The sequence below is a fragment of the Roseibium denhamense genome (assembly GCF_009711415.1).
Taxonomy (GTDB): Bacteria; Pseudomonadota; Alphaproteobacteria; order Rhizobiales; family Stappiaceae; genus Roseibium; species Roseibium denhamense.
On sequence record NZ_SMLZ01000111.1, the window covers coordinates 1 to 57,671 of the forward strand.

General features: G+C 55.8%; 49 protein-coding genes and 1 pseudogene. 19 read left to right on the top strand and 31 right to left on the bottom strand.

Going from position 1 to position 57,671, the window contains the following annotated elements; genetic code table 11:
* Positions 1-666, bottom strand: a pseudogene (locus E1180_RS14330) (hypothetical protein); the annotation flags it as partial.
* A 179-nt stretch (positions 667-845) separates the two neighbouring features.
* Here E1180_RS14330 and E1180_RS14335 point away from each other — a divergent pair.
* Genes E1180_RS14335 through E1180_RS14345 form a run of 3 tightly spaced genes read left to right on the top strand, consistent with a single transcriptional unit; the run spans position 846 to position 6,196 of the window.
* A complete protein-coding gene (locus E1180_RS14335; RefSeq protein ID WP_155191909.1) occupies positions 846-2,609 on the top strand; it encodes a peptidase domain-containing ABC transporter in 1,764 nt (587 codons plus the stop codon).
* A gap of 10 nt (positions 2,610-2,619) precedes the next feature.
* Complete coding sequence (locus tag E1180_RS14340; RefSeq protein ID WP_155191910.1) at positions 2,620-4,806, top strand: peptidase domain-containing ABC transporter; 2,187 nt, start codon at positions 2,620-2,622, stop codon at positions 4,804-4,806.
* Between the two features lie 49 nt (positions 4,807-4,855).
* A complete protein-coding gene (locus E1180_RS14345) occupies positions 4,856-6,196 on the top strand; it encodes an HlyD family type I secretion periplasmic adaptor subunit (RefSeq protein ID WP_155191911.1) in 1,341 nt (446 codons plus the stop codon).
* A 78-nt stretch (positions 6,197-6,274) separates the two neighbouring features.
* Here E1180_RS14345 and E1180_RS14350 read toward each other — a convergent pair whose 3' ends face one another.
* The 4 genes from E1180_RS14350 to E1180_RS14365 form a co-directional block, all read right to left on the bottom strand.
* Positions 6,275-7,306 (bottom strand): quaternary amine ABC transporter ATP-binding protein, encoded by a 1,032-nt coding sequence (locus E1180_RS14350; RefSeq protein ID WP_155191912.1) that lies wholly within the window; start codon positions 7,304-7,306, stop codon positions 6,275-6,277.
* Entirely contained in the window at positions 7,299-8,183 is an 885-nt protein-coding gene (locus E1180_RS14355; RefSeq protein WP_155191913.1) for an ABC transporter permease, read from the bottom strand. Before E1180_RS14355 ends, E1180_RS14350 begins: the two co-directional genes overlap by 8 nt.
* An 80-nt stretch (positions 8,184-8,263) precedes the next feature.
* On the bottom strand, positions 8,264-9,256 hold the full coding sequence (locus E1180_RS14360; protein ID WP_155191914.1) for an ABC transporter substrate-binding protein: 993 nt from the start codon (positions 9,254-9,256) through the stop codon (positions 8,264-8,266).
* Positions 9,257-9,719: 463 nt separating this feature from the next.
* A complete protein-coding gene (locus E1180_RS14365) occupies positions 9,720-10,577 on the bottom strand; it encodes a LysR family transcriptional regulator (RefSeq protein WP_155191915.1) in 858 nt (285 codons plus the stop codon).
* A gap of 94 nt (positions 10,578-10,671) precedes the next feature.
* On the opposite strand from E1180_RS14365, the gene E1180_RS14370 reads away from it, so the two are divergent.
* The 3 genes from E1180_RS14370 (at position 10,672) to E1180_RS14380 (ending at position 12,929) form a co-directional block, all read left to right on the top strand.
* Complete coding sequence (locus tag E1180_RS14370) at positions 10,672-11,085, top strand: VOC family protein (protein WP_155191916.1); 414 nt, start codon at positions 10,672-10,674, stop codon at positions 11,083-11,085.
* Positions 11,082-12,029 carry a 2-hydroxyacid dehydrogenase gene (locus tag E1180_RS14375; protein ID WP_155191917.1) on the top strand — a complete coding sequence of 316 codons (948 nt, stop codon included), beginning with the start codon at positions 11,082-11,084 and terminating at the stop codon, positions 12,027-12,029. The genes E1180_RS14370 and E1180_RS14375 overlap by 4 nt, the downstream gene beginning before the upstream one ends.
* 81 nt (positions 12,030-12,110) lie before the next feature.
* On the top strand, positions 12,111-12,929 hold the full coding sequence (locus E1180_RS14380) for a sugar phosphate isomerase/epimerase family protein (RefSeq protein WP_155191918.1): 819 nt from the start codon (positions 12,111-12,113) through the stop codon (positions 12,927-12,929).
* Between the two features lie 68 nt (positions 12,930-12,997).
* Here E1180_RS14380 and E1180_RS14385 read toward each other — a convergent pair whose 3' ends face one another.
* The 5 genes from E1180_RS14385 to E1180_RS14405 form a co-directional block, all read right to left on the bottom strand.
* Entirely contained in the window at positions 12,998-14,128 is a 1,131-nt protein-coding gene (locus tag E1180_RS14385) for a flavin monoamine oxidase family protein (protein WP_155191919.1), read from the bottom strand.
* 64 nt (positions 14,129-14,192) lie between these two features.
* Complete coding sequence (locus E1180_RS14390) at positions 14,193-14,870, bottom strand: cupin domain-containing protein (protein ID WP_155191920.1); 678 nt, start codon at positions 14,868-14,870, stop codon at positions 14,193-14,195.
* A gap of 295 nt (positions 14,871-15,165) precedes the next feature.
* Positions 15,166-15,840, bottom strand: coding sequence for a L,D-transpeptidase (locus tag E1180_RS14395; RefSeq protein ID WP_155191921.1), 675 nt, complete (start codon positions 15,838-15,840; stop codon positions 15,166-15,168).
* A gap of 19 nt (positions 15,841-15,859) precedes the next feature.
* On the bottom strand, positions 15,860-16,435 hold the full coding sequence (locus E1180_RS14400; RefSeq protein ID WP_155191922.1) for a L,D-transpeptidase: 576 nt from the start codon (positions 16,433-16,435) through the stop codon (positions 15,860-15,862).
* Positions 16,436-16,499: 64 nt separating this feature from the next.
* Positions 16,500-16,820, bottom strand: coding sequence for a hypothetical protein (locus tag E1180_RS14405; RefSeq protein ID WP_155191923.1), 321 nt, complete (start codon positions 16,818-16,820; stop codon positions 16,500-16,502).
* 281 nt (positions 16,821-17,101) lie between these two features.
* Between E1180_RS14405 and E1180_RS14410 the strand changes: the two genes are divergently transcribed.
* A complete protein-coding gene (locus E1180_RS14410; RefSeq protein ID WP_208997154.1) occupies positions 17,102-17,818 on the top strand; it encodes a cytochrome c biogenesis CcdA family protein in 717 nt (238 codons plus the stop codon).
* 23 nt (positions 17,819-17,841) lie between these two features.
* A complete protein-coding gene (locus E1180_RS14415) occupies positions 17,842-18,270 on the top strand; it encodes a thioredoxin family protein (protein ID WP_155191924.1) in 429 nt (142 codons plus the stop codon).
* A 164-nt stretch (positions 18,271-18,434) separates the two neighbouring features.
* Here E1180_RS14415 and gndA read toward each other — a convergent pair whose 3' ends face one another.
* Positions 18,435-19,859: an NADP-dependent phosphogluconate dehydrogenase gene (gene gndA, locus E1180_RS14420; protein WP_155191925.1), complete on the bottom strand. Its 1,425-nt coding sequence runs from the start codon at positions 19,857-19,859 to the stop codon at positions 18,435-18,437.
* 270 nt (positions 19,860-20,129) lie between these two features.
* On the opposite strand from gndA, the gene E1180_RS14425 reads away from it, so the two are divergent.
* The 3 genes from E1180_RS14425 to E1180_RS14435 all read left to right on the top strand — a co-directional run bounded on the left by E1180_RS14425 (position 20,130) and on the right by E1180_RS14435 (position 24,062).
* Positions 20,130-21,128, top strand: coding sequence for a hypothetical protein (locus E1180_RS14425; protein ID WP_155191926.1), 999 nt, complete (start codon positions 20,130-20,132; stop codon positions 21,126-21,128).
* 145 nt (positions 21,129-21,273) lie between these two features.
* A complete protein-coding gene (locus tag E1180_RS14430; protein ID WP_155191927.1) occupies positions 21,274-22,254 on the top strand; it encodes an ABC transporter substrate-binding protein in 981 nt (326 codons plus the stop codon).
* Between the two features lie 107 nt (positions 22,255-22,361).
* Entirely contained in the window at positions 22,362-24,062 is a 1,701-nt protein-coding gene (locus E1180_RS14435) for an ABC transporter permease (RefSeq protein ID WP_155191928.1), read from the top strand.
* 2 nt (positions 24,063-24,064) lie between these two features.
* Here E1180_RS14435 and E1180_RS14440 read toward each other — a convergent pair whose 3' ends face one another.
* Together E1180_RS14440 and E1180_RS14445 are read right to left on the bottom strand one after the other, a co-directional pair.
* Complete coding sequence (locus E1180_RS14440) at positions 24,065-25,111, bottom strand: ABC transporter ATP-binding protein (protein ID WP_155191929.1); 1,047 nt, start codon at positions 25,109-25,111, stop codon at positions 24,065-24,067.
* Between the two features lie 203 nt (positions 25,112-25,314).
* Positions 25,315-26,229: a phosphotransferase gene (locus E1180_RS14445; protein WP_155191930.1), complete on the bottom strand. Its 915-nt coding sequence runs from the start codon at positions 26,227-26,229 to the stop codon at positions 25,315-25,317.
* Positions 26,230-26,484: 255 nt separating this feature from the next.
* Between E1180_RS14445 and E1180_RS14450 the strand changes: the two genes are divergently transcribed.
* The 3 genes from E1180_RS14450 to E1180_RS14460 are packed head-to-tail and all read left to right on the top strand — an operon-like array spanning position 26,485 to position 31,988.
* The gene (locus tag E1180_RS14450) at positions 26,485-28,062 is read left to right on the top strand and encodes a trimethylamine methyltransferase family protein (RefSeq protein ID WP_425280921.1); all 1,578 of its coding nucleotides are present in this window, start codon (positions 26,485-26,487) and stop codon (positions 28,060-28,062) included.
* Between the two features lie 60 nt (positions 28,063-28,122).
* A complete protein-coding gene (locus E1180_RS14455; RefSeq protein ID WP_155191931.1) occupies positions 28,123-30,558 on the top strand; it encodes a GcvT family protein in 2,436 nt (811 codons plus the stop codon).
* A 53-nt stretch (positions 30,559-30,611) separates the two neighbouring features.
* Positions 30,612-31,988, top strand: a complete 1,377-nt coding sequence (locus E1180_RS14460; RefSeq protein ID WP_155191932.1) for a M24 family metallopeptidase — start codon at positions 30,612-30,614, stop codon at positions 31,986-31,988.
* A 29-nt stretch (positions 31,989-32,017) separates the two neighbouring features.
* Here E1180_RS14460 and E1180_RS14465 read toward each other — a convergent pair whose 3' ends face one another.
* The 3 genes from E1180_RS14465 to E1180_RS14475 form a co-directional block, all read right to left on the bottom strand.
* A complete protein-coding gene (locus E1180_RS14465; protein ID WP_155191933.1) occupies positions 32,018-32,530 on the bottom strand; it encodes a CBS domain-containing protein in 513 nt (170 codons plus the stop codon).
* A 120-nt stretch (positions 32,531-32,650) separates the two neighbouring features.
* A complete protein-coding gene (locus E1180_RS14470) occupies positions 32,651-32,947 on the bottom strand; it encodes a hypothetical protein (RefSeq protein WP_155191934.1) in 297 nt (98 codons plus the stop codon).
* A 105-nt stretch (positions 32,948-33,052) separates the two neighbouring features.
* The gene (locus E1180_RS14475; protein ID WP_155191935.1) at positions 33,053-33,961 is read right to left on the bottom strand and encodes a LysR family transcriptional regulator; all 909 of its coding nucleotides are present in this window, start codon (positions 33,959-33,961) and stop codon (positions 33,053-33,055) included.
* A gap of 171 nt (positions 33,962-34,132) precedes the next feature.
* On the opposite strand from E1180_RS14475, the gene E1180_RS22650 reads away from it, so the two are divergent.
* Positions 34,133-34,267, top strand: a complete 135-nt coding sequence (locus tag E1180_RS22650) for a hypothetical protein (protein WP_280115253.1) — start codon at positions 34,133-34,135, stop codon at positions 34,265-34,267.
* A 15-nt stretch (positions 34,268-34,282) separates the two neighbouring features.
* Here the strand turns inward: E1180_RS22650 and E1180_RS14480 are convergent, their stop codons facing one another.
* Both E1180_RS14480 and E1180_RS14485 read right to left on the bottom strand, forming a co-directional pair.
* Positions 34,283-35,074, bottom strand: a complete 792-nt coding sequence (locus tag E1180_RS14480; RefSeq protein WP_155191936.1) for a phosphate/phosphite/phosphonate ABC transporter substrate-binding protein — start codon at positions 35,072-35,074, stop codon at positions 34,283-34,285.
* A 32-nt stretch (positions 35,075-35,106) separates the two neighbouring features.
* Positions 35,107-36,027: a fatty acid desaturase gene (locus tag E1180_RS14485; RefSeq protein WP_208997155.1), complete on the bottom strand. Its 921-nt coding sequence runs from the start codon at positions 36,025-36,027 to the stop codon at positions 35,107-35,109.
* Between the two features lie 356 nt (positions 36,028-36,383).
* Between E1180_RS14485 and E1180_RS14490 the strand changes: the two genes are divergently transcribed.
* Together E1180_RS14490 and E1180_RS14495 are read left to right on the top strand one after the other, a co-directional pair.
* On the top strand, positions 36,384-37,718 hold the full coding sequence (locus E1180_RS14490) for an NAD(P)/FAD-dependent oxidoreductase (RefSeq protein WP_155191938.1): 1,335 nt from the start codon (positions 36,384-36,386) through the stop codon (positions 37,716-37,718).
* A 118-nt stretch (positions 37,719-37,836) separates the two neighbouring features.
* Positions 37,837-38,958 (top strand): ATP-dependent DNA helicase, encoded by a 1,122-nt coding sequence (locus E1180_RS14495; protein WP_155191939.1) that lies wholly within the window; start codon positions 37,837-37,839, stop codon positions 38,956-38,958.
* Here E1180_RS14495 and E1180_RS14500 read toward each other — a convergent pair.
* On the bottom strand, positions 38,942-39,610 hold the full coding sequence (locus tag E1180_RS14500; protein WP_280115254.1) for a TetR/AcrR family transcriptional regulator: 669 nt from the start codon (positions 39,608-39,610) through the stop codon (positions 38,942-38,944). The two genes, E1180_RS14495 and E1180_RS14500, sit on opposite strands and share 17 nt — an antisense overlap.
* 381 nt (positions 39,611-39,991) lie before the next feature.
* On the opposite strand from E1180_RS14500, the gene E1180_RS14505 reads away from it, so the two are divergent.
* The gene (locus E1180_RS14505; RefSeq protein ID WP_155191941.1) at positions 39,992-42,406 is read left to right on the top strand and encodes a Tex family protein; all 2,415 of its coding nucleotides are present in this window, start codon (positions 39,992-39,994) and stop codon (positions 42,404-42,406) included.
* Between the two features lie 75 nt (positions 42,407-42,481).
* On the opposite strand, the gene E1180_RS14510 is transcribed toward E1180_RS14505, so the two are convergent.
* The 11 genes from E1180_RS14510 to E1180_RS14560 all read right to left on the bottom strand — a co-directional run bounded on the left by E1180_RS14510 (position 42,482) and on the right by E1180_RS14560 (position 55,677).
* A complete protein-coding gene (locus tag E1180_RS14510; RefSeq protein ID WP_155191942.1) occupies positions 42,482-43,153 on the bottom strand; it encodes an aquaporin in 672 nt (223 codons plus the stop codon).
* A gap of 4 nt (positions 43,154-43,157) precedes the next feature.
* Positions 43,158-43,655, bottom strand: a complete 498-nt coding sequence (locus tag E1180_RS14515; RefSeq protein WP_155191943.1) for an arsenate reductase ArsC — start codon at positions 43,653-43,655, stop codon at positions 43,158-43,160.
* 23 nt (positions 43,656-43,678) lie between these two features.
* On the bottom strand, positions 43,679-44,032 hold the full coding sequence (locus E1180_RS14520) for an ArsR/SmtB family transcription factor (protein ID WP_155191944.1): 354 nt from the start codon (positions 44,030-44,032) through the stop codon (positions 43,679-43,681).
* Between the two features lie 441 nt (positions 44,033-44,473).
* Complete coding sequence (locus E1180_RS14525; protein WP_155191945.1) at positions 44,474-45,304, bottom strand: dipeptide ABC transporter ATP-binding protein; 831 nt, start codon at positions 45,302-45,304, stop codon at positions 44,474-44,476.
* Position 45,305: 1 nt separating this feature from the next.
* Entirely contained in the window at positions 45,306-46,142 is an 837-nt protein-coding gene (locus E1180_RS14530) for an ABC transporter ATP-binding protein (protein ID WP_155191946.1), read from the bottom strand.
* 5 nt (positions 46,143-46,147) lie between these two features.
* Entirely contained in the window at positions 46,148-47,077 is a 930-nt protein-coding gene (locus tag E1180_RS14535) for an ABC transporter permease subunit (protein ID WP_155191947.1), read from the bottom strand.
* Positions 47,078-47,091: 14 nt separating this feature from the next.
* Positions 47,092-48,099, bottom strand: coding sequence for an ABC transporter permease subunit (locus E1180_RS14540; RefSeq protein ID WP_155191948.1), 1,008 nt, complete (start codon positions 48,097-48,099; stop codon positions 47,092-47,094).
* Positions 48,100-48,214: 115 nt separating this feature from the next.
* Complete coding sequence (locus E1180_RS14545; protein ID WP_155191949.1) at positions 48,215-49,819, bottom strand: ABC transporter substrate-binding protein; 1,605 nt, start codon at positions 49,817-49,819, stop codon at positions 48,215-48,217.
* A 294-nt stretch (positions 49,820-50,113) separates the two neighbouring features.
* The gene (glpK, locus tag E1180_RS14550) at positions 50,114-51,610 is read right to left on the bottom strand and encodes a glycerol kinase GlpK (protein ID WP_155191950.1); all 1,497 of its coding nucleotides are present in this window, start codon (positions 51,608-51,610) and stop codon (positions 50,114-50,116) included.
* A gap of 76 nt (positions 51,611-51,686) precedes the next feature.
* Entirely contained in the window at positions 51,687-53,207 is a 1,521-nt protein-coding gene (gene glpD / locus E1180_RS14555) for a glycerol-3-phosphate dehydrogenase (RefSeq protein ID WP_155191951.1), read from the bottom strand.
* Between the two features lie 169 nt (positions 53,208-53,376).
* On the bottom strand, positions 53,377-55,677 hold the full coding sequence (locus E1180_RS14560; RefSeq protein ID WP_155191952.1) for a mechanosensitive ion channel domain-containing protein: 2,301 nt from the start codon (positions 55,675-55,677) through the stop codon (positions 53,377-53,379).
* A gap of 285 nt (positions 55,678-55,962) precedes the next feature.
* Between E1180_RS14560 and E1180_RS14565 the strand changes: the two genes are divergently transcribed.
* Positions 55,963-57,069 (top strand): DUF2336 domain-containing protein, encoded by a 1,107-nt coding sequence (locus E1180_RS14565; RefSeq protein ID WP_155191953.1) that lies wholly within the window; start codon positions 55,963-55,965, stop codon positions 57,067-57,069.
* A 50-nt stretch (positions 57,070-57,119) separates the two neighbouring features.
* Here E1180_RS14565 and E1180_RS14570 read toward each other — a convergent pair whose 3' ends face one another.
* On the bottom strand, positions 57,120-57,560 hold the full coding sequence (locus E1180_RS14570) for a paraquat-inducible protein A (protein ID WP_155191954.1): 441 nt from the start codon (positions 57,558-57,560) through the stop codon (positions 57,120-57,122).
* Positions 57,561-57,671: the final 111 nt, after the last annotated feature.

Here is a 57,671-nt window from a genome sequence, read left to right on the forward strand (position 1 = left end):
GCCGGAATACTCCCCGCCGGTCGCAAACTCCGAAACGGTGTTTACAACTGTGTCAGAATCCGTGACCGGGCCGAGGTCTTCATTGGTGGCTTCCGGCGTGGTTGGATCATCGTCGCCGTCATCGCCGCCACCGCCGCCGGCACCATCGCCAACCGATGATCCGTTCGCCTGGACACCATCACCACCGAGGTCAAATTGCGGCAAGCCAGCATCAAGGCCCCGGGCAGTTGGAACATCGCCATCTCCCAGCCCGGCATCATCATTCGGGCCTCCATCGGCAGTCTCAACGACTTCGGTGCCTTCTCCAGGCAAATTGACATCATCGGTTCCCTGCAATCCATTCGGGTCCCGGCCATTGGCTCCGCTATTGGGACCAGAGCCATCTCCGTCCGGTCCCATCAAACCGCCATCATCCAAAGGCGACCCGGCTCCCTCATGCTCCAGGGGAACGGCCTGATAGAGGTTGGCCAGTGTTGCCTCGCCGGAGTCTTCCGGTTCAATGGATAGGGAGTAGTCGTTTCCGTCGGCCGGACGGTAAGGATCGGCTGCCTGCGCCTCTGCCCTTACGGAACTGGGCGGTGTGGCATTTGCACCCTTACCTGCAGATTCCGCAGAGTTAGCAGATTGGCTTTGCGCGGCTTCCTTGATATTTTCTGTGTCGGCCATGACGTACACGTGCTCCATTACAACATGGAGCCATATCGCGCACTGTTTTCTTAACAAAAACCGACTTCATTCGATGAAATACGAGTACACCTTGATGTAAATTTAGGTTTTATCGGTTTCTTGGTAAACGCTTTTGAAACACTTCCGCGCCTTAAATACCGTTCAAGGAGGCGCTGGGTATGGCTACACTTTTCGGCGACACTTTCAGGAGTGCATCGTTACCGCAGCTGGAGTTCAAATCATCCGAGACTGGCGACACGGTCAAGGCACCTGGCCTTCCGCGGTCCGTGATTGCGGCATCGATCATGATCAATGTCTTGGGCCTGGCCATGCCGCTGACAATCCTCCAGGTGTATGACCGAATTCTCCCAAACAGTTCGATCGACACATTAGTGGTCCTGATCGTCGGCCTTTGCTTTGTGCTGTTGATCGATGCCGTATTGAAAACCTTGCGGTCTTATGTTGTTGGGTGGTCTGCCTCCGCGTTCACACACAAAGCGCATGTCGAAGCAACCCGCCGCCTTTTGAATTCACGCGCGAGCACAGCGACAGACGAAACGGTTTCCAAGCAGCTTGACGCGCTGAAGTCTCTCCAATCCCTGGGAGACCAGTACGGTGGTCAAGCCCGCCTCTTGGCCATCGACCTGCCGGCCAGTTTGATTTTCCTGGCGGTTCTCTTCCTGATCGGCGGACCGATCGGGTTCATTCCGATCATTCTACTGGCCATCTTTGCTCTTAGGACAGCAAGCCTCAACGCAAAGATCGATACGCTCATCGAAAAACGAGCGGTCCAAGACCAACGCAAGTATGATTTTGTCTTCGAAGTCCTCTCAGGACTGAATACTGTTAAGGCGATGGCGCTGGAACCTGTAATCTTGCGGCGGTTCGAGCGCTTGCAGACACAGATTTCCCGCCTCGGCTTCGATTCTATCGATCTGCACAACAAAGCGCGCAACTCGAGCGGTTTTTTCACGGTGCTGACCACGGTGTGTGTTGTTGCCTTGGGCGCACTGCTGGTGATGGGCGGCTTCATCAGCATCGGCGCTGTTGCCGCGTGTACCCTTCTTGCCGGGCAAGTGGTCCAACCGTTGCTGCGCGGCATTAACCACTGGACCGACATGCAAAGGGTCAAGCACGACTATCGTGAAGCCAGCGCCCTGTTTGACCTGCCGAGGGAAGACATCACATCCAGGTCGAGTGTTTCGGTTGCTGGCAACATCAAGATGCAAGGTGCTGGCTACCGGGCAGTCGGTGACATTGCGGTCCCGCTTCAAAACATCAACCTCACTGTGAATGCAGGCGAAACTATCGCTTTCGAAGGGAGCGACGGCAGCGGCAGATCAACGCTGGTTCGTATGATGTCCGGCGGGCTCGAGCCGACCACCGGCTCGGTGTTGATTGACGGCCACGATTTATTCGGCCCCGACCACAGAGCCCTACGCCGTGAAATCGCATATGTGGGCAACGATGCGGAAATGTTCTCCGGAACAATCTTGCAGAATCTCACGCTTTTCGGATCACGCGCGACACCTCACAAGGCACGGATGGCAGCCGATCTCATCGGACTTGAGAAGGACATCCACCTCCTGCCGCTCGGGTATGACACTCAGATGGGCAACTCGATCGAGGAAAATCTGACCGACTCGATGCTGCAGCGCATAGCAATCGCCCGTGCTCTGGCAGGCGAACCGAAAGTCCTCGTGCTCGACGATGCGAACGGCGCCCTTGATCACAAGAGCGAAGCGGAATTGGCGGAAGCGCTAAAGCGGCTGAAAGGCCAGCTTACAATCATCATTGTCAGCCACCGCCCCTCTTTCCGCGCAATCGCCGACAAGCAGTTTTTGATGGACGGCGGCAAGGTCACACCAGTCGCAGAGAAAACCAGCGCACCACGGTACAAACTTCGCCGCCGGGAGCCCACCGGGCCTCAAGGTGCGAGCTGAGGAGTGAGACATGTCACTGGCGGCATTTGACAAGGCGGAATCAATTTTCGACGAGGTCGACCCGGCACAAAGCCGCAAGAACCTCGAGACCAAAGTGCATCAGCATGGCGGCACGCCGCTTGAACGGACAACCGCAGCCGAAGCATGCCTTCTTCCGCTTCTCGAGGCACTTGGTTGGGACGGAATGGAACGCCATCTGTTCGAGGCCTTGCCGCACATGGAGGGCATCGACGGTATTTATGAACTCCGGGCAGTTCTGTCGCGTCTGAACTTCCGGGTAACGCCAACAACCCGGACCCCTAAACAGCTCACTGCGGAACAATTCCCTTGTCTTGTTGTACAAGGAAACGATGTCCTCGTCGGCCTTGGGCGGACAGGAGACGGACGTTTTCACGCCTACAGCGGAACCAACCGGCGCAATGTCGGGCTTGCTTTCAATGAACTGAAAGATGCCGAAGTGTTTTTGGTCGATACCGACGACCAGACAACGCAATCGGATTTCAAACACTGGTCATCAAGGCTCTTTAACCGTTTTCGCGGAACACTGACATCGATCATGGCCGTTGGTTTCCTGACCAACCTGCTGGCACTCGCCTTGCCGCTCTTCGTCATGACGGTTTATGACAAGGCAATCGGCTCGAAGTCCGTCCCCGTGCTCATCACCTTGCTTGTCGGGATGGCAGTGGTTCTATGTGCGGACTGGATTGTCAAAGGCACGAAATCGAACCTTCAGGCGTATTTAGGTGCACGGCTGGATGCCGTCGTTGCCAACTCGACATTCCGGCATTTCCTGCATTTGCCGCTTCCGCTGATCGCCTCCGCACCGATTGGGGCCCAGATTACCCGTCTGAAACAATTTGACGGGGTGCGCGATGTCTTTCACGGGAATTTGGCGAACGCGTTGATCGACCTGCCGTTCTCCGCGCTATTCGTGCTCGTTCTGGCATTGATCGGCGGGCCGCTGGCCTTGCTGCCAACTGGCCTGCTGGTGCTTTATGTGATTGCTGCCTTCCTGGTGGTACCGCGCATGAAACGGGCCATTAATCTGGCCGGTGATGCACGATCCCGCCTGCAGAACATCACTGTCGAAATCCTTGCAAAACGGAAATCGATCCGCGACCTGTCCGCCGACGACATATGGGTTGAGAAATACCGGACGCTTTCCGCCGATTTTGCGATGAAAAACCTGAAGACACGCCAGCTGTCACAGGTCATGCAAGTCATCTCGCAAATGCTGATGACCATGTGCGGCATCGGCGTGCTCGGCTTTGGCGCAATCATGGTGATGAACCAGAATCTGAGCCAGGGCGCGCTCATTGCAGTGATGGCTCTTTCGTGGCGCACCTTGAATCCGATGCATCAGGCGTTCCTGAGTGTTTCGCAATTGGGTCAGGCCCAGCAGACCATTGAGCGCATCGACAGTCTGCTGAAGATCGAGATGGAACGTCAGCCAGGAAAGCTGCCAAGTCTTCATCGCCAATTCCAAGGCACGGTCCGATTTTCCAATGTTGTGTTGAGATATCCCGGCCGCCAGGAACCGGCGCTCAGAAACTTTTCGCTGCAGGTGGAACAAGGATCTGTAACCGCGGTAACCGGGCCTTCCGGCTGCGGCAAGACCTCGCTGATCCGCGCAACGCTTGGTCTATACAAGCCGCAGATGGGAGCGGTGCTGGTAGATGATCTCGACATCCGCCAGCTGGATCCGGGCGAATGGCGCAATGCTATTGGATATGCACCTGAACACTACGATTTCTTCTATGGAACGGTCGCTCAGAACTTCCGGATGGCGAACCCGCAAGCGGATAACAACATGGTCCGCAGTGCCTTCGAAGAGTTCGGATTGAGCGCGTATGGCGAGTTTCTTCCGCATGGTGTCGAGACCCGGCTTACCGGACAGCTGCTCGCTCTGTTGCCGGACAATGTCAAACAACGGTTACTGCTCGCCCGCGCCTTCGTTCGTCCCGCGCCGATCTATCTTCTTGATGACCCGGCGGGCAACCTCGACTTCGAGGGCGACAAGCTGCTGATGAAGAAAATTGAGCAGGTGCGTGGCAAGTCCACGGTCATCCTGACGACCTATCGTCCAAGCCATATGCGCCTGTCCGATCATCTCGTTTACATGCAGAACGGTATGGTCGCGATGTCAGGTGCCCCGGGCGAAATCCTGGACGATGTCCTAAAGCAGCAATCAAAGTGAGAGGCGGACCTGATAAACGGCCCGACCGACAACCGCCGAGGATACTGTAATGGCAACGAAAGACGATCCTGATACTCTCCGCAAAGCGGTTTACGGCCGTGTCGGCTTGCCTTTGGAACTGGAAGACGGGGTCCCGCCAGCCTTCTACAAACGGCTGCTCATCGGGCTCACCATTGCAACGCTGCTGCTGCTGGTTTGGGCCGGTATTGGGCAGATCCGTGAAGTAGCCAGCACGACGGGCGAAATTGCACCGGCCGGACAAATCCTGGCAGTCGAGCATTTGGAAGGCGGTATCGTCAACGAAATGCTGGTCGAAGAGGGAGATCTGGTCAATGTTGGCGATGCAATCGCCCGCCTGGAGAAGCAGGATACAACGGCCGAGCTTGCTCGGATCCAGAGCCGCCTGGCCTATCTGGAACTGGAAGAGCAGCGTTTGCGGGCGCAAGAGTACAGCGACCCGAACACCGTTGGTCTGCGTCTTGACCCGACGGTCGATGGATTGAGCGCGCAGCAGGCCGCAGCACTCTCAGCCAACCGGAAGGCGGTCGCCGATGAGCAGGAAGCCTACACGGCCCGCGTTGCACAAAAGCGCGCTGAAGTCGTCAGCCTTGAAGCCCAGATTGAACTGCAGAAGAGCCAGGTCGAACTCGAAAAGGAAAAGTTCGAGATCCAGGAAGGGCTCTTGAAAGACGGCTACACATCCCGCCGCCGGTATCTGGAAGCAAAGGGCGAATATCAACGGTCCCAAGTTACCCTGGAACAGTTGATCGGCAATTTGGCTCAGGCACGTGAAATGCTCACTGAGGCGCAGGCGAGCCTCAACCAGGCAGGAGCTGAGGTAAACCGCGTCGTCGCCGACGAGCGCGCGAGAATTGCGCAGGAGCGGGAAGAGCTCCGTCAGGAAATCGCCAAGCTGGAGGACCGTCAGGACCGCTTGTTCGTAACCGCGCCGGTGGAAGGGTTCATAAAGACACTTGGCCATGCAGGCCGCGGTGCCGTGGTTAATCCGGGTGATATGATCGCCGAGATCGTGCCGCTCTCGGAAAACCTTGTCGCCGAAGTCAAGGTGAACCCGAAGGACATCGGTCACATCGCGGTTGGCGATACAGCCGACATTACGGTGACGAGCTTTGATCCAAACATCTACGGAACCATTGCCGCAGAGGTGGAGACGATTTCTGCCTCCAGTTTCCAGGATGAGTATGGCGAGTACTTCTTCAAAGCGACCCTGGCATTCCCAGGCCAATCTATCGGAGCTGGCTCCAATGAAAGGTCTATCCGGCCGGGTATGCAGGTGAATGCGCAGGTAGTTACCGGCTCAAAATCGGTACTGGCCTATCTGCTGAACCCGGTCACACGAGCCGCCCGGACAGTCTTCACGGAGCGCTGAGCGCCCGCCAACTGCAAGACTGAAGACAGAAAAGCCCCGGAGCACAGGCTCCGGGGCTTTTTTTCTTGATGTTCTTGATCAGTGCGTGGCCGGCGTAACCATGGCGCTGATCGTGTCTTGAACATTCAAGACACCGACCGGCTTGCCATCGCCATTCACAATACTGGCCTCCCCTTGCCCTGTTTCAGCAAAGGTCTTGGCAGCTTCTTCCAGCATGATACCGCTTGGGATGGTCAAACCGCCCTCGAGCGTCTTGGTCTTGTCCATGACGGTGTCCACGAGAATAACGCGGCCCCGGTTCACTTCCTTCACAAAGTCCGCAATGTATTCATCCGACGGACGCAAGACGATTTCCTGGCCTGTGCCCTGCTGGATCACCGCCCCATCGCGCAGGATTGCGATCTTGTCACCAAGCCGAAGCGCTTCATCCAGATCATGCGTGATAAAGACAATGGTCTTGTGGAGCTCTTCCTGCAGATCCAGAAGGACTGTCTGCATATCCATACGGATCAGCGGATCCAGCGCCGAAAACGCTTCATCCATAAGAAGAATATCAGCGTCGTTCGTCAGGGCACGGGCAAGGCCGACACGTTGCTGCATACCGCCCGAGAGCTGGTTTGGATAGTGATCCTCAAAGCCCTCCAGGCCGACACGTGCAATCCAGCGGGCTGCACGTTCTTCGGACTCTTTGGCCGGAACCCCCTGGATCTCCAAACCGTAGATGGTGTTCTTCATGACAGTCCGGTGCGGCAGCAACGCGAACTTCTGAAACACCATCGCCGTTTTGTGGCGGCGGAACTCGCGAAGCTGATCTTTAGACATCTTGCAGACGTCTTCTTCTCCGTAGAGCACCTCCCCATCGGTCGGGTCAATGAGCCGGTTGATGTGACGGATAAGTGTCGATTTTCCGGATCCGGACAACCCCATCACAACCTGGATTTTTCCTCCAGGCATGGAAATGTTGATGTTGTTCAGACCCAAGACATGGTTGTGTTTTTCATTGAGCTCGGTTTTGGACATGCCGTCCTTGACCAGCTGCACCATCTCTTTTCCTTTGGATCCGAAGATCTTGTAGAGATTTTTAACGTCGATGCCGGTCGCCTCAGCCATGGACCACCTCCGAATGTTTCTGCAGGCGTTTGCCATAGGCTTGGGTTGCGCGGTCGAAAATGATCGCAACGGCAACGATTGCCAGTCCGTTCTGCAGACCAATGAACAGATATTGGTTGTTAATCGCGTTCAGAACTTCCTGCCCCAGACCGCGCACACCAATCATGGAGGCGACAACAACCATGGACAAAGCCATCATGATGGTTTGGTTGATACCGGCCATAATAGTCGGCAACGCAAGAGGGAGCTGGACATTCACCAGTTTCTGGCGCGCATTTGACCCAAAAGCATCCGCTGCTTCAAGCACATCCGGATCGACAAGCCGGATACCGAGATTGGTCAAACGGATCATCGGCGGAATGGCGTAGATGACAACAGCAATGAGGCCAGGAACCTTACCGATCCCGAAGATCATGACCACCGGAATGAGATACACAAAGCTCGGCATGGTCTGCATCAAGTCAAGGATCGGGTTAAAGAACGCCTGGACCCGGTCTGACCTCGCCATGAAAATTCCGATTGGAATGCCAACAAAGATTGCAAGCATCGTGCAGACAGTCACCATCGCAATTGTGCGCATGGTGTTTTCCCACATGCCGAAAACGCCGATCAACACCAGGGCAATAACAGTCCCGATTGCGATCTTTATACTCCGGCTCAAGAGGTAGACGATTGCCGCAAACACAATAAGAATAATTGGCCAGGGGGAGTTGATCAAAAGGTGTTCCAAAAACACCAAAAAATCCTGCACGGGATCGAACATCCGCTCAAGGTATTCGCCATAAGCTCTTGTGAAGTCTCTGAAGGCGCCATCAACAGCCTTCCTTATGGCAAGGAGTTCGCTCCGTCCGAGCGAAGGAAATTCTATCCAGTCCATCTTTTCATCCTGATGGTTTTTTGTGCCCCTGTGCGAAAACCCCGCGCCGCCGGCGCGGGGTCATTTCTTAAATCCGCTCCTTAAAGAGCGGCTTTCACTTTCTCAGCCACTTCCGGAGACACCCATTTGGACCAGACGTCCTCGTGGTTTTCCAGGAAGTAGTAGGCACCATCTTCGTTGGTCGCCTGGTTGTCCTGCATCCAGGCCAGAACCTTACCGGCCGTGCGGTTGTCCCAAGTGCGGCCTTTCACGTAATCCATGGCAACACCAGCTTTCTCAGCAAAGGCCGGAGTGACGACCGTGAACACTTCGGACTTAACCCATGCATTCGGCTTCGGATCCGCGCAAGATTCGATCACGGTACAGCTGTCCCACTCTTCTTTATCGTGCGGTACGCCGAAATCGAGAAGTGTCATGTCGTATTTGCCGAGAATTGCAGTCGGTGCCCAGTAGTAGCCAAGCCAGCCATCACCGCGCTCGTAGGCACGGGCGAGCGAGCCATCAAGGCCAGCTGCCGACCCTGAATCAACCAGCTCAAATCCCTTTTCTTCAGCGTCATAGGCGCGGAACTGGTTGCCGGTGGTAATGCGGCAGTTCCAGCCGGTCGGGCAAGTGAACCAGGCACCCTTGCTCTCGTCTTCAGCGCCCGGGAACAATTCCGGACGGGCCAGAGCATCTTCGACCGTGAAGATGTCATGTTCTTCGGCAATGTAAGTCGGAACCCAGAAGCCTTCGACGCCACCTTCATTCAGGATCTCGCCACCAATGATGAGCGTGCCTTCTGCAACCGCTTTGTCGAGCGGCTCACGCACCGCGTTAATCCAAAGTTCCGGCGCTATATCCGGCTGACCTTTTTCGTTCATGGATGTGAAGGTCGGCATCGTGTCGCCGGTCACAAGCTCAACGGTACAACCATAGCCGTTCTCAAGGATCAGCTTGTCGATGTTGGCGATTGCGCCAGCTGACGCCCAGTTCATTTCCGCCATGGTGACCGTGCCGCAGTCTTCCGCCATGGCCGGCGCGGCCATACCGATAAGAGCGGTCGCAGCGACCGTACCAAACAACTTTTTCATGAGGGTACTCCTGTGCAGTCTGTTTGTGGTTTCCTGAATTGGGTGCGGCGCGCGAATGCTTTGAAATCAAAAGCAATCACCTCATGACACAACCAACTAGGAAGTATAGTGATCCGAGAGCGAAAGACGTCCGCTAAGGCAGATAGTTCTTCTTGTAGTTCTATTGCCGTTAGTTGATTCATCAACTTTTCGTCTTACCCTCTAAACCTCATGCGCCTCGCGACAATCCCGCAAAGATCGCATCCGGCATTTCATACCGGCTCGAAGTCCTACGCCCAATACAATTGCACTAAGAGCTCATTAACACAACAGGTTAAAGCAGCACTCGATGGCATTCTTGCGTCAAATTTCAGAAGCATTGCCTGCAGCGACATTATAATGCCTGAAATCGACACCAATCCTAATTAAATTGCCCCATATGATTCGAATTAATGCTCCTTTTGCGTGATTTAAGCCAATAAACTCAATCTTTAGTCGCAATTACTGCGTCGGCCAAAATGTCGATCTGTGATGACAAATCGGATACGGCAGGGGCTAATATCGTCAATGGACGGGCACCATCTGATCGTGAGGTGAGAGGCTTCACAAGCAGGCTAGGCTCAAGACGTTTCAATCCCGCCCACCTTGGCAACACGGCCTGCCCGACACCTTCTTCAACCATCAACGCAATGCTCTCGACCGCATCGAGTTCGCAAATCACCTGGGCACGACTAACAGCATCTTCAATTTCCGGCCAAACAAGCCGGCCGCCCCACGACTTCCGGTCATATAGGATCCAGGGCAGCGAACCGGTGTCTGTTTCCGCAGAGCGCGGGAAGATCTGGACAAACGGCTGTTTCGCTATCGGCAGCGACCGGACACTTTTAGGCAGCATGAATGGCGGGGAAACCGTGATCGCCGCATCTATCCGGGCTTCGATCAAATCGTCATATAAGGATTGGGACGTGCCCGGACGTATGTGAAGTGACACTTTCGGGGCAGTCTCACGGAACTTCCGGACGATAGCCGGCACGTAATCCGTCAGCGCGGTTGAGATCGCACCGAGCCGGAACACCCCGACCAGCTCATCTGGAAAGGCGGGGGCGGTTAGTTGTTCGACGTCCTCAAGGATGGCTTTTGCTCTGGGCAGCAACCGCAAGCAGGCCGTTGTTGGAGAGGCTGCATGCGCAGACCTGTTCAGCAGCTGGAGACCAAGCTCATTTTCGAGCGCCCGGATTCTCTGGCTAATCGCGGCGGCCGTGCACCCCTCCATGCGGCTGGCCCTTGCAATCGATCCGCATTCCACCACGGTAATGAGACTGCGAAGAAAACGAGTATCCAAAACAAATCCTAATGCTTAGAAACAATATTACATACTATATGTTTTGTATTGAGCTTGCTATAGCCAAGGTGATCCCAACGTTCCGGAGAGCGACATGCAACCGTGTTTTCATCTTGCCTATCATGTGACGAACCTTGACGAGGCCAGAGCATTTTATGGCGACTTGCTTGGCTGCAAAGAAGGACGCAGCACCGAGACCTGGGTTGACTTCAATTTTTTTGGTCATCAAGTCTCGTTACATCTCGGTCAGCCGTTCGAGACAGCGAACACAGGCAAGGTCGGCGAGCATATGGTTCCAATGCCCCATCTTGGTGTGGTTCTGGATATGGATATGTGGAAGGCTCTGGCGGAAAAACTGATCGCGGCGAAACTGCAGTTTGTTATCGAACCAACAGTTCGCTTTGCCGGCGAACCAGGTGAACAAAGCACCATGTTTTTCAGGGACCCTTCAGGAAATCCGATTGAAATTAAAGGTTTTGCCCGGGAAGAGGGAGTATTTGCCGCATGAAGCCAATTGTCCCATTTTTATCAAGCGCGGCGTCTGAAGAACGGGGCATGTGGAGCCAGACACTGCCCGCGGCACTAAATGATATCGCTGATGTCCTTGCCTTCGAAGACATGACACCCGCCCAACGCGCGGCCGCACGGGTCGCCATTGTCGCAAATCCCGACCCGGCGGAAGTACGGGCTCTGCCAAACTTGAAGTGGGTGCAAAGTCTTTGGGCCGGCGTGGAACGCCTCACCGCCGAACTTCCCGAAGATGGACCGGAGATTGTCCGTCTCGTGGATCCCCAAATGGCACAGACAATGTCCGAAGCCGTACTTGCATGGACGCTCTACCTCCACCGCGATATGCCACGGTACCGCGCCCAGCAAGAGAAAAAAATCTGGCAGCCTCAGACGCTGAAACTCCCATCCGAGCGCACCATTGGCATTATCGGTTTGGGAGAGCTTGGCCGGGCCTCCGCAACGCGCTTGCGGCAAAACGGTTTCCAGGTCGCGGGCTGGAGCCGCAGCAAAAAGCATCTGTCCGGCATCACGTGCTACAACGGTGCCGACGGGCTGCAATCCCTCGTCGCCTCCAGCGATATCGTTGTGCTGCTAGCGCCATTGACGTCTGAGACGGAAGGCCTCCTCAATTCCGAATTGCTCGCATGCTTCAAGAACAATGCCTGCCTGATCAACTTCGCCCGAGGCCCAATCATCGACACCCCGGCAATGCTGGCAAGCCTTGAAAACGGACCGCTTGCGCATGCGGTGCTCGATGTGTTTGCAACCGAACCGCTCCCACAAGACAGTCCTTTGTGGACCCACCCGCAGGTCGCCGTCTTGCCGCATATTTCCGCGCCGACAATACCCGAAACAGCAGTCCAGATCGTCCGGGACAACATTGCGGCGTATTTCGAAACCGGCATCCATCCCAAATCGGTCGACCGCAGCCGGGGATATTAGGGCGTTCGCGCTGCGCGTCGTTAAAATGTCAAGGAAATGGCAGTATTAGGCGGGCTTGAAAGTTCTGAACCCAGGTGAACAATGTCCGATCTTCCGATACTTGGCGCTGCCCTTACCGTTCCATCCCTCGAAACCCATCGCGAGCTCATGCTGGACAAGCAGCGGGACCTCGAGCTGCAGGATTTCTGTTCCTCCGAAATTCTTAACGGAGATTGGCGTCCAATCGTTGAGAAGGCGTTGGCGTTGCTTGACGGGCACACAGGACGTCTTGGTATTCATGGGCCTTTCATGGGGTTCACGATTTCCCCTGTGGATACCGATATCCGGGAAATCGTCAAAAAGCGCATGTCCCAAGGATTGGATATCTGTGAAGCGCTCGGAGCCAGCCAGATGGTTGTGCACAGTCCGTATTCCACCTGGGACCACCACAATCTCGGCCTTTATGACCATGGCCACGAGCGAAAGATTGAACTGTGCCATTTGGCTATGGCGGACGCCGTCAAACGCGCTGAGAACATCGGCTGCGAGCTGGTGATCGAAAACATCGAAGATATTGATCCATATGCACGGATCGAGCTGGCTGAGAGTTTCGGGTCGGAAGCCGTCAAAATCTCAATCGATACTGGGCACGCCTATTACGCCCACGGCTCAACCGGTGCACCTCCGGTAGACTGCTATGTAATTGCAGCCGGCAACCGGTTACGGCATGTCCACCTTCAGGATGCCGATGGGTATGCCGACCGTCATTGGACGCTCGGCGAAGGAACCATCAACTGGTATTCGGTCTTCGGTGCACTTGCGAAGCTTGACAGCAAGCCAAGACTGATCACCGAATTGCGGGATCCGGCAGGCCTGCCCGCCTCGATTGCGAATATGGAGGCGCTTGGCCTGGCGCAATAGAAACTGAGCCCGGCATTTCGACTGGGTTCACGGCTTCTAAAACACGCAACCCATGCGCATCAGACGATCTATCGCTGGTCAATGATCGCTGCTGCCGTGTGTTTGGCAGCCTCAAGCGCGCCCTCCAGAAATCCGCCATTTTCCTCAGCGACTTCGGTACTTGCAAACCAAAGCTTGTTGGAAAATGGCGTCCCATCAAAGCCTATCCGCTGATACCTGGGATGCCCTCCCAGAGCGGGCGTATCCCATGCCGTCGCAGTCAAATCATCTGACGCCCAGTTTTGAAACAGGATTTCGGTTGGATGAGAGGCGGTCTGGCCGAACAACTCTGCCAGCTGGTTGACTGCAGCCTCTTTCAAGCGGCCCTCATCAACATTGGGCTGTGCAAGGCCCGGCGCAACGAACCCGAAGAGCGCTGCCTCACCCTTCGAATCTGGCTCACAAGACGCGTCATGGATCTCGAATAACGGGCCCTTGTGGCTGATGGCATCACCAGACAGACCCGCGTCCCGCCAGAACGCCCGCTCATAAACCGCAACCATTTTCGAATGCCCGGCCATCCACGTTGGCACATTTGTCAGACGACTTTTGAAATCCGCCGGCAGATCCGGGCCAAAGACAAGCCCGGCCGCAGCCACCCTTGGCGGCAGGGCAAGGACCGCATTTGGGGCCAGAACCTCAATGACACTTTGGGCGTTTCGACCGGTCAGGCGGATCCCATCATCCTGCGAATGCACCGTCTCCAGCCGGTGACCTAATTGCACGGTGCCTGCAGGCAGCGCCACAGCCAGGGCTTCGGTCAGACGCGAAAGCCCACCGGGCACTCTTAGACCTTCTGCCATCGTTGCCATATCAAGATCCCGCCTAACCTTGCCGTGGCCGTCCTGAAAGACAAGACGTCCTTCCGAATGCTGACGCATCAGCGGCAAAGAAAGTTCGTCCATAAGGGCAAGCAGACGGGTGTTGTGCGGCCACAACCAAGCGGGACCAAGATCATACCGCCCGCCTGACATGGAAGCTCCCCTGCCCGACAGGATCCGCCCGCCAACCCGGTCCCGGGCTTCAAACACAGTGACAGCAAAACCGGCAAAAACAAGCAACCGGGCTGTCATCAAACCGCTGAGGCCGGCCCCAATAACCGCAACATCGGGCCGATACGGCTGGCCTGACTTCATGGCTGCGTTTTCTGAATTGTGCATGTTGGCTCTCAAGTTGGATTAGCGGGCCGTAAAACGCCCGCTGCTTTCCGGTCTGGAAGATGTGTTACCGGCCCGGGGCGCGAACATCCGTCAAGTGGTCGCGTTTGATCCACAAGCGAACCGGATCGTCCCCGGATGTAAGGGTGACCGCCTCACCTGCCGGAATCCGGATCCAGGACCATTGTGGCAGCAACACATCATCGAATGTAATCGTGCCGGATGTGACCAGTATTTCTGCTCCCTGTTGCGCGGAAACAACACTATGAGTACGGGGCTCCCAGGTTTCCATGACGACTTTTTCCCGCCGGTCTTCGAACAGAGGGGAAATCGACACACCCGGGCGCGATGCGTCCGGGACACGACCAAGCTTGTTGGTATCGATCCGGACGTGGCTTCTGTCCAAGGGATCGAACTGCCACAATTTTACGAAAATCACGCAGCCTTTTTCCGAGCCTGGCGTATGGCTCGATCCCGGCGGATTACGGATGTAAGACCCGGCGGGAAAGGCTCCGTGTTCGTCTTCAAACACACCATCAAGGACAAAGAATTCCTCCCCGCCATCATGCACATGCGCCGAAAACTTGCTCCCGGATGCATACCGGACAATTGTGGTTGCCCGCGCAACCTCATCCCCCAACCGGTCCAGCATCATCCGATCGACACCCGGCATCGGAGACGGCTTCCAGGAATTGTCGTCGGGTCTGATAACGACTGGCTTTGAAAAATCTGCATTCAGTTCCATTGCTGTGCTCCAGTTCCATTGTCCGGCGTCAGTGCCCGCGGGCTGAGGTCGATAATTTATCTAGTGATAGATAGATAATTCGTCTGAACGCTTGCGCAAGTGCCGGAACACAAATTGTGGATCTTATGAGGTTCGAGGGTTCGGAGTGGATGGACTGGACAGCATATTGGCTGTCCAGCTTTTGTTTGTCTCATCCAGCAACATGGAAAGAAGCCAGCGCGCCATCCTTGGCCTGCAAGCAATCGCAAAAACGCAGCCCGCAGTTCATGGACCCGCACGGCCAGCGCTTGTCTGGTCAGGTCACAAGAATGGCCGCACCGGAACGGACGCGGTCATAAAGATCAATCACGTCTTGATTGATCAACCGCACACAACCAGAAGAGACAGCCTGACCGATGGAGTGCGGTTCGTTGGTTCCGTGCAATCGGTAGAGCGTGTCGACATTACCCTGAAAGATATAAAGCGCCCTTGCCCCAAGAGGATTTCCAAGACCTGGAGGCATCCCGCCATTGCGCACGCTGTATTGCTCAAGATGAGGTTCCCGGGCGATCATGTCATCCGGCGGCGTCCAGGTTGGCCAAGGACGTTTCCAGGCGATGCGGGCCCGGCCGGACCATTCAAAGCCTTGGCGGCCAAGACCGACGCCATAGCGCATGGCTGTTCCGCTTGGCTCAACCAGATAGAGATAAAACCGGGCAGTATCAACGACAACGCTGCCAGCTTCTTCATCAGTCGGATAAGCCACACGCTGACGCCTGTACTGCGGCGGCAGGACTTTCGGATCGATACCGGGCAAAGGGAACTCTTCTTGCGGCCTCGGACCGTAGTTCAAAGCAAAGGACGGATCGATTTGCGGTTCGGGACGCTGCGCCACGGGTGGTGGCGCGGGTGTGGTACAGCCTGCCAAAGCCAGACCGAGACAACCCATCCCACCGGCAAGAGCCTGCCGGCGCGAAAATTCTTGTGCCATTAGATGTCCGGACTGCCTGCTAAATCACCACGACCTGGGTTCCGAGCGGAACCCGGTTGTAAAGATCGATCACGTGATCATTGATCATGCGGATACATCCGTTGGACACAGACCGACCGATTGAATTGGGCTGAGTTGTCCCATGGATACGATAGTAGGTATCGCGGCCGTTCTTGTAGAGGTAAAGAGCTCTCGCCCCCAGAGGATTGTTAGGCCCGCCCGGCACACCGTCTGCGTATTTCGCATACTTTCCAGGGTCACGCCGGATCATGTTTTTCGTTGGTGTCCAGCGTGGCCATTCCGCCTTGCGGTTGACTGTCGCGACGCCTTTAAATGCGAGACCGGCCCGCCCGACACCAACCCCATAGCGACGTGCCCGGCCCCACCGGCCCATCAAATACAGGAAGTGGTTCTTGGGATCGACTATGATCGTCCCAGGTGCATAGGACATGGAATAGAAAACCGATTGCGGTTCGAATTCCGCGGCAACCTTGAAGTTCTTGTACTTGGCTGTGTGATGCGCCAGCGCAGTGACCGGGCTAGAAGCGGCTAGCGCTGCTGCGCCGCCTAGCACGACATCTCTTCTCTTGATCATCGGATAACTCCTGAGTTTCGGCAATTGGGCAACGGACCATCCGGTCCGGCAAAAAAACGAAATCTCAGGTTTTGGGAGGCCCAGGTTCCAGCGGGACATGAAACGACCGCTGCCCGGGCAGAGACGCCTCATCTGGTGCATCCGATGCCTTGAACGGCATCACCATCAGTCCGGTGACGACGCCTTTGCAATCGGATTTGCAGTAGGGCGACTGGGTGTCCACCACCTGCTGGTCAGAGCAGCAGGTCAAATCGGCGCTTTCAGCGGTAATAATCTGCAGGACCGGTGCAACCGGCACACCTTCCGAAGGAACGTCGATCTTGCGCGCAAAGCCTTGGCTTGCACTGGCAAAAATCAAACCGACAAGAAGCAGAATCCTGAACATGGCGGCAGTCTAGTCAAAGGTCTTAACCGAACCTATACCGGCAGAATCACAGTCGCGTGAGGGCCTTTTTACCCGCAAACACAGAGCAAACCGCAAATGAGGCCCGGAGCGTAGCTGTGCATTGCAAATCGAACCCGGACTATTCACACCCCACTGATTTGTGAAGTGAGAGTTAGCAGACTTCCCGGATCGAATGACTATCTTCCGGCTGACTAGATGTGGCTGCTGGTCAACTGGTTGGCCGCATCGCCCCTGACAGGATCGTAACGTGGAAGATTGACATGCTGGAACTTCCCCTCGCCTATCTTGCCGGCTTGTTGACACTGCTGAACCCGTGTGTGCTTCCGGTGCTGCCGATTGTGCTCGCGTCGGCTCTGAATGCGGACAGGCGCGCACCGATTGCCTTGGCCGCGGGAATGGGCTTGTCATTCGTGGCAATCGGAATGCTGGTCGCTACCGCCGGATACGCAATCGGTCTGACCGCGGACGTCATGTCCCGCGCCGGTGCGGTCCTGATGATGTTCTTCGGTATCGTCCTGCTTGTACCAGCTTTTGCGAAACGCTTCGAACTTGCAACCGCAGGCTTTTCAGGGTCTGCAGATCAGCAACTCAACCAAACCGACACGAGTGGCCTGCGCGGCCAGTTTTTCGGCGGAGCCCTTCTCGGCGCGGTCTGGTCTCCTTGCATCGGACCAACCCTTGGCGGCGCCATCGCACTGGCATCCCAGGGGGAAAGCCTTTTGTGGGCCGCCACGATCATGGTGTTTTTCGCCTTGGGGGTCGCCACCTTGATCATGGGGCTGGGAATGGGCGCAGCACACACACTTCGCCAAAAGACGACCAGGCTGCGGGGCCTTGCAGAGCGGTCGAAACCCATCATGGGCGCCGTATTTCTGACCGTCGGGATCGCGCTCTTTTTTAATGTTCATCACGTGATTGATCGATGGGCCATCGGTGTTCTGCCGATCTGGTTCCAGGATCTGTCTGTCCGGTTCTAACACTTACTTGGAAAGGGCTTATTATGAACCGCCGTCAATTCATCATCTCTACAAGTGCTTTGGCTGGAACTGCTGCATTGCTACCGTCAACTGCATTCGCCGGGGCCAGCATGCAGGCCTATACCCCGGGCCTGATACAAAAACATCTTTCTGCGGGCCGGACAGTCTTTGTCGACTATGCCGCCTCCTGGTGCTCCACATGTGCACGCCAGGAACGGATCATCAGCGCATTGCGGAGCGCCAATCCCGCCTACGACGAAGCCCTTGAATTTGTGCGCGTCGACTGGGACGACTACGCCAACCATGAAGTGACGAAGTCCCGCCGCATTCCACGCCGTTCAACCCTTTTGGTCCTCAAAGGCGATCAGGAACTCGGCCGGATTGTTGCCGGTACACAAGAGGCGGAGATCAAGGCCTTGATGGACACGGGACTGCAAGCGGCAACCAGCTGACCACATCATTGATGCATCCAGAACTCTGAAACACTCCGGAGTTTTGGTGTTTGGCGTGTGACTTCAGAGCATCGGGCGTTTTTGTTTGAAACGCACGATGCTCGACCACTTCACAATCGTTCAGCTTCGCGTGGCAAATCGATCCAGATTTACCGTCCGCTGATTTAGCCCATGGCCCATGGGCCATGAAAACCGGAGCCGTCCTTATCGGTGCGCTCGAATCCGTGCGCCCCAAAAAAGTCCCGCTGGCCCTGCAGCATGTTTGCCGTGGACCGCTCGGTCCGCATGATATCGAAGTAAGACAGCGCAGCCGATAAAGCCGGGACCGGGAGTCCGTGCAGGGCCGCGTGGGCAACCACCTGGCGGAGATGCGTCTCGGTTTCTTTCAGTTTTTCTGAGAAGAGCGGTGCGAGCATCAGATTACGTGTGGCGTCCCCCTCAAGAGCCTCCGCCATGTCATTGAGCATGGATGAGCGGATGATACAACCATTGCGCCAGATCTTAGCAATGACCGGGAGCGGCATGTCCCAGTCATATTGCCTTGCCGCCTCCAGGATCAATCCGAAGCCTTGCGCGTAGCAAACGATCTTGCCGGCGATCAAAGCTGCTTCCAGCGCTTCAACGGCCAAGACATTCCGATCCAGTTTGCTTGGCGCCGGGCCAAAAGCCGCCTCACCTTTCTGACGTTCCTCATACCGGGCAGACATGTTCCGGACGGCAACGGCAGCCTCGATGGCACTCGCCGGAGTTCCCAGCATCAATGCCTCGATTGCCGTCCACCGTCCGGTGCCCTTCTGACCTGCCTTGTCAAGAATGATGTCCAGCATGGGTTTGCCCGTCTCCGGGTCCGCCGTCTTCGCAACCTTGCCGGAAATCTCGATCAGATAGGATTGCAGAATGCCGTCATTCCATTTTTCGAAGACGTCACCTATTTCGCCCGCGCTCATGCCGAACCCGTCGCGCATGACGCCATAGACCTCGGCAATCATCTGCATATCCGCATATTCGATGCCGTTGTGGACGGTCTTCACAAGGTGCCCAGCGCCGGCTTCGCCAAGAAAGGCCGCGCATGGTTCATCGTCGTGCTTGGCGGAAATCGACTCCAGAATATGCCCCACCTGGTCCCAGGCATCCTTGGCCCCTCCGCCCATGATGGACGGACCAAAGCGAGCCCCTTCCTCGCCGCCAGACACACCGATACCCATAAATCTTGGGCCACACTCAGCAGCTTCCTGCGCGCGGCGGTTCGTGTCATGGTAGTTCGCATTACCGGCATCGATGATGAGATCGCCGGCGTCAAGCAGCGGCCGGAGGGCCTCGATTTGCGCATCAACCGCATCACCAGCCGGCACCATGAGGATGATGGCGCGCGGGCTTTTGATCGAAGCAACAAAATCTTCCAGCTTGGTCGAGGGAACCAGTTTACTGGAAAGATCTCCGGCCTTGGCGATAAACTGCTCTGTCTTTGCGGCCGTGCGATTGAAGACGGCGATCTGAAATCCGTTTTCCGCAATATTCAGGGCAAGGTTTCCGCCCATGGTGCCAAGGCCGATCAGGCCGATTTCCGCAAGGGCTTCGGTTGAAGTCATAAATGCCACCTTCCAGGATTTTATCATGCACGTCCGCGTGCGGTGATAGCGGACATGATTTCCTGCCGCAATCAGTACCTTTCGCTGGAGTTTCGAAATCCGGCGCTTGTGAAGCAGGCAGCAACGGCTTTTCGTGAGCACTGCCTAAAGGCTTCAAAGCAAACTGTTTTCTGAAAACCAACTTCCGCAACGTGAATAAAAATAAAATAAAGAATTGAAATCGCTTAATTTTACATTCAGTGTCTTCAAGATTGCTATAAGGAGAATACTATGGATGAAATTTCTAATAAAATTGAAAGTATCGAACATGAACTGATTGAAGAGATACTTAACCCAAAAGCTGAGGTAAAGGTATCAGAAGCCGTATTGGAAAAAATCGCAGCAGAAGCAAAAACACCTTACTCGAACACATTTGAAGAACTGTTTCTGGAGCCGGACGGCACGCTCCGGGAAATGACAATCACCCCGATGTCGTTCCTACCGCTCAACGGGGTGGACTTTAAACTTGTCCAGACCGCGCATGAGGGAAAAGTGGCTTACGCGCCCGCCTGGAATTATTGGGTCCGCCTGGACACTCCGGGAAGCCGGGAAGGCGATGTGCGACGCGGAACAAATTTCTTTGCCGAATTGCCACAAACGCAGACTTCGGACACCAGTGACCTGATGCGTTTGGTTCTGCCAAACGGATCTTTAAACATGGTGGATAAGGAGCGCGAAGCTTACATCACAACCTTGGTCCTTTGGTCATGGTTTAAGGACAACTCCCGAAGTAACCTCCAGGACTATTCAAACTACATCCGGCAGAATCCGATTTCTGGATGGCCTTCGCCCCGTTTCTATCTGGATATGTGGAATAATCTCGGGGAGATCCTCCTGGGTGCCTGTAACTCGAAAGCGCAAGCTTTTGGCGTGTTTTTAGCCTGTTGCGGCATGGATCCCTGGCGCCAGATGATCGCAACTGCGCGGTACGTTGACGGTGTGAATTCCGTTCCAACGCATGTTTATAATGCACTCTACATCGCTGGGCGGTGGCGCTATCTCGACGTTACATTCGTCCATAGCGGTCTGTTTCCGGCCTATCTTCCCAGGGACGAACGGCCAGGATGGCTGCAGATGAACATTGGTCATTTCCCGACGGTTGACTACGCTCACCCGCTTTCCGGGGAGCAACCGGAAAACATCGCGATTTTCGGAATGCCGAGTTTTTACGCACCAGGTGTCCCAATTCTCGGCGCAGAACCTTTTGATCCAATGGAACATAGGCCGTAAGCCGCTCTGCGTTTGGAGGGTTTTATTGACCCGGCTAATCGCAGTATTCAGCGAGCGCCAATTCTGAATAAAAGTGTCATGTATTCCTGCTAGTCGGTCGCGGAGCCGTATCGCCTCTGCGGCCGACAAAAAGGGATCCGCTATTATGAAAAAGTTTCTGATCGCTGCTGGTTTTTTGACCGCGACGGTAACCTCGGCACTCGCCGATGATGTTGCTGGAAAGCTTGTCGTTTACACATCACAACCAAATGCGGATGCTCAGGCAACCGTAGATGCATTCACCGCAAAACATCCCGGCGTCGAAGTCGAATGGGTTCGCGACGGCACCACGAAGATGATGGCAAAGCTGCGGGCAGAGTTCGAAGCGGATGCCCCAAAACCCGACGTCCTGTTGATCGCTGACATGGTCACCATGGAAGGCTTGAAACAGGAAGGCCGCCTGATGGCGCATGAGGCCGCTGACGTGTCTGCATATGACCCGGCCATCATGGATAAGGACAAGACGTACTTCTCCACGAAATTGATCACATCCGGGATCGTCTACAACACCAATGCGCCTATGAAGCCGTCGTCCTACAAGGACCTCTTGAAGCCGGAAGCAAAAGACAAGCTGGCAATGCCGTCACCGCTGACATCGGGTGCGGCAACCATTCACATGGCGGCCCTGACATCCAACCCAGACCTCGGCTGGGCTTATTATGAAGGCCTTGCGGACCAAGGCGCAAACCCGAAAGGCGGAAATGGCGGCACATACAAAGCCATCGCTGGCGGCGAAAAGCTTTATGGCTTTGTTGTCGACTTCCTGCCGATCCGTGAAAAGCTGAAAGGCGCTCCGGTCGAGTTCGTCTTCCCGGAAGAAGGCGTTTCTGCAGTTACGGAACCTGTCGCGATCCTGTCGACCGCACAGAACCCTGACGCTGCTAAAGCCTTCGTCGATTTCCTGATCTCCGAAGAAGGTCAGCAACTTGCCGCCTCTCAAGGTTATCTGCCTGCACATCCTTCAGTGGCGGCACCTGAAGGTTTTCCGGCCCGCGACCAGATCAAACTGATGGACTTCGATCCGGCACAAGCCCTCGAGCAGGACCAGGCCAACAAGATCAAGTTCACCGAAATTTTTGGTGGCTAATTTTTGAAACCTGAGCTGGGAAGCGGCGCAAACGGTGCCGTTTTCCTTCCGCAGTTTGTTCGGCGCCTGTCTTACCATCTTCCTCCTTCGAACTTGGCACACATCATTTGCGCAAGATCCTGACTGCCGAGAGAACCACACTGGTGCTGCTGGTGGCCTGCGCAACACTCATTTGCGGCCTGCCGCTGATGTTGTTGTTCAAGACCGGGTTGACCAGCGAGGCCGGACTTGATCTCGCCCCCCTCACCGATGCCATCCAAAGCCGATCCGTTCAGCGCGCGTTATGGCATTCGGTCGAGAGCAGTCTGCTTTCAGCATTCTTCGCAACCCTGTTAGGCACAGGACTCGCTCTGCTGATCGGTCTCACCGATATCCGGGCTAAGGGCCTGCTGGTTTTCCTGATCCTCCTGCCGATGATGATCCCGCCGCATGTGACGGCAATTGCCTGGATACAGGCACTTGGTCCTGCGAGCCCGGTTTTGCGGATGCTGGGCATTGCCCCCGAACTGGGTTCAACACACCCTCTTTACTCCCGCGAGGGCCTCGTCCTGTTGCTGACGCTGCAGCACAGCCCCTTGGTCTTTCTGCTGGTCCGGGCCGCATTGCGGTCGTTTCCGCGCGAACTCTCAGACGCAGCCCGGGTGTCAGGGGCCAGCGCGATCTACATGCTGCGCCGGATAACCTTGCCCCTCCTTGGCCCCTCACTTCTCGCAGGCTTTGCACTTGCCTTTGTGGCAGCGCTTGGGAATTTCGGTATTAATGCCCTCATTGGCATCCCGGCGCGGTACACGACACTTCCGGTTCTGGTTTGGCGCCGTCTTGCGAGTTTCGGACCGGACGTTCTTCCGAACGTCGCCGTTATCTCTGTCATTCTCGCGCTTGTTGCACTGGCTGCGATCCTGTTGCAAAGCCTCCTTCAAAGGCGAATGCGCGCGAGCCTGATCGGCCTGCCGCAGGACCCTCTTGCCTTTTCCCTTGGAAGCACGCGCAAGTTTGTTGAGCTTGCACTCTGGGCATTTGTCGCCATGGTCCTGCTTCTTCCCGCCGCTTCCCTAATGGCAACCGCATTGGTCCGAACCTACGGGATCGACCTAAGCCTCTCGACGATAACAATTGAGAATTTTGAAGAAGTCCTTTGGCGGCAATCCGTAACGGTCAGAGCGTTCTTCAATTCCACAGTCATTGCGGGCCTTGCTGCTGGCGTTATTGCGCTGATCAGCCTGTTTACCGCTTACTTTCTTGCCCACAAGCTTGCAGGTAAGCGGCGCCTGGCTGGCCTTGCCCTCACGCAAGCCGAAATCGCGTTTGCAGTTCCGGGCCTGGTCATGTCGATTGCATTCATCCTGGCGTTCATCAGACCGTTGCCAGTTGTCAACGTTTCGCTCTACGGAACGCTTTGGATCATCTTTCTGGCCTATGTTTCCGTGTTTCTCGCTGTCGGCCTGAAACCGGTCGCCGCCGCCTTTCTCCAAATGGATGGGTCCCTGGAGGATGCCGCCAAGGTCTCTGGTGCAAAGTACCTCTACAGGATGCGGCGGATATTCGCGCCGCTAACCGCACCAGCCGCCGCATCCGGCGCAATCCTCGTCTTCCTGACAGCCTATAACGAGGTGACGGTCTCTGCGTTGTTATGGTCAACCGGGAACGAAACCATAGGCACGGCAATCTTCAATTATGAAGATGGAGGCTACACGACACTGGCTGCCGCCATGTCCGTAGTTGTCGTTGCAGCAACGATCCTTGTCATGATCGCGATGAATGGCCTGGCAAAACGGGTTCCGGCCGGGACAATCCCTTGGAAAGACTGAGTTTAACCGGGTAAGACCCAGCCACGGATAATCTCGACTTGAAGCCTCTCTCCCGGCGTTGCCCGTCTTGAGAGGTTCATCATGATCGGCTCTTCAAGACCCTCAACGCTTACAAACACTTCCCAGTGCCCACCTCGGTAGGTGGTTCGGACAATCTGCACCGGCAGTCCATATGCCCCCGTGGAAAGCACAATATGGTCCGGCCGCAGCAGGACTTGTGCCGGTCCAGGACGTGTACCCACGGGGCAATCGACCTCAACCGAAGCACCTGCCAACTCAAAGCGCGCTGTTGCACCGTCCACTTGCTGAATGACAACCGGAATGATCGCACTCCGGCCAATGAATCCAGCCACACGCTGGGACAATGGCCTGCGGTACAAAGTATCCGGATCATCGACCTGCAGAATTCGACCATCCCACATCACGGCCACCTTATCCGCAAGCGCCATCGCTTCGCGTTGGTCGTGGGTGATGAACACGGTCGTCGCCCCGCTGGTACGGTGAAACTCCGCAAGTTCTTCTTCCATGGAGTTTCTAAGGTGCGGATCGAGGTTGGCCAGCGGCTCATCCATCAAAACGGTTGATGCTCCCTGGGCAAGGCACCTTGCCAACGCGACCCGCTGCCGTTGCCCTCCCGACAAGTCGGATGGCTTCCGGGTCTGGTAGGGGGTGAGTGCGACCGTCTCAAGACAATCTTGCACCCGTTTTGAGACTTGTTGTTTCGGGGTACCGGCCGTTTCAAGCGGAAAGGCCACATTGCCCGCAACACTCATATGCGGCCACAGAGCATAGGACTGAAAGACAACGCCGACTTGACGTTCTTCGGGAGGAACATGAACACGATTGCCCGCAACGATGCGGCCACCCAATCTGATCTCACCAGCGTCAATCGGCTCAAGGCCTGCAATCGATTTCAAGAGAGTGGATTTGCCGCAACCTGACGGCCCCAGGACGACAAAAAACGTTCCCTCATCGATTTGCAGGTCGACATTGTCAAGGGCACGGTGCCCCCCAAAGGACTTTGTAATGGAAGACAATTGGATGGTCATGGCCGTCGTCTAAGCATTGCGCATGACAAACGCATTACGGCAGGAAGCCTGAGGAGTAGTTCAGTGCGTTCATAGGATCAGCGGGCGATAAACCGGACCCGGTTCCCCACCCAAAGCTGGTCGATGATTGACTGATCGAGCCTCCTTGGACGCTAACAAAAGAACGCCCAATGCTCTAACCACGAGACCAACATCGGGTCCCGTCATGAACGCGTTTTGAGCAAGAAATCGACCTCGGCTTCCAGCGCCTTGCCATATGCGCGGGCAGCTGGAGCGTTTTTATGAACAAGGGTTTCCTGCCGATAGAGGCAGTAAGCCGCAAATTGCCAATGATATGCAGGACGTTCCTCAAGATACCGGGCTGCCGTATCCTGATCCGGATAGTGGGCTAGAAACATTTCTTCGGCATAGGCAACAAGCGCATGCAGCCCATAAAGCGTGGCAAGACCTGGTGACAAAAATCCGGCAATGTCCTCAACCGGGTCTCCAAGCCCTGCAAACTGCCAGTCGATGAGCCGCGCGCCGAAACCGGTCGCCTGAATGGTCCCGAGGCAAAAACTCCGGTGCACCAGCTTGCGCGGAACAACCGCTCCGGTGCCGCCGCCATCTTTCGGGCGAAGGCGCTTCAGGTTCGCCGCCTTGCGGCTCTGTGGGATCATCGCGAGCATTGCATCACCGCGCGCAAGCACCTCTTCAAAACCGGCTGGAACTGTCTGATGCCACGGGACTGGCTCTGGAAGCGATGCGATGCGGCCGATCAATTCGGCGGCTTCCCGCACATCTATCTCCCGCGACCGGGGCGCCGGATAGCCATAGACGAGCATCGGGGAGCCGGTCGGCGTTTCGAAAAACGCTTCCAGGTCAGGTGCTAAGCCGTGTTTGGCCAATACGGAAAGTGCATCTGCCTCCTGGCGCGGCAGGGTCGGATAAAGGGGGTTATCCTCATTTTCAGGAAAGAACTCCTTTATCACAAAGCTTCTGCCGGGAATGTCCAATTGCCAGAAGCGGCTGGTATAAGCCATTGGCAACTCCCGCAAGCGCGCCGACGTCCAGTCGCCAATGGACAGATGAGCCTTCAGCAGCGCCAGCACATCGGAATCTGTCAGCGTTCTCAGCAAGCTCTGCTTCTCCAATCAGCTATTCCCCTTGTTTTTGATCGCTCCGTCCTTGGGTGCAGTCAAGTACACTCTCTTCGGAGCTCTGGCCAAGAACCGGGAAAGCAATGTCGGAGAAGCGGCATTCGCTGTCGTTCTGAGACTGCGCGTGATTACGGGACGCGCAGCTAGGATCAAAGTGTTCCTTCCCTGCGTTCAATCAGCACCAAGTTCCGGCGAGGCTGCGATGACCGCCCATGAACCCGAACGGCGTGCCGCATGATGACCGACACCGAAGCCCCTTCAGGACATGAAGTTGCACCTGTGCGCCGCAGCCGACGGCGCCGCGAAGCGGGGAGTTCTGGACCGGATCTTTTTCCCCAAAAGCCTTTCAAGCAGCCACGACATGTTTACCGGCCGGTTGAAACAGTTTCCGCAGATGAACTGGAGGCGATCCATGATGCGTCCATGCGGGTGCTTGAGGAAATCGGCATCGATTTTCTGCACGAAGACGCCAAGCAGATGCTCAAGGCAGCAGGGGCGGAGATCAAACCGGGTGAGGACCGGGTTCGCATGGATCGTGCGATGGTCGCCGAACTGGTCGCCAAAGCCCCCTCCTGCTTCACGATACGAGCCCGCAACCGGGCCCATGACCTTGAAATTGGGGGGAACGCAATTGCGTTTTCCTGCGTTGCGAGCGCTCCGAATGCCGTCGACCGGGATGGCGGCCGGAGACCGGGAAATCAGCAAGACTTCCGCAATCTGCTGAAACTTGCGCAATTCTTCAACATCATCCATTGCGTGATGGGCTATCCGGTAGAACCCGTCGACATACATGCCTCCGTCCGCCACCTGGACTGTGTCTCCGATATGATCCGCCTGACGGACAAGGTGTTTCACATCTACTCCCTGGGCAAGGAACGCAATATCGATGGCCTGGAACTGACGCGTATCGGCTATGGGCTCAGCCAGGAGGAGTTTGAAAACACGCCATGTGTCGCAACCGTCATCAACACCTCTTCGCCCTTGCGCCTTGACACTCCGATGCTGCAAGGGCTCATCGAAATGGCGAAGCAGGGACAGGTGTCAATCGTCACGCCGTTTACCCTTGCCGGGGCCATGGCGCCGGTAACGATTTCAGGAGCCCTGACACTCCAAAACGCAGAAGCCCTTGCAGGCATCGCCTTCTCTCAAATCGTCCGGCCGGGCGCTCCGGTCGTTTATGGCGGCTTCACATCGAACGTCGACATGAAGTCGGGCGCACCGGCGTTTGGAACGCCCGAATACATGAAGGCAGCGATCGCAGGCGGTCAGCTCGCGCGCAAATATGGCCTACCCTACCGGTCCTCCGGCGTTTGCGCGGCCAATACGGTCGACTACCAGGCTGCGCTGGAAACCACATTGTCGGAATGGGGCGCCATCAACGGCGGCGCGAATATCATCAAACACGCGGCAGGCTGGCTTGAGGGCGGCCTCAGTGCAGGTTTTGAGAAGTTCATTACCGATATCGACCTACTCCAGAAGATCGCCGAATACCTGACCCCGCTCGACGTGTCCGAAGATGCTCTTGCAATCGATGCAATCAAGGATGTGGGACCGGCGGGACATTTCTTTGGTACAGAACACACACAGGCCCGGTACAAAGACGCCTTTTACGCGCCTATTGTTTCAGACTGGCGTAACTATGAAACCTGGGCAGAGGCCGGTAAGCCAATCGCATATGACAAGGCGAACATGCTCTTTAAAAAAGCACTCGAAGCTTACGAACAACCTTCCCTCGACCCTGCCATAGACGAAGAACTGACCACGTTTGTCGAGCGGCGCAAGCGGGAGGGCGGAGCGCCCACCGACTTCTGAAAATCACGACGAACACTTGGTTGATTAGGCCGGACTTGAGGCCTGCGGAGAAGCGAAACGATGAAAACCCATACTCAGGTTGTTGTGATTGGCGGCGGCGTTGTTGGCTGCAGTGTTTTATATCACCTGACCAAATTGGGCTGGACCGATGTCACGCTTGTGGAAAGAGATGAGCTTACCTCCGGCTCCTCCTGGCACGCGGCGGGCGGCTTTCACACCCTAAACGGTGACCCGAACGTCTCCCAGCTTCAAAGCTACACAGTCGATCTCTACAAGGAACTGGAAGAGATCTCCGGCCAGTCCTGCAGTTTGCATCTGACCGGTGGCGTGATGCTGGCCGACACTCCCGAGCGGATGGATTTTCTACGCCTCGCCCAGGCCAAGGGCCGGTATCTCGGCATGGATCTGGAACTGATCTCGGTCTCTGAGGCCAAGAAGATGTTCCCGATCCTGGATGAGAAATATTTCATCGGCGCCTTGTGGGATCCGATCGAAGGGCATCTCGATCCCTCCGGCACCACCCACGCCTACGCAAAGGCTGCGCGAATCAATGGCGCAGAGATCTATCGGCACACCAAGGTCGAGGAGATGGTGCAGACCCCGGAGGGTACCTGGGATGTCATCACAGACAAGGGCATGATCCGGGCGGAACATGTCGTCAACGCAGGTGGACTCTGGGCCCGTGAATGCGGCCGCATGGTCGGGATAGAATTGCCGGTGCTCGCTATGGAGCACATGTATCTGCTTACCGATGAGATGCCCGAAGTCGTTGCTCATAACGAGGCAACCGGCAAAGAGTTGATTGGCGTTCTTGATTTTGGCGGTGAGATCTACACCCGCCAGGAAGGCAAAGGCATGCTGCTCGGCACTTATGAGCAGAATTGCCGTCCCTGGAGCCCAAAGGAAACGCCCTGGGATTTCGGGCACGAGCTCCTCGCACCGGACCTTGACCGGATCTCCCCGGAGCTAGAGGTCGGCTTTGAGCATTTCCCGGCGCTGCAAAATGCCGGCATCAAGCAGATCATCAACGGCCCGTTCACCTTCGCACCGGACGGCAATCCATTGGTTGGCCCGGTGCGGGGTCTCAAGAACTATTGGGTTGCTTGCGGGGTCATGGCCGGCTTCAGCCAGGGCGGCGGCGTCGGGTTAACACTTGCCAACTGGATGATCGACGGCGATCCGGGCTACGACATCTGGGGCATGGATGTCGCCCGGTACGGTGACTGGGCGACACTTGCCTACACGAACAAGAAAGTTCAGGAGAACTACAGCCGCCGGTTCCGCATCCGCTTCCCGAACGAGGAATTGCCTGCCGGGCGTCCACACCAGACTACACCGCTCTACGACAAGATGTTGGCGCAAGGGGCTGTCATGGGCGACAGCTGGGGGCTTGAAACTCCCCTCTGGTTTGCTCCCGATGGCGAGACAGCTGAAGATGTCGTCTCGTTCCGGCGCTCCAACGACTTTGACGCAATTGGAGCGGAATGCCGCGCGGTGCGAACCGGAGTTGGCATTACCGAAATCGCCAACTTCGCCAAGTACAAGATCACCGGCGCAGGTGCTGAGGACTACCTGTCCTACCTGATGACCAACACCATGCCGAAGGTGGGACGGATAGTGCTGACGCCGATGCTGAACGAAGCCGGCAAGCTGATTGGCGACTTCACCATCGCCCGCGACAGTGACGAGACATTCTACATGTTCGGTTCAAGTCAGGCCGAAGTCTATCACATGCGGTGGTTCGAAAAGCACTTGCCGCATGATGGCACTGTTGCGATTGAGGCCATCAACCTTGGCTGGGTGGGTCTTTCCATTGCAGGTCCGAAGGCCCGCGATGTCCTTGCCAAAGTTACCGGGGACGATGTCTCCAATGACGCTTTCCGGTTCATGGACTTCCGCGAAATGGATGTTGCCAACGCGCCCTGTAAGGTCAACCGGATTAGCTACACCGGTGACCTCGGCTATGAGATCTGGATGACACCGGAATACGAGCGTCAGGTCTACATGGCTCTGATGGACGCCGGTGGGGAGTTCGGCATCCAGAATTTCGGCATGCGTGCTCTGCTCGCCATGCGCCTGGAGAAGAACTTCGGGACCTGGTTCCGGGAGTTCCGCCCGATCTATGGTCCTTTCGAAGCAGATCTCGGTCGCTTTGTGAAACTCGGCAAAAACAACTTCATTGGCCAGGAAGCCGCCCGCCGGGAATTCGAGGATGGACCGAAACGATCCCGGGTATCCTTCGTCGTAGATGCACTCGATGCCGATGTGATGGGCGATGAACCGATCTGGCACGACAACGATGTGATCGGCTGGATCACGTCGGGCGGCTACGCACACCATGTCGAGAAGTCTTTGGCTCAGGGCTATGTCCCCACTGAGTTTTCGGTAAACACGGATGACGGAGCCTTCGAGATCGAAATTCTCGGAGAACGTCGCAAGGCCACCCTCATCACGGATCCATTGTTCGACCCCAAAGCGGAACGCATGCGGATGTAGGCGGGACCCGGCATTTACGGGATTGACCAGTTGGCGGAGGAAAGCAGGCAGTCATGAATACGGAACACTTTGGCCGGCACCGGCGAAAAATCATGCCGGCCGTTTTGCCCGATCATCCTGGTGATGCAGCCGGATACGAGGCACTGTCAGCCTACGCGACCGAAAAGGCCTCTGCACTCAATCGTCATGTCCTTGGATATGGCGAGCTCGCAGAAACCGAGTGGTCAGCGCTTGGCCTTGCAGCACCTGACATGGATGCTGTGCGGGAATACCGGCTTCAAAGAATTCGCCAGCAATTAGAGGCTTTTGACCTGAGCGCAGCCATTCTATGTGATCCGCTGAACGTTCGTTATGCAACCGACAGCACCAACATGCAGGTCTGGAGCACTCATAATGCGGTGCGCTACACACTTGTGACGCACAACGGCCCTGTCATCGCCTTTGACTTTCACAACTGCGAACATCTGTCCGCACACAACATGCTCGTTGATGAAGTCCGCCACGGTGTCCCCTGGTTCTATTTTGAATCCGGACCGCGGTCGGCGGAACTTGCGCAGAAGTGGGCTAAAGAGCTGGCAGATCTGGTCAAGACTTATTGTGGTCCAAACGCGCGGATCGCCGTCGACAAATGCCGCCGGGAAGGGGTCGGAGCACTTCAAAGCCATGGTTTGACGCTGCATGACGGTGAAGAGGTGATGGAACTTGCCCGTGCCGTTAAATGCTCCGACGAAATCAAGGCGATACGCCGATCCATTGCTGCCTGTGAAGCAGCAATGTCGGAAATGGAAGCGGCCCTCCGTCCGGGCATGACGGAATGGGATCTTTGGGCACTGCTGCATGCAGGAAATATCCGTCGCGGCGGAGAGTGGATTGAGACGCATTTGCTCGCCTCCGGCCCACGCACAAATCCCTGGTTTCAAGAGGCCTCAGCGCGTGAAATCCAATCGGGTGAGTTGGTAGCCTTCGACACCGATCTTGTTGGGCCCTACGGCATGTGCTGCGACATTTCCCGCACGTGGCTGTGCGGCGACGGGCAACCGACCAACGAGCAGAGATCGCTCCATCAAATGGCGGTCGATCAGATTGAAGCGAACATAGAAATGCTCGCACCAGGGCGCAGTTTCTTTGAACTTTCACACAGCGCTAAGAACCTACCGGAAGACTATCAGGCGAACCGATACTCAGTTCTGTTTCACGGTGTTGGCCTATGTGATGAATACCCGGCAGTCCCTTACCCCGCAGACTGGGCGAGCGGTGGATACGATGGGGTACTGGTACCTGGAATGGTGGTCTGTGTGGAAAGCTATGTTGGCCGCCACGGCGGACACGAAGGCGTAAAGCTGGAGGAGCAACTGCTCATCACAGAGACCGGCTATGAACGCCTCAGCACATATCCGTATGATGCTCGGTTGATGGGCTGTCAAATCTGACGGCCATCTTGTGATAAGTTTCCAGATCTTCAGACAGCAGCCATAATGACGGCCATTGCGATGCCGTAGACCAGGACCCCGGCAATGATCCAGATATGCTGGTTGTTGATGCCCAGTTTCTGCTCGACGCGGTCCGACATGATCTTGAGAAGTTCGGGCCAAGTGTAAGAGACGAAGTCGCCTTGTGTCATGATCGAGACAAGCTTGCCGTCAGCATCCACTACGGGCAAGCGGCGGAACCGCTCATTCGACATGACCCTGAGCCAATCGACCACATTATCGTCTTCACGCGCCAGCCTTAGGCTGGTGGTCATGATATCGGAAAGCTTGGTTGAAGACGGGTCTTTGTTTTCAGCTACGATCCGGCGCATCAAGTCGCGCTCGGTTACGAGCCCGACCACTCGGTTTTCGGCATCCGTAACAACGACAGAGCCGATGTTTCTCGCAGACATTTCTTTGGACGCATCCAGAACCGATTGGCCCGGTGCTGCCGTAAATGGCTTCGGTTTAGAAAGAAATTCAATGCGTTCTTTGATTTTCATTCGGGAGCCCTCCTGCGACATCTGTACGCAGGACAAGCGCCCCCGGTTTACGCTGCGGCAAAAATTGCAGCCTCCCTGGCAGACACACATCCGTTAAAGGGATACGGCCCGCGGGCCGCATCACTTCAGCCGGATGATTTTCGGTCCGCGCTGTTTGACGTATTCGCCCTGGGACCAAACAACTACGTTCGTTTCATTCACTTCGGTGAAGTTCAGATTCAACGGTGTCTTGCCCTCGGGGTTCACGATGACCTTGCGGGTGGGCGGAAGGGCGCGGAAGACCAAGACCCCCGCTTCCTTGGTCACAACCGCACCATAGGGTTCATCCTGCAGAATCCGGACGGTGTCTCCAGCAAGAGCGGTTCCAGCTGAGAGCGAAAGCGCTGCCGCGAACGCGGCCTTTACGAGAAGCTTCATTGGTTGTCTCCTGCATGCAAATCGCAATTTGCGACAGAGTAACCAATTGTTAACCATAACTCGAAGGCTTTTTACTATTCGTTAACACTATGGTTAACAAACGCGTCAGACTGCCGTGGCAGAGCCGAGCGAAATTTCCTTGAAACACTCCTCGACATGTTCAGCAAAGGCATGGGTCGCCCGGCCGGCGCGCGCGCGCTCTTTCATGATGATGTGGTAGTCACCAATCGTCGGAAGGCCATGCCGTTTGTCCAGGATCTGCATGGGCGCCTCGACAATGCTTGCCGGAAACGGCGCGACCGCAAGATCAGCAAGAAGGGCAGCCTCCTGCCCTGCGCTGTGGAAGCTTGTGTAGGAGATACGATATGGCTTTTGCGCAGCATCGAGCGCAATGCGGGCTGCCCGGCGCCAGGGGCACCCGGGATTGGACACGGCAAGCGGCAATGGATCCCGCTCATAGGCAATGCCGCCCTCAAGGCCTGCCCAGACGAGAGGCTCGGAATAAACGACCTCACCGCCCTCCGCCAACTTGGTTCCGGGCCGGGCAGTGCACAAGACGAGATCCAGCTCACCCTTGCGGACCTTCTCGTCCAGCATCGGGCTACCATCCAGGTGCACATCAACATTGACCCCTGGGTGAGAGCGCGCAAAACGCGACAAGATATTCGGCAGAAAGCGGGTTCCGAAGTCAGACGGGGCTCCGAAACGGACTTCCCCCTCAACGGACGGAGAGACAAACAGTCCGACCGCTTCTTCGTTCAACATCAGGATCCTGCGGGCGTAGCCAAGCAATGCCTCCCCTTCGGAGGTCAGCCGGACGCTGCGTCCCTCCCGCACGAAGACGGAAACGCCTAACATGGTTTCCAGTTTCTTGATCTGCATCGACACCGCAGAAGGCGTCCGCCCGATCAGCTCTGATGCCTTTGAAAAACTTGATGTTTCTGCGATCACAAGGAATGTGCGATACAGTTCGATATCAATCAGCGGGGTACCGGATCCTGGTAGTTTTTCCATTCCAGCGCTCATTAATTCTTGAGTTCAATTTTTTTGAACTGATACTTGAATACAATTCGATTGATTGAAAGGCAAGGAATGCTCATATAGCGGACAAGCGGCCCAATTTATTAGCAGTGGACCGCCCATCACTCTAACGCAACAACTGACTGAAACGGGATTGGGATCGTCATGACCTATCTTGCTCACGCACTCGGCACCAACCTCATGGGTGTTGTGTCCGGCCGCTCCGCTGCTGAACTCGCCCGCATGAACCATTCTTTGCGCCTGTCTGCTGCAAACAAGGCACGCATCACTGTCCGCTAAGGGCAGACTGAACAACTAGGCAAGGTTTGGATACTGGAGGCTAGTGGCCTCCTCTTCCATGTCTTCGATGACTTGGTAGACCGACTTGTTTAAAACTGAAAAGCCGTGAATGGCGAGCCGTTCACGGCTTTTTTGCGTGCTGGTGCTTGTAAGAACGGCCTGCGCCGCCCGCCGGATTGTTTCAAGTGCCGTTTGGTCGTGCATTGACGACGCTATGAACGGCAGGCCTGGGGCCTCGCGCGTCAGGCCTATGGACTTCAAGCACGAGGCCAGTTCCGGCTTGTATCGTGTTGCCATATGCCAGCAAACCGCATCAATCGAGGCCAGATCAGCATCACCTGCCGCAACAGCATGCAGGGAAGCAACATGCCCGCCTGTCATAATCACCGTTTCAAAATATTTGCTACCCTCGGCCATCCCAGCGACTTCAGCACGCAGGGCATTCATGCCCGATTGGCTGTCCAGACTGTTTACAGCAAGCCGCTTGCCCTTCAAGTCCGCAAGGTCAGCGGCGCTATCGTCCGCCCGCACAACGATATGACTGCGATACAACGCCCCCGCACATCCCTCAGCCCGGTAATGCGGCGCCCCGATCAGAGCCACCCGATGCTTTAATGCATGGGTAAACGGGTAGCCGCAGGTCTGCGCCAAGAGCAATCCAGGTGCCTTCCAGATGTCATAGAGTTTTATGTCATCTGGCCAGGGTTTCAGGTCCTGAAGAGAAATCTTCAAGGCCGAGCAGATCTCTTCCGTGAGAGCCTGTTCGAGTGCACAAGTTTCAGCACGCACCTCGGGCCAGTCATACATCGGCAATCTGACAGGCCGAAACTCGGGGTTGGTCAAGCCGTCTGCCCTTTCCGTGTGCGTCTTGGCAATCTGTTGGGATGCGCGACGGGCTCTTTTTTCTTCAAGAAATGGCGCAGGCCAAGCTGCAGATAACTGGAATAGACATAGCCTTGATTGCGTTCCTGCCAGTCATTCCGCGCTTGCCTGTAAATGCCTGGAAGCATGTACCAGGGCGCACGGGGCAAGGCGTGATGCACAACGTGCAAGTTGTTGTTCAAGAAAAGAAACGAGAAGACGGGGCAAAACTCAACGATGACCGATCTTGCCTCAGCATCCTCATGCGCCCGGTGCTCAGCAAATGTCCGCAACATAAGCAAACTCATGGCTGGATAGGCGACACCGAGCACATAAGCCCAAACCGGAATGCCCCCCAGGTAAGACACGAACAAAACAACTGGAACCAATCCAGCAACATGATGGAGCCACGAGCGCATGACGGCCCTGTCACCGTCCCGGATATGCGCAAGTTCAGCACCATAGAATCCGATAAGCGACACTCCCGGACCAATCACCAGCCGCCCGAGCAAGGTATTGTTCATGTTCATGATCACCTTCAGGGGCACGGGCAGCCGCTCCCACGTTCCCCAATCCAGATAAAAACTCTCGGGATCATCATATGGATCGGTCAGCCGGTCGTTGTTGTGATGGCGCAAATGCAGAGATTTGAAACGGCGGTAGGGAATGAACAGGCCCAGCGGGAAATAAACAAGCGCCTCATTGAGGGCAGGGTTCCGGGTCGGATGCCCATGCAGAACTTCGTGTTGCACGGACGATGAGAGAGTAACGGTAAGTGCCGCCAGCGGGAAGAACCACCAGCCCAACTCCGTGTATGACAAAACCAACCCCACCCATGCAGCCGAAACACCAACGATCAACGCCAGTGTCGGCCACTCGCAAGTTCTTGCGAACGACACGCACACCTCCAAATAACTGTAATCACGATAGGAATTCTGATCAGTCCAAAAGGTGCACCGGCAACCGTCAGCGTTCAATTTGGGAGTTGGGAACAAATTCTGCGTTTTATTACAAAAATAATCATCTGCAGATTTTCAGCATCACTGCAGCTTAAATTAAACATAGCGAAGATTGCTCTACACGATCATTGCCTTAGTCTCGGCAATACAAAACACCTGCACTGATATGTCGTGGGCTGGGTGATTCCCCAAATGAGTTCAGCGCTTGAACCACGTTTGGAACACCGGCCCGGGACCGGAACAGCACTAAAAGCCCGGCGGCAATCAACAAACTTTAGGCAATTGGCAAAATACGAATGACACCAGAGACCGATTCGCACCTTCGACATGACGCCCGGTACGATGCAATCATAATCGGTGCCGGTGTGATTGGATGCGCGATTGCCTATAACCTTGCCAAACGGGGCTACCGCACCCTCAATATCGACCAGCTGCCGGCGCCCGGCTATGGCTCGACATCCAGCTCGGCGGCCGTCGTCAGGACCTACTACTCGACACTTGATGGCTCTGCGCTGGCATATGAGGGTTTTTTCGAATGGAAAAACTGGCCGGACTATGTGGCCCTGCCAGAGGATACGGACCTTGCCAAACTGATCGAAACCGGCACGCTCGTTATGCGGACAGAGGGAAATGATCATTTGTCGCGCATCCTGGAAAGTGCCGATGCCCTCAAGATTGCATACGAGATCTGGGACGCCGGGCAGATCCAAGCAGCCTTGCCGGGCTATGACCTGACTTGTTTTGCCCCTGTAAAAACAATGGATGACGATCGGTTTGGCGAACCGGCCAAAGGTGAAATCACAAGCGCCGCCTACTTTCCCTCAGGCGGATATGTCGATGATCCGCAACTGGCCGCACGCAATCTGAAGACTGCAGCCGAACGCGCTGGCGGACAGTTCCTGTTCAACTCAAAGGTAACACGCATATGCGTCGAAAACGGGCGAGCCGCAGGTGCCGAGCTGGCAGACGGGCGCCGGGTCTCTAGGCCGATCATTGTGAACGTAGCCGGTCCGCATTCTGCAAAAGTCAACGCCTTGCTTGACGATGATCCCGGACTCAACATCCAGACACGCCCGCTCAAACAAGAAGTGGTTCAGGTGCAGCCGCCATCGAACCTTGGTTACACCCGACAAGGCCTCATTGTTGCGGACGACGACGTCGGGGTTTACGTCAAACCATCCGGTGGCGGGCACCTCATGATCGGAAGTATGAACCCGCCCTGCGATGACCCGGTCTTATGTGACCCTGATGACTTCTCAAGAGATCTCACCGATCGTGCGTTGACCTACGCCTACCGCTATTCACAGCGCTTGCCGGCGCTTGGCGTTTCACAACACCCCGCAGGCCTTGCTGATCTTTATGATGCCTCGGACGACTGGCTGCCGATCTATGACAAGAGTGACGTACCGGGATACTACATGGCGATCGGAACAAACGGAAACCAGTTCAAGAATGCACCGGTCGCCGGACGCATGATGGCGGATCTGATTGCTTACTGCGAAAACGGCGCCGACCACGATCTGGAGCCGCTTCAGTTTCCATTGAAGCAGGTCAGACACACAATTAATACAGCGACATTTTCCAGGAAACGCCAGCCGAACAATCGCAGTTCTTTTTCGGTAATCGGTTGATCACTCCAATTATCGCGCTGGGGCCTGCGCCCACAACAGTTTGGCCGATCCCCTCTTGGCGTTCGCCGTAAAATCACGGTATCAAGCGGCACACGAGAACAAAGCAGGATTCTCCGCAATGGCGTGGTCGCCCCAGCAAGATGAAGCTCTCAAGGAAACGGCTGCCTGGCTAAAGCGCGGCGACCGTCAGGTTTTCAGGTTGTTTGGCTTTGCCGGGACCGGGAAAACCACGCTTGCCCGTCATCTGGCAGAAGGCATTGACGGGGATGTCTGTTTTGGGGCTTTCACCGGCAAGGCCGCCCATGTGCTCCGCCAAAAAGGCTGTGAGGATGCCGGGACAATCCACTCGCTGATTTACCGGCCGCGCTCCGCTAAGGAAGAAGAAGACTCAGATGATGACGAGGAAGATACTGGTCCTCAATTTGCAATCAAGCGGGATAGCGCCGCAGCTACGGCCAAACTGATCGTCATTGATGAGTGTTCGATGGTCGATGAAGAACTCGGCAAGGACCTTCTTTCCTTCGGCACACCGGTTCTGGTTCTTGGTGACCCGGCACAGCTGCCACCGGTCAAAGGCGGCGGCTATTTCACCGAAAAAGACCCCGATGTGATGTTGACCGAAGTTCACCGGCAGGCGCAGGACAATCCGATCGTCCGCATGTCGATGACCATTCGAGATGGCGGCAAGCTGGAGTATGGAGAGTTTGGCGACAGCCGGGTGATAAACCGCAGTCAGATCGACAAAGACCAGATCCTTTCAGCTGATCAGGTACTTGTGGGAACGAACAAGACACGCAGGCTCTACAACAACCGCATTCGTGAATTGCGGGAATTCACCACGCCGATGCCTGCTGTTGGGGACAAGCTTGTATGCCTGCGCAATGACAAGACAAAGGGTTTGCTGAATGGCGGTTTGTGGACCGTCAAGCGTCTGCGCCAAGCACGCGGCAACACTCTCCGGTTCGACGTCGTTTCCGAAGATGAAATTGCCAAGACCACAGTCAAGGTCAAAGTGCTGCCGGCAATGTTCGAGGACGGCGCGGATGCCATCCCCTATGCAATTCGTCGGAAGGCCGACGAATTCGACTACGGATACGCGCTGACCGTACACAAGGCGCAAGGGTCTCAATGGGACAGTGTGGTGCTGTTCGATGAAAGCTGGGCCTTCCGCGAACATCGGGATCGCTGGCTTTACACGGCAGTTACGCGCGCGGCCGAAAAGCTTACTGTCGTAAGGTGAATTCGGAACTGTGTTCCAAAACCTCGGGGCTGTACGACGGGAGCGCTTTCATCGCCGTTTCGACAAACGTGTCGATCTGCGCCTTCGTTCCGCCGCATCGGGCCAAAATGGAAACCGCTGCGAGCTGGCCATCGATAAAAGTTGCCAGAGCATCGGTGTCACATTCACCCGTGATTTCACCTGCTCCGACTGCTTTCAGCAACCGCGTTCTGATCGCTTCAATGCGCGCAGACCCCAAGTCTTTCAAAAGCGTTTTATGACGCTCGGAGCCGTAGGCCGCTTCAACCTGTGAATTGAATAGAAAGCATCCCATGGGCGTAGAGTCGTCCGCCGCCAAATAACCGACTGTCCTGATCAGTTCCCGCAAATCGACGAGATAGTGATGCTGCGCTTGCGTCAGCGGGCCAAACACCATGTCGCCATAACAATCAAAGTAGTGCAGGAGCGACTTTTCGAACATGGCTTCTTTGTCACCGAAAGCCGCATAAAGACCCGGCTTCGCCATCCCTGAGGCGTCTACCAAGTCATTCATGGACGTCGCTTTAAAACCGTTTTGCCAAAATGCCCGCATGATCGCATGCAGTGCTTGCTCAGTTTCTACTTTGCGGGGCCGGCCACGGCTCATAAAGACCTCCAGGGACGCCGGACGCATCCCGAGTTACGGTTTAGGTATGCAAAACGCTCACTACAAACCGTTTCCGGAGTGTACGAGTTTGCCAGAAGTGATCATCCCGTTTGGCAGCCAATGCCCAATCGAAAGGACGACGCGTTCCAAGATACTCAAATATCGGGATGGTAGGATACGCTTTTTATTGCCGAGCGTACGATGAACTGTTGAATATACTTATACATTCCAAGCCATGCAGGGCACCATGTGGGCCCTTGATTAGGCAACGCTTCGCTGAGCGCATATCCAAAGCCGGCGATTGCCGTGGATGGCAACACAGATTGTCTTCCTTCGATGGGCCCACCACACTATCTTGCGCGGCCTTGGACACCTTCATCACCTTCCGCAGCCCAAAGGGACCAGCTTATGGCAACCGCTCCGATATCCGCCTCGACACCGTCCTCTGCTTCGCCGGAGACAGCTGCTGCGACGGCCCTGCGGATCTCCAACCGGATTGCAAACGAAATCGGCTGCAAGCCGGGTCAGGTAAACGCTGCGGTCCAGATGCTGGATGAAGGTTCGACAGTTCCGTTTATTGCCCGCTACCGGAAAGAGGCAACGGACGGACTTGACGATAGTCAGCTCCGGAAGCTTGAGGAACGGTTGATCTACTTGCGGGAGCTGGAGGACCGGCGCGCCGCCATCACGAAGTCGATTGACGAACAGGGCAAGCTGACCAGCGATCTATCCCAGGCCATCCAATCCGCCGACACAAAGTCACAACTTGAAGACATCTATCTTCCCTACAAGAAAAAGCGGCGCACGAAAGCACAAATTGCGCGCGAAGCCGGCCTTGAGCCATTGGCAAATCTGTTGTTGGGCTCGCCCGACAGGGCTCCGGAAACAGAAGCAGCTTCTTTCATTTCCAAGGACAAGGGCATTCCGGACGTCAAGGCTGCACTTGATGGCGCGCGTCAGATACTGATGGAACGCTTCGCCGAGAACGCGGAACTGGTTGGCCGGTTGCGCCGTTACATGGAAGAGCGCGGCGTCGTCCAGTCGAAACTGATTGATGGCATGGCCGACAAGGGTGCCAAGTTCGCCGACTATTTCGACTACTCTGAAAGCTGGGCGAAAATTCCCAGTCACCGGGCGCTTGCATTGTTCCGCGGCCGGAACGAGGGCATTCTGTCAGTGGAGTTGACCGTCGATGCCGAGGATGCATCCCCGGTCTTGCCAGCCGTCAAAATGGTGGCCGATACCTACGCAATCCGTGATCTCGGCAGGCCTGGTGATAAGTGGCTGATGGAGGCTGCCAGGTTTGCCTGGAAAGTAAAACTTGCCCTCCATCTCGAACTCGATTTGATGGGGGTTCTCCGGGACAAGGCTGAAGAGGAAGCCATTCAGGTTTTTGCAAAAAACCTGAAGGATTTGCTGCTGGCCGCGCCAGCCGGTTCCAAGGCAACCCTTGGCCTTGATCCAGGTATCCGGACCGGTGTGAAAGTCGCCGTTGTCGATGAAACCGGGAAACTGGTGGACACTGCAACGATTTATCCGTTCCAGCCACGGAATGACGTGCAAGGTGCAAGGGCAACGCTTCTTGCCCTGATCGCGAAACACAAGATTGGGCTTATCGCAATCGGCAACGGCACTGCGAGCCGCGAAACCGACAAACTTGCAGGTGACGTACTCACTGATATTCCGGCAGCTCAAAGACCGGTGAAAGTCATTGTCAATGAGGCGGGCGCATCGGTCTACTCAGCTTCGGAACTTGCGGCAAAAGAGATGCCGGATATCGATGTGTCCCTGCGCGGCGCGGCTTCTATCGCGCGGCGTTTGCAAGACCCTCTTGCAGAGCTTGTAAAAATCGAACCGAAGTCAATCGGGGTTGGCCAGTACCAGCATGACGTCAATCAAAGCAAACTGGCGCGGGCGCTCGACGCTGTCGTGGAAGATGCCGTGAATGCGGTGGGGGTCGATCTGAACACGGCCTCCCCCGCCTTGCTGGCGCGCATATCAGGATTGTCGGACAGTCTTGCCAAGGCGGTTGTTGACCATCGCGAGAGCATCGGCAGGTTTGAGAAACGGATGCAACTGAAGGACGTTCCACGCCTCGGCGCAAAAGCTTTTGAGCTCTGCGCCGGCTTTCTTCGGATCAATGGCGGCAGCGAACCGCTCGATGCGTCTTCTGTTCACCCGGAAGCCTATCCGCTGGCCAAGCGCATTGTGAAAGCCTGCGGGCGCGATGTCAGTCAAATCATGGGCGACAGTGCCCTTTTGAAAAACCACGATCCCACTGAGTTTACCGATGAGACGTTCGGCCTGCCGACGGTAAAGGACATTTTCGCGGAACTTGAAAAGCCAGGCCGCGACCCGCGGCCGGAGTTCAAGACAGCGGCCTTGCAGGACGGGGTCGAGGAAATCTCGGATCTGAAAACGGGTATGAAGCTGGAAGGAACAGTCACAAACGTGACCAATTTCGGCGCTTTCGTTGATGTGGGTGTCCACCAGGACGGTCTGGTTCACGTGTCACAGCTTGCAGACAGGTTCGTCGATGACCCCCATCAAGTGGTCAAGGCGGGAGATATCGTGAAGGTCACGATCCTGGAAGTGGACGTACCGCGAAAACGCATTTCAATGACCATGAAATCGCAAGCCGATTATCAGGGGCAGCGCGAGCGCAGTGCGCAAGATCGGAACAAATCCCACTCTCCAGCACAGGGCAAACCAGGCGGCCGGGGCCCCAGTGGCAAGAACGGCGTAAACTCAGGCAGCAGCAGGGACGGCAACAATGCCATGGCAGCCGCCTTGGCAGCTGCCATGAACAAAAAACGGAAATAGCTTTTACCAAAGACAATTGAAAGGCTTCATGAAGCTAGCCAATCAGCCTTTGCGACCAGTTTTTCAAAGACGCCTTTAAGATCTTTCGTTCGACTTCAACAGCCAGCTGAACACCAGCAGCGCAAGCGCTGCGCCTGCAAACTCGGCAACAATAAAGCCTGGCAGGTCAATTGGGCGGATGCCTGCAAAAGTATCGGTGAATGCACGTGATATAGCGACAGCCGGATTGGCAAAGGATGTGGAGGCCGTGAACCAGTAGGCAGCGGTAATGTAAAGACCGACAAGCCATGGAACGGCGGCTTCCCGGAACTTGATACCAGCCAGAATTGAGGCCAGCAGTCCGAAAGTCGCCACGACTTCCGCCGTCCATTGTGCACCTCCGGTGCGCACGGTTGTTGAGGCTTGCCAAACGGGAAGCTCAAACATGATATGAGCGATCAAAGACCCGCAAATACCGCCAAGCACTTGAACAAGGATGTAGGCAAGACCGATACCAAGCGTCAATTCCTTGCGGAGCCAAAACACAAATGTGACGGCAGGGTTGAAATGGGCGCCGGAAATCGGTCCCAGAATAGTAATCAACACAACGAGGATCGCACCTGTCGGAATTGTGTTCCCAAGAAGGGAAACCGCCACATCATCCGATAAACGGTCCGCCATGATGCCCGATCCGACAACGGTTCCAACAAGCATGGCCGTACCAAGCGCCTCAGCTGTTAGCCGCCGGCTTAAAGTAAAGTCCGCCATCAATTCAATCCTGCAGTTCCGCTTGAGATCCGATATTGCTGAGTTGCGCCTTGGCATCGGGCGCATCGAACACAGCTGGCCCGAGAGCCAGCATGGCATCAATCCGCCGCTCGAGCCGCTGATAAGCAAGGTCAAAAGCCGCCGCACGGCTGGCCTCTTCGCCTTCAACAGAAGCCGGATCGGGAATACCCCAATGCACCACCAGCGGGTGACCGGGCCAGACCGGACAAGCTTCGCCGGCCGCGCTGTCGCATACGGTAACGATCAGGTCCATTTGTGGAGCGTCCGCGCCTGCAAACTCCTCCCAGCTCTTGGACCGGAAACCCGCTGCCGGGAGGCCATTGCGTTCCAGGCATTTCAGCGCATCGGGATTGACCGTACCGCGGGGAGTCGAGCCTGCAGAAAACGTCTGGTAGCCGTCATCGCCCTTGTGACGCAACAACGCTTCGCCCAAGACAGAGCGCGCCGAATTGGCGGTACACACAAATAAAATATTCTTCATGGAAAGTTAGCCACCCGCTTTTGTTAACATCCGGATCCGCCGCCGCAGCCCGCCTTGCTCGCCATGCTGGCGATTGGCAAACACAGTTCCGGATTGCCCCCGCAGCAGTCCTGTAAGAGATACGTCACCAACACCTGCATCGTATCCAGGTCCGCCCTGTAATGAATCGAGCGCCCGTCCCGTTCGGCTTGCACAAGGCCAGAACGGGACAGGGCTCCCAAGTGGGTCGACAGGGTATTTGGACGCACTTCGAGCGCATTTGCGATGGCACCGGCGGTCACGCCTTCTTTTCCCGACCTCACCAGAAGGCGAAAGACGTCGAGGCGTGTTTCCTGACCCAACGCTGCCAATGCGTTCAAGGCATCTTCTTTTTCCATATTTCGATAATACTCGAATAATGGAATTATGCAACTTCTTTCTGATCGGCACGCAGACTTACGGGGGGACAGAATTTAAAAGCGTCATTCACATGCAGGAACCCGCCAGTCTCACCCCTTAAATGAAATCAGTAATCAACCGGCAGCCGATGGCGACGGAACACCACTGGGGCACAGTCGTGAGTGCAAAAAGGACCCGCAAAACCAGCATGGTGCCGCAAAATGCGGATCGCCAACGGCTTTCCCGGCTCCTCTAGAATTTCTGTCAAACAGCATAGATTCTGGACTTATCCGGGAAGATGAGTACGGCAGACCGAAACAAGCGCCAGGCAGCCGCGCGGCCGGTTTCGAACTGTCAGCGGGATAAAAGAAAGGCCCCCATCTGGTGAGAGAGGGAGCCTGTCTTTAGATAAGACCAAAAAGCATGCAGAAAGACGGCCGTCAGGCGGCCTTTGCAGCCAAACGCTTACGGATGCTTTCCACATCGGCGTTCGGAGTGGCCGCAAACAGCGTCTTGGTATAGTCGTGTTGAGGGTTCTCAAAGACTTCGTCACGCGTGCCGTATTCGACAACCTCACCGAAGTACATGACCATCACCTTGTCTGCCAAATAGCGAACGACCGAAAGGTCGTGCGAAATAAAGACGTACGTAAGCCCCATTTCGTCTTGCAGGTCTTTCAAAAGGTTGAGAATTTGCGCCTGAACGGACAAATCAAGTGCCGATACGGGCTCATCCAGAACCAGAAGTTTTGGCTTCATCATGATCGCCCGCGCAATCGCGATGCGCTGTCGCTGGCCTCCTGAGAACATGTGCGGAAAACGTCCGTAATGTTCCGGTTGAAGCCCGACCTTTTCAAGCATCTGCAGGGCAAGATCCTTGCGTTCAGCTGCCGGCATGTCTGTGTTCAGCAAGAGCGGTTCTTCCAGAACGTGGCCGATCTTCTGGCGCGGATTGAGTGAGCCGTAGGGGTTTTGGAAAACGATTTGAACCTTCTGGCGCATCTCCCGGGATATGCCCGTTTTCGAGATATCAATGGGCAGCCCGTCAATCTCAATGGTGCCAGACGTCTGCGCGTCAATCATGGTCAGCATGCGCGCGAGCGTAGACTTGCCACAGCCGGATTCGCCAACAACGGCCAGGGTCTTCCCACGCTCCACGTCAAGATTGACTCCTTTGACTGCCGTCAACTGGGACGCCTTTTTGAACATTCCACCCTTGATATCGTAGACGCGGTGTAGGTCACGCACTTTCAAAATGATGTCGTCAGCCATGTCAGAAGCCTCCGGCTTGAGCAAAATCGCTCACGGTCGGAAGACGGTCCCCCTTGGCGTTTTCAGGCAATGCGGACAGGAGCGCTCGCGTATAAGGGTTCTGAGGGCTTTCAAACAAAGATAGCACGTCAGCTTCCTCCATTTTCCGGCCCTTATACTGAACGATGACCCGGTCGGCGGTCTCCGCAACGACACCCATATCGTGGGTGATCATGATCAGGCCCATGCCGCTTTCTTGCTGCAGCTTCACCAATAGATCGAGAATCTGTTTCTGGATTGTAACGTCAAGCGCAGTGGTAGGCTCATCCGCGATCAGGAGTTTGGGCTTGCAGGCTATTGCCATCGCAATCATGACCCTCTGGCACTGGCCGCCGGACATCTGGTGCGGGAACGCATTGAAGCGCTCTTCAGGTTTTGGCAAGCCGACCGCGTGCATGAGTTCAAGGACGCGGTCTTTCACCTGTTTACCCTTGAGACCGGTATGGGCCTTCAGAGTTTCCCCAAGCTGAAATCCAACAGTGAAGCATGGGTTCAAGCTGGCAATCGGTTCCTGGAAGATCATCGAGATGTCCCGGCCGATCACTTTGCGCCGTTCCTTGGCCGAGAGCGTTCGAAGGTCCAGCCCCTCGAACTCCATCTTGTCCGCTGTGACCGTCGCACTGTCAGGCAAAAGCCCCATGGTTGCCAGCATGGCCACAGACTTGCCGGAACCAGACTCTCCCACAATCGCCAGAACTTCGCCCTGATCGACCGTGTAGTCGACGCCATCCAAGGCGCGGAACGGGCCTTTGGCGGTATCGAACTCAACCCGCAGATTTCTGATTTCAAGAAGAGACATGTTGCTTAGCTCCTCTTCAGTTTCGGATCGAGCGCGTCACGCAGGCCATCGCCGACCAGGTTGATGGCCAAGACGGTAATCAGGATCGCAAGGCCCGGGAACGTCACCACCCACCAGGCGCGCAAGATAAACTCACGCGCTTCGGCAAGCATGGTGCCCCATTCCGGTGTGGGCGGCTGTGCGCCCATACCAAGAAATCCAAGGGCAGCAGCGTCGAGAATGGCGTTGGAAAAAGAAAGCGTTGCCTGAACGATCAACGGAGCTAGACAGTTCGGCAAGATCGTCTTGAACATCAACCGCAAATGTCCAGCGCCAGCGACTTTGGCGGCAATCACATAATCTCTAGACCGTTCGGCCAAAACCGCAGCGCGCGTCAGACGGACAAAGTGAGGCTGCAACACGATTGCAATCGCGATCATCGCATTCATGAGGCCAGGACCGAGGATCGCGACGAGCACAAGCGCTAGAAGAAGGGACGGGAACGCCAGAATGACGTCCATGACCCGCATGATGAATGTGTCGACCGTTCCGCGCATATAACCTGCGACAAGACCGATGACGATGCCGCCCGTCAGCGCAATCGTCACCACGACAACACCGATGAAAAGCGAAAACTGCGCGCCGAAAATCAGACGGGACAGGATATCCCGGCCAACCGCATCCGTTCCGAGCAGGAAGGCAACCTTGCCGCCATCTTGCCACACGGGCGGAACCAGGAAACTGTCACGATATTGGAAATCCGGGTCATGGGGCGCGATCAAGGGTGCGAAAACCGCCATGAACACAAGCAATGCGAACACGACGAGACCAATCACGGCCCCTTTGTTTTGCGAGAAGTAGTACCAAAACTCGGCAAGCTGCGCTTTGGTAGCGTTGCGGCTTTCCTGTTCAAGCTTTGTTGCATCGGCCTTTGTGGCCGGGGAGGAATTCGTCATTTTGTACCCTCGGCTCAGTGGTGGCGGATGCGCGGATTAACGAGTCCGTAGAGCAGGTCTACGATCAGGTTGACCATCATGATGATCCCGGCGATCAAGAGCAGACCACCCTGGACCACGAAGTAGTCCCGCCGCGAGATACTGTCGACCAGCCACTTTCCGATCCCCGGCCAGGAGAAAATTGTCTCCGTCAGGATCGCCCCTGCCAGCAGCACACCGACTTGAAGACCGATTGTTGTGATCACAGGGATAAGCGCGTTGCGGAGTGCGTGCATCCCGACCACACGGCTTGGTCCAAGCCCCTTCGCTTTGGCCGTCCGCACATAGTCCTCACCCAGCACTTCAAGCATTGCAGAGCGCGTTTGGCGCGCGATCACAGCAAGCGGAATGGTTGCCAGGACGATTGACGGCAAGATCAGATGCTGGACAGCCGACAGGAACGCGCCTTTCTGGCCCGACAACAGACTGTCGATCAACATGAAGCCCGTGACCTGCGGGAAGAAGTAAAGCAACGAAATCCGGCCCGACACCGGCGTCCATTGAAGAATGCCGGAAAAGAGGATGATCAGCAGCAAGCCCCACCAGAAGATCGGCATGGAGTAGCCGACAAGGGCGGTGCCCATAATGGTCTGATCCCAGAAAGAGCCCCGCTTGACCGCCGCAAAGATACCGGCCGGAATGCCGATACATACGGCAAGAATGATTGCGCACAGGGCCAGTTCCGCCGTCGCAGGAAACAGGGTCAGAAACTCATCCAAGACCGGTTTCTTCGAGGCGAAAGATATCCCGAGATCGCCTTGAAAGATGCCGAGAACATAATCGATGTACTGTTGCCAATACGGCTTGTCGAACCCAAGCTGAGCCATGACCTCAGCCTTGCGTTCGGGGCTTATGCCCCTTTCGCCTGCGAGCAATTCGGCTGGGTCGCCTGGCAGCAAACGGATGAATGAGAAGGCAACAAGAGTGACGCCCAAGAATGTCGGGATCAACAGGCCGAAACGGCCTAGAAGAAATCGAAGCATGATGTGTGTCCAGATATGACGAACCGGCGTGCCCGGTCAAGAAAACCAACCGATCACGCCGGCCTGATTGCAGAAAATGCCGGTTCTTGAAACCGGCATTTCCTTCGTTCGAATTTTATTCCGCGATATCCACGCCCTTGAACGAGTGGCCGCCCAGCGGATCCATCACGTAACCGGTAACCTTGGAAGACATCGGCATGAAGACGACCGAGTGCGCAATGGTTGCCCAAGGCGCTTCTTCCTTGAAGACCACCTGAGCTTCCTCGTAGAGCTTCGTGCGCTCGGCCTTGTCGGAGACCGTTTTGGCCTTCTGAACGAGCGAGTTAAACTCTTCGTTGCACCACTGTGCACGGTTGGAACCGCCGACAGAGTCGCAGCCAAGAAGAACGGCGAGGAAGTTGTCCGGATCACCATTGTCGCCGGTCCAGCCGAGCAGAACGGCACCGTCACGCTCGACATCCTTGGAACGGGACAGGTACTCGCCCCACTCGTAGGATACGATCTCAACATCAACGCCAACTTCAGCAAAGTCCGCCTGAATGACCTCTGCCATACGGCGGGCATTCGGGTTGTACGGACGCTGAACAGGCATTGCCCAGACTTTCATGGACAGGTTTTCAACACCGGCAGCTGCAAGCATTTCTTTTGCAAGTTCCGGATTGTACTCGTCGTCCTGGATCGCATCATTGTAGGACCACATGGTCGGCGGCAGCGGGTTTTTAGCGGCCGAGCCGGACCCCTGGAACACTGCGTCCAAGATGGCCTGCTTGTTGATCGCATGGTTCAGAGCCTTGCGGACTTCTTTCTTGTCGAAAGGAGCCACCTGGGTGTTGTAGGCAAGATAGCCGACATTCAGGCCCTGCTGTTCCATAAGGGTCAGGTTGCTGTCTGCCCGGATGTCATCCAGGTCAGCCGGAGACGGGTACGGCATGACATGGCACTCACCAGCTTTCAGCTTTTGCAAGCGAACGGCAGCGTCCGGTGTGATCGCAAAGATCAGATTGTCGAGTGCTTCTTTGCCGTCCCAGTAGTCAGCGTGCGCCGCATAACGGATCACGGCGTCCTTCTGGTAGCCGACGAAAGAAAAAGGCCCAGTACCAACCGGCTGCTGGTTAAGCTGCTCTTTTGTGCCTGCAGAGTCGAGCTGTGCCGCGTACTCAGCCGACAGAACCGATGCGAAGTCCATCGCAAGGTTTGCGATCATCGGAGCTTCAGGACGGTTCAGAACGAACTTCACTGTGTAATCGTCAACCTTGACGATTTCCTTGATCAGGTCCGGCATGGACATGGCGTTGAAGTATTCCCAGGAAGTCCCCGGTGTATACTCATGCCAAGGATGCTCGCTGTTCAGCTGGCGTTCGAAAGAAAAGACAACGTCATCAGCGTTGAAATCACGGGTCGGCGTGAAGAATGATGTCGCGTGGAATTTTACGCCCTTGCGGAGATTGAAGGTAAACTCCAGTCCGTCTTCGGACACTTCCCAGCTTTCAGCCAGGCCCGGAACAACTTCAGTCGTGCCAAGCTTGAACTCGACGAGACGGTTGTAGAGCGGCTTGGAAGAGGCGTCGAATGTTGTGCCTGCAGTGTAAAGCGCTGTATCGAAACCTTCCGGAGATCCCTCAGAGCAATAAACGAGAGTTTTAGCGGAAGCGCCGGTCGCCGCAATCACGGCAAGGCTGGCGCCAAGAAGGGTGGCCTTCAAGGTTTTTTGGAAATTCATCAAATTGTTCTCCCCTTGATGAAGAGGCTGGGCCTTGCATCGTTGAGCCGTGCAAAGGAGTAGAGCCCGAGCCGTGCGAACTAAGGCTTTTTTTTGACGGAAAATCAACTGCCAAGAAATTTCGATTTATGTATCGATTTTGAAATTTTTTTGCTAGGTAAGCCCTACTGACGTAAACGAATTGCCGTTTCCAGTGCCGTAAACGCAAATACATACCCCAGCGTCATTCACCTCAAAGTAACGTCGCGGCTCCAAAAAGGTAAGGGCCCCAGCCATGCACTGGGGCCCATGTTCTTAACCTTGTTCGCCGGACCTTGTGCGCTGAACCGCATCCTGCCAGCCGGAAAGCAGATCCGTTCGCGCACCATCTTCCATATGCGGTTCGAATCTCTTGTCCAGCTGCCATTTTGAGGAAAACTCTTCCGGACCGGGCCAGATTCCCGCTTTAAAACCGGCCAGCCAGGCCGCACCAAGCGCTGTGGTTTCCGCAACCGTCGGACGGTCCACCGGTGCGCCCAGAATGTCCGCCAGGAATTGCATGGTCCAATCAGAAGCCGTCATACCGCCATCAACCCGTAAAACCGGCTTTTCAGCGTCGGACCAATCCGATTGCATGGCCCGGATCAGATCGCTTGTCTGGAAGCCAACGCTTTGGAGAACTGCGCGGGCTATTTCCTTGGGGCCTGTATTTCTTGTCAGCCCGAACATCGCACCACGGGCTTCCGCGTCCCAATAAGGTGCGCCAAGACCAACAAAAGCTGGCACCAGATACACATCCTGATGCGGGTCGGCCTCCTCTGCGAGATCCTGCGTATCTGAAGCGCTTTCAATGAGCCCCAGCCCGTCCCGCAGCCATTGGACCGCAGCCCCGGCCACAAAGATCGACCCTTCAAGGGCGTATGTGGATTTGCCGTTTATCCGGTAGGCGACCGTCGTCAGCATGCGGTTCTTCGACAGCACCGGAGTATCTCCAGTGTTCATCAGCGCAAAACAACCGGTTCCGTAAGTCGACTTGACCATGCCCGGTTTGAAGCAAGCTTGACCAACCGTCGCCGCCTGTTGATCGCCCGCGACACCCAGGATCGGGATTTCACGGCCGAAAAGATCGGATTTCGCAACACCGAAGTCGTCCGCGCTGTCCTTGACTTCCGGCAACATGCTCATGGGAATTCCAAGAAGACCGCAAAGCTCCTCATCCCAGTCATTGTGGTGAATGTTGAAGATCAGAGTGCGAGACGCATTGGTCGCATCAACTGCATGGACCTCGCCTTCTGTCAGCTGCCAGATCAGCCATGCATCAACCGTTCCAAATACCAGTTCGCCGCGTTCAGCGCGGTCGCGTGCGCCGGGCACATTCTCCAGAATCCAGGAAATCTTTGTCCCGGAGAAGTAGGGATCAAGCAGCAACCCCGTCTTCTTCGTGAAGGTCTCTTCATGCCCTTGTGCGCGAAGCTTCGCACAAAATTCGGCAGTCCGGCGGTCCTGCCATACGATCGCATTGTAAACCGGCTCGCCCGTTGAACGGTCCCAGACCAAGGTGGTTTCGCGCTGGTTGGTAATTCCGATGGCAGCCACACCGGCACCGCCATCCGGCGCTTTTTCCATGGCTTCACGGCACACACGCAGCGTGCTTGTCCAAATGTCCGCCGGCACATGTTCCACCCAGCCGGATTTCGGGAAATGCTGAGGGAACTCTTGTTGGCCGGTGCTGACAGGCTTGAAATCAGCGTCAAACACAATCGCGCGGCTCGACGTTGTGCCTTGGTCAATTGCCAAAACGCATCCGGCCATTGCCTACCTCCCAGTACTTTCTTTACTTGTTTTGATTGCCTGCGCCGCTGGTCAACAGCGCAAGATGCGCAGGAGACTATGCCGCAGCGCCGCGTTGCTCCGCAAGATATCCGCCGATGAAACGATCCAATTCCACCGCTTCTTCCTTGGAAAGACGAAGACCCAGCTTGCTGCGGCGCCACAGAACATCCTCGGCGGAACGCGCCCACTCACGCTTGATCAAAAAGAGCACTTCAGCCTCATACAAGTTGTAACCGAAGCACTTGCCTAGATCCGCTTCTGTCTTGGCTTCTCCCAGGATGGCGCGGACCTGCGTCCCGTAAAGCCGAATGAGCCGGGATGCGAATTTGAGATCCAAAAACGGAAAATCCTCCCGCAATTTCGCCATATGCGCATCGACCTCGTCGACGTTGAAATCACCGCCCGGCAGGGGCGCATAGGCTGTCCACACACCCCGTTTAAACGGCAGGTGAGGTTCAAGCTTGGCAAGAACGTGTTCTGCCAGTTTCCGGTAGGTCGTGATCTTTCCGCCGAAAACGGACAACAAGGCAGGTTTGTTCTCGCCTGCCTCCAGCTCAAGAACGTAATCCCGGGTGGCTGCCTTTGCGTCTTTGGCGCCGTCGTCATAGAGCGGACGCACCCCTGAATAGGTATGGACAACATCCTCCGGCGTTACCGGTTTTTCGAGATATTCGCTGACAGCCTTGCAAAGATAGCTGACTTCATCCTGCGATATTTCGACTTTCGAAAGATCGTCCTGGTAATCCACGTCGGTCGTTCCAACGAGCGTGAAATCGTCCTCATAGGGAATTGCGAACACTATCCGGCCGTCGCCGTTTTGGAAGATGAAACAGCGGTCGTGCTCAAACTGCCGTGGCACGATGATGTGGCTGCCCTTAACAAGTCTGACGGCAGAGCTGTTATTGGCCCCAACAACACCCCGCAGCATCTCCGCAACCCACGGCCCGGCAGCATTCACAAGAACACTGGCGGTAACGGTTCTCTCATCGCCGCTGACGAGGTCTTTCAGCACCACCGACCAGTGATCATCATTCCGCCGGGCGCTGATGCATTTGGTCCTTGTGAGGATTTTCGCACCACGGTCAGATGCGTCGAGAGCGTTGAGAACCACAAGCCGCGCATCATCCACCCAGCAGTCAGAGTATTCAAAACCCTTCTGAAAAAGCGGCTTGAGGCCTTGTGCAAACGGAGCCTGGTCCAAGCGCACCGTTTTGGTCGCCGGTAGCAGTTTACGGCCGCCGAGGTTGTCATATAGGAACAGACCGAGACGCAGCAGCCATGCAGGCCTCAGATCCTTGTGGTGCGGCAGGATGAAACGAAGCGGCCACGCGATGTGCGGAGCAGCGCGCCAGAGCACCTCGCGCTCTTTCAGCGCTTTCCGCACAAGGTCAAATTCATAGTACTCAAGGTACCGCAGACCACCATGGATCAGCTTTGTGGAGGCAGACGACGTCGCGCCAGCAAGATCACCCATCTCCGCCAGCATCACGGTTGCGCCGCGGCCGACGGCATCACGCGCAATACCGGTCCCGTTGATGCCACCGCCAATCACCAAAAGATCGTAATCCGCCGCCATCTCTTTACCTCCGGTTCGTTACGCGCGCTTTTACTTAAACCCAAAATAAAACGAAACTCAGCGAAATTCAATCAACAATGACGTTATGGACAAAACGAAGCCGCCGCACTCCAGACTGGGAGCGCGGCGGCCTGACTATCCAATGTGCGGTATACTTGAACGGAAGCCTTTAATGCTCGCCGTCGTCCGCAGGTGCGTCTTCCGAAAGTTCCTGGGGCTTTTCGACCTGTTTTGGTGCCTTTTTCTTACTTGCCTGATCCGGTGCATAGGGCGGCGTGGCAGCATGATAGGTCACTTGCGGGAATGGAATTTCAATTCCACGCTCATCGAAGACCTGTTTGACAAACTCATTATAGGCCCGGCCAATCGACCACTGATCGCCGGGGGTCGTTTTGATCCGGGCACGGATATCGATCGAGCTTGCACCGAAATTGGTGACGCCGTGCATTTCAAGGTCTTCGAAAATTTTCGGACCGTAATCTGTCTCGTTCAGCCTGCGGAAGGCCTCGTGCATCGCGTCCTTCGCCTCTGAGATATCGGTATCGTAGGAAACGCCGATCAAGGCGACATGGTAAGAGAAGCCGCGCATGAAGTTGGACACCATGTCGACCGACGAGAATGGGATGATATGAGACGTGCCGTTGAGGTCCCGCATCCGCACCGATCGCACCGTGATCCCCTCAACCGTTCCGGTCACTCCGGCAACGGTCACAACATCGCCTTCGTTAATCGCGTTTTCAATCTGGATGAAGGCACCCGTAATGATGTCTTTCACCAAGGTCTGTGCACCGAAAGAAATTGCCAGACCGACGACACCGGCACCGGCAATCAAAGGTCCGATGTCGACACCAACCTCAGACAGCGACAGCAGCAATGCCATCACGATAATGACCACTGTCGAGGCATTGCGGAACAATTGAAATAAAGTCCGCTCGCGCGCTGTAACGATATTGCCGCCGCGCGATTGCAATCTCAGATCGACCCAGGACATGACCGCAAGCCAGATCCCGAAGAACACAAGAAGCACTAGGAAGGCGGAGCCGTAAGCACTGAGGAGATCAACACCTGCTTCGCTGAACATCCAGCTGGCAAAGCTCAGCACGCCCCATATTTCCAGAAGCAGCAAAACCGTTCCTAAAAACACAGCAGCCCTTACCAGCTTCAAGAGCCGTGGAACGAAAGCGTTTAAGCGGTGCTGCAGCGCCGGAAGTGTCCGGTTTAGGTCTTCGGGCAGCCGTATCCCCCCTTTGATAGCCTTGGTGACCACGAGGGAGATGGCAAAACCGGCCATGATGGTAAGTATGGAAAGACCGGTTGCCCGGACGATAATGGTCATTGCGTCGAATGGCCGGGTCACCCAGATCGCAAAGACTGTGAAGAGATAGATGTAGGCCACGATATGCCAGAGGCGCCCCAGGGAAATCAGGGCCCGTTGACCGAGCGCGCTTTGCAATCCGCCCGCATATTCGATTGCCCCTTTGCGCACGGTGTCGCGATTCCGGTGAACCGTGAACGCAAGATAAATCATTCCGAAAAAGACGGTCAGGAACCGAAGGGCATTTCCAAGTGCAATGGCAACGCCGATATTTGCGATCGGGACAACCAGGAAGATGCCGTAGATGATCCAGTGCATGAACAGCCGCAAGCGGCTGTACCAGTAGAGGGAACTGTCATTGTCAAACGGCAGAATGCGAAGTTCCGGACGTCCTGGGGCAAAAATGAAGCGCAAAGACACGTTGGCCATTCCCAGGATGAAAAACGCGTTGAGCGCCAGACTCTCGGGAAGGGTAACGCCCGTCTGAAATCCGCCATAAGCCAAGAGAGCTACAGTGTTCCCGACCGCCCAACCAACGGCCACGGTTATCCCATCGAGTATCGAACTCAGAATCAGGATCAATGATCGGGTCAGCCCGCCGCCATACCGGGCCAAGACAGCCATGCGGGGATAGATCCGCGCTGCAATCAATTGGCAAACCCAGAAGGCGGCATAAGCAGCAAGAAGAACGACGCCGACTTGGATCGATATCTCTTTTAACCTGTCCCACTTTACCGGGATATCGCCGCGCGCAATGAGTGTCAGGCCGTTCAAAGACCGCAAGGTCTGTTGAACAAGGACCCCCACATCATCCGCGAGCGCCCGGGTGTATTCCCCAATGCGAAGCGCGAAATTTTCGCTGGTCGAACTATTTGAACTCTCGTCGGCGGGTGCGCTTTGGCCTGTACCGGCTCCATCCGCGGAAACTGCGCCATCACCAGATGATTGTGCGCTTCCGGTATCCGACTTTTTCAAAAGATCGATCAGCGCCGCCCGGCTGTCGGGATTTTCCAATAATTGAATGAGCGCATCATTGGCCTGTTGAAGCTGCTCCGCATCCGGTGCTGGTGCCGTTTCCGACTGCGCGCCAGCAGGTAGCGTCAAGCCGCAAGAGAAAAGAAACAGGGACAGCGCCATGCGCAATAAGAGCTTCATGTTCATGCTCACATTCACAATCGTTGGAGGCTACACGGTGGCAGGCTGGGCATGGATGTTATGGCGTAATGCATCACACGAATAGGCTCAAGGCCCTAGCGCCACAGCGTAACGCAGCTGCCACTCGAAGCTGTCAATGAACAAAGCTTCAACCCTCCAGGGGTCGTTTTGTCGCATTTCATCAACAAATATCAGTAAATGACGCAAGGGCATTTTCGATATTCATCCATCCGGGTAACGCAATTATAACAATATGCGACGCACTCTCGATCCATGGAGGACGAGATGCCCAGCTCACTTATGCAATTGGCAAAGGAAGGGACGGATGCCGCACGGCGCGCGCTGTTCGTTCAACTGAGCGATCTCATCAGCGGCGAAATCCACAAGCGTACCGATCAGGAACTCGCGCTTTTTTCGGAAGTCGCACTTCAGCTCTACAGCACGGCGACATCGTCCGACCGTGCCCGCCTGGCCAAGAACCTGGCTGACTGCGCGAACCTTCCGGTAAAACTCGCCATCAAGATTGCGGAAGACGAAGTGTCGGTTGCCGTGCCGATTTTAGCGAGCAGCACCGTATTCACCCAGGCCGAGCTTCTGGATCTGGTCGAGCGCCTGAGCAATCAACACCGCCAAGTGATAGCCCGGCGGCAGGATCTGAGCACCGACGTCTCTGACGCGCTTATGCGGCTGGGTGACACCCCGGTCCACCGTCTTCTTGCCGGCAACCGTGAGATTAAACTGTCCCGGCAAGCTATGACCGTCTTGGTTCAAAAAGCCGTTGAAGACTACGTTCTGCGGGACGATCTCGCCCTGCGGTCGGACTTGACACCGGCTGCAGCTCAAAAGCTCATTCCCATCGTCAACGAAGAGACACAAGTGCGTTTGAGGGAGATTATTCAAGGTGCTCTCTCCCAGGAACAACTTGACCAGATCGCTCGGCTGAAGGTGCTGCGACGCGAATTTGGCCAAGCTCTTGAAAACCCTGACATGAGCCTGCTATGGGCGGATGCGGAACGCGCGCATATTTCAATCGATGAGCTGGTTATCCTTCTTATACAGGATGGCCGCTTCAATCATGTGATCGAACTTTTGAGCCACCGCGGCCGGATTGCCCAAAAAGCGCTCAAGGACGCGGTCTTTAACGGGAAGATCGAGCCGGTCGTCAAGGCGGCCGCAAAGGCCCGCTTGGAAACCGCAACTTTTGCCTTGTTTGCAAAGGCCAGATGCACTCACATGAAAATCCCCAGCCGGCAAGCCTCGGATTGGGTCAAGGCCTACTCGGACTATCTACAGGGAACACAGGCGGCCGCGAACGCGCGCTGCACCGACTTCCAGGCCCGGCGGGGAACCCGCAAAGAACGGGCGAACCTGGCCAAACTCTCACTTGCTTGAATAGGTGCTGGCAAATCAGTGCGGCAGCCGTCCATGCCCTGGACATCAATTCAACGCGCGCTCCTTGAACACATGGCTGCGGCAAGAGCCGTAGACAATGTTGCTGCTGCATAGAACCATAAACCAGGCAGGATCGCCGCTGCGGCAAGACCGCTGGTTTTGGCAGCAAACAAGACCAGCGCGACCAGCATCACATCCAGCATCGACCATTTACCGACCGTTGACAGAAGGCTTAGTGACCGCGATTGCCCGCCGGTCAGAACAACAACGTGAATGAGGAGAATTTTTGCGGCGGGAAAACCGACCGAGAACAAGCCGACAATAAATGCCAAGGCCGCATCCCCCGAGCGCCATAACTCGAAAATCATTTCCAGAAGGCTCGGCCGGTCCTCCAGAAAATAGAGCCGTTCAAACCGCATGAGCGGTTGCGTAAGCCCCAAGGCGAACGAGAACGCCGACACGGGCAAAAGAATAGCGAGAAGAATGCGCATGCTGCCGTTCTTATCGGCTGTGCCGACAAACGCCAACACCATCATAACGCAGCAAGATAAGAAACAGCTTTTTGATTAATTGCCCATGCGCCGGGGAGTATGCGCATTTAC

Bases quoted from the DNA above. Each gene is read 5' to 3' on its own strand.
- E1180_RS14440 (WP_155191929.1), bottom strand. From the start codon at position 25,111: ATGACCATCCAATTGTCTTCCATTACAAAGTCCTTTGGGGGGCACCGT.
- E1180_RS14410 (WP_208997154.1), top strand. From the start codon at position 17,102: ATGCTGGAACTTCCCCTCGCCTATCTTGCCGGCTTGTTGACACTGCTG.
- E1180_RS14500 (WP_280115254.1), bottom strand. From the start codon at position 39,610: ATGCGTCCGGCGTCCCTGGAGGTCTTTATGAGCCGTGGCCGGCCCCGC.
- E1180_RS14345 (WP_155191911.1), top strand. From the start codon at position 4,856: ATGGCAACGAAAGACGATCCTGATACTCTCCGCAAAGCGGTTTACGGC.
- gndA (WP_155191925.1), bottom strand. From the start codon at position 19,859: ATGACTTCAACCGAAGCCCTTGCGGAAATCGGCCTGATCGGCCTTGGC.
- E1180_RS14540 (WP_155191948.1), bottom strand. From the start codon at position 48,099: ATGCTTCGATTTCTTCTAGGCCGTTTCGGCCTGTTGATCCCGACATTC.
- E1180_RS14355 (WP_155191913.1), bottom strand. From the start codon at position 8,183: ATGGACTGGATAGAATTTCCTTCGCTCGGACGGAGCGAACTCCTTGCC.
- E1180_RS22650 (WP_280115253.1), top strand. From the start codon at position 34,133: ATGACCTATCTTGCTCACGCACTCGGCACCAACCTCATGGGTGTTGTG.
- glpK (WP_155191950.1), bottom strand. From the start codon at position 51,610: ATGGCCGGATGCGTTTTGGCAATTGACCAAGGCACAACGTCGAGCCGC.
- glpD (WP_155191951.1), bottom strand. From the start codon at position 53,207: ATGGCGGCGGATTACGATCTTTTGGTGATTGGCGGTGGCATCAACGGG.
- E1180_RS14470 (WP_155191934.1), bottom strand. From the start codon at position 32,947: ATGAAGCTTCTCGTAAAGGCCGCGTTCGCGGCAGCGCTTTCGCTCTCA.
- E1180_RS14455 (WP_155191931.1), top strand. From the start codon at position 28,123: ATGAAAACCCATACTCAGGTTGTTGTGATTGGCGGCGGCGTTGTTGGC.
- E1180_RS14475 (WP_155191935.1), bottom strand. From the start codon at position 33,961: ATGGAAAAACTACCAGGATCCGGTACCCCGCTGATTGATATCGAACTG.
- E1180_RS14545 (WP_155191949.1), bottom strand. From the start codon at position 49,819: ATGAATTTCCAAAAAACCTTGAAGGCCACCCTTCTTGGCGCCAGCCTT.
- E1180_RS14480 (WP_155191936.1), bottom strand. From the start codon at position 35,074: ATGTATGACTGGCCCGAGGTGCGTGCTGAAACTTGTGCACTCGAACAG.
- E1180_RS14415 (WP_155191924.1), top strand. From the start codon at position 17,842: ATGAACCGCCGTCAATTCATCATCTCTACAAGTGCTTTGGCTGGAACT.
- E1180_RS14460 (WP_155191932.1), top strand. From the start codon at position 30,612: ATGAATACGGAACACTTTGGCCGGCACCGGCGAAAAATCATGCCGGCC.
- E1180_RS14400 (WP_155191922.1), bottom strand. From the start codon at position 16,435: ATGATCAAGAGAAGAGATGTCGTGCTAGGCGGCGCAGCAGCGCTAGCC.
- E1180_RS14510 (WP_155191942.1), bottom strand. From the start codon at position 43,153: ATGGCGGACTTTACTTTAAGCCGGCGGCTAACAGCTGAGGCGCTTGGT.
- E1180_RS14375 (WP_155191917.1), top strand. From the start codon at position 11,082: ATGAAGCCAATTGTCCCATTTTTATCAAGCGCGGCGTCTGAAGAACGG.
- E1180_RS14525 (WP_155191945.1), bottom strand. From the start codon at position 45,304: ATGGCTGACGACATCATTTTGAAAGTGCGTGACCTACACCGCGTCTAC.
- E1180_RS14335 (WP_155191909.1), top strand. From the start codon at position 846: ATGGCTACACTTTTCGGCGACACTTTCAGGAGTGCATCGTTACCGCAG.
- E1180_RS14425 (WP_155191926.1), top strand. From the start codon at position 20,130: ATGGATGAAATTTCTAATAAAATTGAAAGTATCGAACATGAACTGATT.
- E1180_RS14370 (WP_155191916.1), top strand. From the start codon at position 10,672: ATGCAACCGTGTTTTCATCTTGCCTATCATGTGACGAACCTTGACGAG.
- E1180_RS14385 (WP_155191919.1), bottom strand. From the start codon at position 14,128: ATGCACAATTCAGAAAACGCAGCCATGAAGTCAGGCCAGCCGTATCGG.
- E1180_RS14490 (WP_155191938.1), top strand. From the start codon at position 36,384: ATGACACCAGAGACCGATTCGCACCTTCGACATGACGCCCGGTACGAT.
- E1180_RS14495 (WP_155191939.1), top strand. From the start codon at position 37,837: ATGGCGTGGTCGCCCCAGCAAGATGAAGCTCTCAAGGAAACGGCTGCC.
- E1180_RS14390 (WP_155191920.1), bottom strand. From the start codon at position 14,870: ATGGAACTGAATGCAGATTTTTCAAAGCCAGTCGTTATCAGACCCGAC.
- E1180_RS14450 (WP_425280921.1), top strand. From the start codon at position 26,485: ATGATGACCGACACCGAAGCCCCTTCAGGACATGAAGTTGCACCTGTG.
- E1180_RS14340 (WP_155191910.1), top strand. From the start codon at position 2,620: ATGTCACTGGCGGCATTTGACAAGGCGGAATCAATTTTCGACGAGGTC.
- E1180_RS14405 (WP_155191923.1), bottom strand. From the start codon at position 16,820: ATGTTCAGGATTCTGCTTCTTGTCGGTTTGATTTTTGCCAGTGCAAGC.
- E1180_RS14505 (WP_155191941.1), top strand. From the start codon at position 39,992: ATGGCAACCGCTCCGATATCCGCCTCGACACCGTCCTCTGCTTCGCCG.
- E1180_RS14395 (WP_155191921.1), bottom strand. From the start codon at position 15,840: ATGGCACAAGAATTTTCGCGCCGGCAGGCTCTTGCCGGTGGGATGGGT.
- E1180_RS14515 (WP_155191943.1), bottom strand. From the start codon at position 43,655: ATGAAGAATATTTTATTTGTGTGTACCGCCAATTCGGCGCGCTCTGTC.
- E1180_RS14520 (WP_155191944.1), bottom strand. From the start codon at position 44,032: ATGGAAAAAGAAGATGCCTTGAACGCATTGGCAGCGTTGGGTCAGGAA.
- E1180_RS14530 (WP_155191946.1), bottom strand. From the start codon at position 46,142: ATGTCTCTTCTTGAAATCAGAAATCTGCGGGTTGAGTTCGATACCGCC.
- E1180_RS14465 (WP_155191933.1), bottom strand. From the start codon at position 32,530: ATGAAAATCAAAGAACGCATTGAATTTCTTTCTAAACCGAAGCCATTT.
- E1180_RS14560 (WP_155191952.1), bottom strand. From the start codon at position 55,677: ATGAAGCTCTTATTGCGCATGGCGCTGTCCCTGTTTCTTTTCTCTTGC.
- E1180_RS14360 (WP_155191914.1), bottom strand. From the start codon at position 9,256: ATGAAAAAGTTGTTTGGTACGGTCGCTGCGACCGCTCTTATCGGTATG.
- E1180_RS14565 (WP_155191953.1), top strand. From the start codon at position 55,963: ATGCCCAGCTCACTTATGCAATTGGCAAAGGAAGGGACGGATGCCGCA.
- E1180_RS14535 (WP_155191947.1), bottom strand. From the start codon at position 47,077: ATGACGAATTCCTCCCCGGCCACAAAGGCCGATGCAACAAAGCTTGAA.
- E1180_RS14570 (WP_155191954.1), bottom strand. From the start codon at position 57,560: ATGCGCATTCTTCTCGCTATTCTTTTGCCCGTGTCGGCGTTCTCGTTC.
- E1180_RS14350 (WP_155191912.1), bottom strand. From the start codon at position 7,306: ATGGCTGAGGCGACCGGCATCGACGTTAAAAATCTCTACAAGATCTTC.
- E1180_RS14380 (WP_155191918.1), top strand. From the start codon at position 12,111: ATGTCCGATCTTCCGATACTTGGCGCTGCCCTTACCGTTCCATCCCTC.
- E1180_RS14430 (WP_155191927.1), top strand. From the start codon at position 21,274: ATGAAAAAGTTTCTGATCGCTGCTGGTTTTTTGACCGCGACGGTAACC.